Consider the following 57,671-nt stretch of genomic DNA (forward strand, 5'->3'; position numbering starts at 1 on the left):
TGGCCGGCGGTGTAGGCGAACGGACCGGTGCCATCGATGGTGTATTGATTGGCATCGATGAACTCCACCGACGACGGGGTCAGCAGCGCCGGGTTCTGCGCATTGGTGACCTTGACGTCGCTGATCTTGCCGGAGCCCAGGTTGGCGACGGTGGCGGTGGCCTTGACCGGCGTCGCTGCGGCGATGCGCGAGGGGTCGGTGATGGCCACCGACACGGTGCCGGCCAGTCCGGCGGTGGGCTGCAGCAGGAATTTGTCGCCGCTGGCGGGCGTGCCGCCGACCACCATGCTCACGCCATTGAGCACCAACGGGTTGGCGACGGTGCCGGTGCCGGTCATCGGCACGGCCGCGCCGGTGCTGGCGCTGGTGGCCTTCCACGCGGTGCCGTCGAAACTGAGCGTGACGTTCTGCCCGTCCACCGCCGACATATTGCTGAAGCTGGCGGTCAGCGCAGCGGTGCCGGTGTTGCTCGGATTGGCCGCGGTGGTGGGCGAGCCGATAGTGAAGAAATTGCCGCCCATCGCGCCGTACAGGTCCATACCCTGCGCGTGGCCGGCATTGAAGGTGCTGGCCATGCCCACGGCAAGGCGGCCCAGTTCGGCCTGGGTCGGCTCCAGCACGCTGCTGCGGAATTCCAGCAGGCCGCCGATCTGGCCGCCCAACGAATTGGCGCTGAGGCTGACGTTCTGCCCCTGGGTCTGCATCGCCACCTGCAGCTTGGTCGGCTGGTACGGGTCGGCGACGGTGGTGAGCTTGGACGAGGTGGTGCCCACCACCAGCGCCTGGCCCCCGGCGGTGAAGACATTCATGAAACCGCCGTCCTGCATCACCGCAGTGCCGCCGGTGTAGCCCACCAGCTTGCTCACCAGCGCGTCGCGCTGGTCGAGCATGTCCGGCGAAGCGTTGGCCGCGCTGTTGCCGATGGTGCCGTTGAGCTTGGCGATCTGCTGCGTCAAACGGTTGACTTCGTCTACCGAGGACGTCAATCCGCTGTTGACCTCATTGCTCAGGCTGTCCATTTGCCCGTTGAGCTGCTTGAAGCGCGTGGCCAGCGAGTTGCCGCTGTCGAGCATGCTCTGGCGCTCGGCGGTGGACGAGGCGTTGGACGACACCGCGCTGGTGGAGTCGAAGAAGTTCGACCACAGCCCGGCCACGTTGGTGGCGGTGTTGGAATACAGCGCGTCCACGCGGTTGGACAGCGACGACAGCTGCTGCAGCCGCGACAGTTCGCCGCCGCTGTCGAGCAGGCGCGAAATGGCCAGCTGGTCCGCCACCCGGCCCACATCGGTGATCTTGGCGCCATTGCCCACGAACGCGTAGCCCATGTCGGTGGGCGTGCGCGTTGCAAATTCCACGCGTTGGCGGCTGTAGCCTTCGGTATTGATGTTGGCGACGTTATGGCTAACGGTCGACAACGCCCGTTGGAAGGCGATCAGCGCGCTGGTCCCGGTGGACATGATGGACATGGGCGTTTACCTCAACGACGGATGGTGCCAAGCCCGGCAGGCTCGGCGGTGCTGGCGTAACGGTTGGACAGATCTGCCGCTGCGTTGCCGATGGCGGCGACCGCACGGTCGATGGTCGGGCCGTTGGCGATCGCCGCGATCTTGGCTGCGTAGCCCGGATCGGTGGCGTAACCAGCCTGTTGCAAGCCGCGTGCAAAACCGCGGATATCGGTGCCGGCCTGCAGCGCGGGCTGGTAACGACTGTTGTTTTTCAGCAGCCGCACATAGTCGGCAAAACTCTCCTCGGCCGAGCCGTAGGCGCGGAAATCGGCGGTTTCGGTGGTTTTGACGCCGTTGACGTATTCGTGGGTGCCGGTGGTGACCTTGTTGCCGCTCCAGCCGGTGGCCTTGATGCCGAACAGGTTGTTGGAATCGCCACCGTTGCCGATGCCACGCCGGCCCCAGCCGGTTTCCAGCGCGGCCTGCGCAACCAATGCACGCGGGTCCACGCCGAGTTCGCGCGCGGCTTTCTGCGCATGCGTCCAGATCTTGGCGACGAAGCCTTCCGGCGTGCGCTCGCCCAGGCTGGCGGCGGCGCTGCTGGCGGCGCTGGCATTGACTGCGGCATTGGCATCGGCGGCATCGCTGACGCTGACGTCGCTCCACTGATCGTTGGCCGATGGCCAGCTCAGCGCAGCAGCGTCGTCGCTGCCGGTGCTGCTGCTGCGCCCGGCGATCAGATCCAGTACCTGGCTCATGCCGATACCGGTCAAGCCGCCTGCGCCGATGCCTGCAGCGGTGCCCACAGCTGCGCCGAGGCTCGCACCGACGCTGCCTGCCGCGCCGTCGCGTGCCGGCAGCGGCAACGAGGCGTCGCGCTTGCCGGCGACCAGGGCATAGGCCTTGGCCGCATCGGCAGTGCTCAACGAGGTGTTCAACGCCGGGCCGCCGGTGTCGCCGCTCAGCTGCTTGGAGATCATCGCCGACAGGCCCAACCCCTTGCCCTGCGTCAGCGCCTTGGCCATCTGCTGGTCGTACATTTCGCGGAACATTTGGTTTTCGCCCGGAAACATCGGGTCGCCGGAGCTCGCATCGCGCATGCTCTTGACCAGCATCTGCGCGAACTGGCCTTCGAGCTGACGTGAGACCTTGTCGATCTTTGCGGGATCGGCCTTGGTGCTCGGGTTGAGATCAATGGGCGAGGCTGCGATACGCATGTCAGATCACCTCTAGCTCCGCCGTCAGCGCGCCAGCCTGCTTCAGAGCTTCGAGAATGGCGACCAGGTCGCCGGGAGCCGCGCCCACTTCGTTGACCGCGCGAACGATCTGATCGAGCGTGGTGCCGCCTTCGAACTTGAACATGCGGCTGCCTTCGGAGGTGGCCGTGATCGTGGACTGCGGCGTCACCGCCGTGCGGCCGCCACTGAAGGCGCCCGGCTGGCTGACATTGGTGTTTTCGCTGATGGTGACGGTGAGCGAGCCATGCGCAATCGCCGCCGGCATCACCCGCACCAGCTGGCCGATGACCACGGTGCCGGTGCGTGCGTTGACCACCACCTTGGCCGGCGCGTCGCCCGGCGACAATTCCACGTTCTCCAGCCGCGACAGCAGGCCGATCCGGGCGCTGGGGTCGGTTGGCGAGCGTACCGACACGGTCACCCCATCGACCGCACGTGCGGTGCCGGCGCCGAAGCTGTTGTCGATCGCTGCGACCATGCGCGAGACGGTGGTGAAGTCGTTCTGATGCAGGTTGAGGGTGATCTCGCCGCTGCCGGCGAACACGTCCGGCAGGGCGCGTTCGACGGTGGCACCGTTGGGAATGCGGCCGACGCTGGGAATATTGACCGACACCCGCGAGCCATCCTTGCCCTGCGCGCCGAAACCACCGACCACCAGGTTGCCCTGAGCCATCGCGTAGACCTGGCCGTCGGCGCCTTTCAGCGGTGCCATCAGCAGCGAGCCGCCACGCAGCGACACCGCGTTGGCGATCGAAGAGACGGTGATGTCGATCGGCTGGCCGGGCTTGGCGAACGGCGGCAGCTCGGCGTGGATCGCCACGGCCGCGACGTTTTTCAGCTGCGGGTTGACGTTCGCCGGAACATTGACGCCCAGCTCGCCGAGCAGGTTTTTCAGGCTCTGCACGGTGAAGGGCGCCTGGCTGGTGCGGTCGCCGCTGCCATCCAGGCCAACCACCAGGCCGTAGCCGACCAGCGCGTTGCCGCGCACGCCGCCGACCTGGGCGAGATCCTTGATGCGTTCGGCCGATGCCGGTGCGGCGATCGCGCACAGCGCGACAGCGGCAGCGAGCAGACGGAAGGGCAGGGAAGACAGATTCATGGTCGCAGGCTCAGTAGGGCGACAGACGGGAATTGAAGAAGCGGCTCAACCAGCCCATCGCGTTGGACTGCGCGATCGCGCCGCGGCCGCCATAGGCGATGCGGGCATCGGCCACCTTGCTCGAGGGCACGGTGTTGTCCGGGCCGATGTCGGCGGCGCGCACGATGCCTTGCACCTGCACCAGTTCGTCGCCCTGGGTCAGGCGCAGATTCTTCTGCCCCTGGATCACCAGATTGCCGTTGGGCAGGCGCTGCATCACGGTGACGGTCACGCTGCCCTGCATGCGATTGCTTTGCGCGGTGTTGCCCTTGCCGCCGAAGCTGCGGTCGCCGCTGGTGGAGTTGCGCAGCACATCGGTGCCGTTGACGGTGAGCGGCACACCCAACAGCGTGGGCGTGCTCATGTCCACGGTGTCGGCCTTGCTGATGCTGGTATTGGCAGTGGACGAGGCGGTGGTGCTTTCCACCAGGTTCACCGTCAGCAGGTCGCCGACATCGCGTGCGCGACGGTCGCCGTAGAGATTCAGGCTCGGGCCGGCAGCGTAGATCGCACCGGCGGTGGGCTGCGCCACCGGCGCGACCACCGGCACGATCGGCGCCAGTTCGGCGAACGGCCGCACGTCGCCGGCTGCCACGCAGCCACCCAGCAGCGCGCTGCAGGCGATGGCGAAGCACAGGGAGGAGAGAGAGGGCAGGCGGGACATGGCGTGAGTTCCTGAGAGGGCGATGAGCGGCGAGCCGATCAGACGTTGTTGTTCAAGTAACCGAGCATCGAGTCGGTGGTGGAGATCGCCTTGGCATTCATTTCGTAGGCGCGCTGCGTCTCGATCATGCTCACCAGCTCTTCCACCGTATTGACGTTGCTGCCTTCCAGCGCACCCTGCACGGTGGTGCCCAGGCCATTGAGGCCGGGGGTGCCGTTCTGTGCGGGACCGGAGGCGGTGGTTTCGACGAACAGGTTCTCGCCCTTGGATTGCAGACCCGAGGGGTTGATGAAGTCGGTCAGCGTCAACGCGCCGATTTCCTGCGCGGCGGCCTGGCCGGCCAGGGTCACGCTGATGGTGCCGTCGTTGCCGATGGTCAGCGACTGCGCGCCTTCCGGCACCTGGATGCCCGGCTGCAGCGGGTAGCCGCTGTTGGTGACCACTTCACCCTGCGCATTGATCTGAAAGGTGCCGTCGCGGGTGTAGGCGGAGGTACCGTCGGGCATCTGCACTTCGAAGAAGCCGCGGCCGTTGACCATCACGTCGAGCGCGCGGCCGGTCTGCTGCTGGCTGCCCTGGTCGAAGCCCTTGAAGGTGGAGACCACGCGCACACCGGTGCCCAACTGCAGGCCGGTGGGCAGCTGCGTCTGCGCGGAGGTGGAACCACCCGGCGCACGCACCTGTTGATACAGCAGGTCTTCGAACGCGGCACGGTCGCGCTTGAAGCCGGTGGTATTGGTATTGGCCAGGTTGTTGGAAATGACCGACATGCGCGTCTGCTGCGCATCCAGTCCGGTTTTGGCGACCCACAAAGCCTGATTCATGACCCGATTCCTCGTTAGACCCGGGGATGTGTTCCGGGTACGGCTGGGTATATGCACGTGCCGTGCCAAACCCGCGCCGGATTTTTGCCGGCTGTGCGGTGGATCACGCGGGGTTGGGGCGCGGCGGCCTGCGCAGGGCAGGGCTGGCGGCGGGTAGGCAGCTTCTAGGCGGAAGCGGTGGAAACCTGCGCGGCAGATCAGCCGCGGTAGATCGGTTGCCGGTCAGCGATGTGTTCGACGACGTGTGAACCTTTGGCGCTGCGTGCGGAAGGGTTCTTGGGATTTGCCGGCTGGTATTGCGACACAATCAATAGCCTGGTTGGTTGAGCGCGCGGTGCCCTCAACAGCCTGGTCAGTCAAAAGCCTGGTCTGTCGAGGGCGCGGTGCCCTCACCGCTCGCGGGACACGCCGTGAACCCGTCCCTGGGGGCTCGGTGTCGGCATCCATGCCGCCACACGGTCCCGCAAGCGGCGAGGACACCGCACCAGGGAGTTGGTCGGTTGTTTTCTTAGAATCGTGTCCGTTGCTCGGCTTGCATTGAGACGATGATCGGACACGCCGTTATCTAAGCAACCCACGTCAAGCATTGCTTGCACCATGCATGCCGACCATCTCGACTGGTCCTTGCCCGTCCACCGTCGCGGGACCTTACGCGGCATGGATGCCGCGTAAGAGCTTACAAGGACGTACTTGCAGCGTGTCCCGCGACGGTGGGCGGGCCAGGGCCCTGCAGCCAAGGTGGGCGGGCCAGCACGCTGCAGATCAGCCGCAGCGAGAGCCCAGATCATTCGCTCAGCAGTAGAGCTGCGTGTGCATGACGATAGTGGCCAAACGACATGCCGATTGCGTAAGCCTGCCATGCCGCCTCGCGCCTGCTTTCGAATTGGCTGGCAACACCCGGCGGGCCGACTGGCGATTGCGCAGTCGCCTTGGCGATGACGTTTAGCCACTCACACGCAGCAACGAATTGGCCGACTGCGCGTTGTCGTCGCCGTTCTTGATGATCTTCACCTGCATTTCGAACTGGCGCTGGAGCTGGATCATCTCCACCAGCGCGCCGGCGGCATCCACGTTGCTGCCTTCCAGCATGCCGCTGTTGACGGTCTTGCCGGTGGCCACCGCAAATGCCTGCGCGGGGTCGGTGCTGGTGTTGCGCATCAACCCGTCCGGGCGCCGTGTCAAACGGTCGGCGGGCGCATCGACGACTTTCATCTTGCCGACGATGGCCATGGTCTGCGGGCCTTCGCCCTGTGGAATGATGGAAATGCTGCCATCGCTGCCGATTTCCATCGCCTGGTGCGGCGGAATCGTCATCGGCGCGCCGCCCTCATCCAGCACCGCGTGCCCGTTGGCGGTGACCAGCTGGCCATTGGCGGTGAGCGCCAATTCGCCGTTGCGGGTGTAGGCCTCGCTGCCGTCGGGCGACTGCACGGCCAGCCAGCGGTCCTGCTGCAGCGACACATCCAGCGGATTGCCGGTCACCTTCTGATGGCCCTGGCTGCGATCGAAGCCTTGATCCACGTGCAGCGCATCGATCCGCGACGGATACCCCTTGCCCTGGATCTTGAAGGCCTCGGTATTGGCCAACGCGGCCTTGAACCCCACCGTATCGACGTTGGCAAGGTTGTGCGACACGGTGCTTTGCGCCTGCAGGGAGGCGCGGGCACCGGTCATTGCTACGTAGAGGGCTTTGTCCATTTGGCACCGGGATTGGGGAGTCGGGATTGGGGATTCGTAAACGCGGGTTGTTGCTGACGGTGAGGATGAGGGCGGGACTGGCATCCGATGGACGTGATGCCAGCCTTTGCGAATCCCTAGTCCCCAATCACCACTCCCGGCTTATCGAATATTGATGATCGTCTGGGTGACCTGGTCCTGGGTCGAGATCATCTGCGAGTTGGCCTGGAAGTTGCGCTGGGCCACGATCATGTTCACCAGCTGCTCGGTCAGGTCCACCGTGGAGGCTTCCAGCGAGCCGGATTCGATCTGGCCCAGGTCCGAGGTGTCCGGCGCGCCGGTGCGGGCGGCGCCGGAGGTGTAGCTTTCGGCCCACATGTTGTTGCCCTGCGACTGCAGGCCCTGCGGGTTGACGAAGCTGCTCAGCGCGACCTGGCCCAGCGGCTTGTCGGCGCCGTTGGAGTAGCGGGCGAACACCACGCCGCTGGTGTCGATGCTGATCTCGTTGAGCTTGCCGCTGGCGTAGCCGTCCTGGCGGGTGTCGCGCAATGCGAAGGCTTCGCCGTACTGGGTCGAGCCGCTGACGTTGAGCTGCATGTTCAGCACGCCGGCACCGGTGCTCGGGGTGAACGGGTCCATCGCGACGATGCCGTTGGCCGGGGTGGTCAGCGAACCGGTATCGGAGAACTGCAGCGTGGTCGGCGCACCGACCGCGGTACCGTCCACGTAGTTATGCACCTGCCACTCGTTCGGGTTGGCGGTCTTGACGAAGTAGGAGGTCTGCACGTGGCTGACGCCCAGCGAGTCATAGACATTGATGCCGCCGGTGGAATGGCTGTAGGTCTTGTCGTCGGCCGGGCTGAACGGGGTCACCGTCGGCGCGGTGGCGTTGCCGGGCAGGGTGAAAGCCAGGTTGACCGTGGAGGTCGACTTGGGCGGGCTGTCGGTGGTCAGCAGCTGCAGGTCCGACAGGCGGCCCACGTCGAAGCCATTGCCGCTGGGGTTCGGCGCAAACACCTGCAAACGCGCGCCCTGCGGGTTGATCACATAGCCGTTGGAATCGGTCTGGAAGTTGCCGGCGCGGGTGTACATCTTGGCGCCGTTGGACGACACGGTGAAGAAGCCTTCGCCGGAGACGGCCAGGTCCAGGCTGCGCCCGGTCGGGTCGATATTGCCCTGCGAGAACTGCTGCGCCACGTTGCTGACCCGCACGCCGGAGCCCACCGCATTACGCGACAGGCCGTAGCTGGTGCTCTGGAACATGTCGGCAAACTCGGCGCGCGATTCCTTGAACCCGGTCGTGTTGACGTTGGCGATGTTGTTGGAAGTGACGTTCAGATCGGCATTGGCTGCGTTGATGCCGGACAACGAGGTATTGAAAGCCATGGATGAGTTCCTTTAAGTGTCGGTTGCCGGCTCAGCTGACGCGGAGCACGTTGGCGAGCGGGGAGGTGCCGAGCCCCGTCAGGTTGAGATACAGGCCGTCCGAGCCGATGGTGACGCTGTCCACTGGTGCATCGACGTAGGTGGGCAACTTGCTCTTGGCACCGGCGGTGTCGGTTTGGGTTGCGGTGATGCCGTATTTGCCGGCCGCCATGCGGTTGCCGTTGGCGTCGGTGCCATCCCAGGCAAACGGCACCTCACCGGCGGCGCTGGCCGGCACGCTGAGTTGTTTGACGAAGGTGCCGTTGGCATCGGTGATTTCGAAATTGACGAAACCGGCCGAGGTCGCGGCGACCACGCCCTTGGCCGAGCCGGTGGCGTCGATCGCCACCTGCGCCGAGGGCACCAATACGTTGTGCCCGACCAGCGCTGCGCCCTTGAGCACCTGATCGCTGCTCTGTGCTGCGGAGAAGCTGCTGACCTTGGTGTTGAGATCGCCAATGCCCTGCACGGTGGAGAACTGCGCCAACTGGCCCAGAAACGCGCTGTTTTCCATCGGTTTGAGCGGGTCCTGGTGCTGCAGCTGCTCGGTCATCAACTTGAGGAAGTCGGCCTGGCCGAGTGATTCCTCCTTCTTTTTCGTGGAGGCGGCGCTGCTGGTGCTCAGCCCGAGGCTGGCGTAGAGGTCACTGCCGATCGTGCTCATCTGGAATGGTCCGTTAGTAAAGGTCAGCTAGGAAGGGTCAGCGACCCATCGTGAGGGTCGCGAGCGCCAGTTCCTTGGCGGTATTGAGCATTTCCACGCCAGCCTGGTAGTTACGCGAGGCGGAAATCATGTTGACCATCTGCGAAACCGGGTCCACGTCGGGCGAGAACACGTAGCCGTCGGCGTCGGCCAGCGGGTGGCCAGGCTCGTAGCGACGGATCGGCGGTGCGTTGGTGGTGGTGATCTCCTTGACGTTCACCGAGGTCAGGCTGGGGTCCTGGCGGTTCTGCTGGGCCTGGAAGATCGGCTCGATCGGCTTGTAGGTCGCCTCGGCCGAGCCTGCGACCGAATCCGCATTGGCCAGGTTGGAGGCGATGGTGCTCAGGCGGACCGACTGCGCATGCAGCGCCGAGCCGGCCACATCGAAAATGGGAAGATTGCTCATGGCTTATTGGCCCGTGATTGCGGTGAGCATCGAGCGCACCTTGGATTCGATGAAGCTCATCGACGCGCGGTATTCCAGCGCGGCGCGGCCGTAGGCGGCGCGTTCGGCGTCGGGATCGACCGTATTGCCGTCCAGGCTGGGCTGGTCGGCTTCGCGGGTGATCTGGAACGGATTGAGCCCGGCGTTGCCGCCGATCTCGTAATGCTTGGCGTCGGTGGTCTGCAGCAGGGTGCCGTCGCGCACGCCTTCGGCCGATTTGAGCGCCGCCTCGAAATTCAGATCCTTGGCCTTGTAGCCAGGGGTGTCCACATTGCTCAGATTGCTGGCAATGAGCTTCATGCGCTGCTCGCGCAGCGGCAGGGCATCGCCGTGGATGCCTAGAAAGGACGAGATTGAATTGGACACGGTGCTCTCCCGCGAAGTGTTACCAGGGAGGAAGCAAAGTCTGTGCCAGATCGGATGTATTGCGGGCCGCAGGAGGGCTGGGTGCCTAAATCGGCCGACGAACGGCGGTCGGGCGATGCAGAGCGCCCGATCGGGATCGACGCCTTACGCCGTGACACATCCCGAGACAGGGCAGCGTGCCGGTGTCGGCCATCAGCCGCCGTGCGGCGCAGCGCGTGGACCGGTGTGGCCAGTGAGAATGCATCGCGCGTGCCAGGCACGGCAGCGCAGTTGGGCAGGGTGCAACGGTCGTCGGCCGCATCGGCGGCCGATCGGCGGGCTCAGGCCGCTTCGGCGACCACTTTCAGGCGGGCCAGCACGTAGTCGGCCAGCTCGTGGGCGCTGTACTTGGCCACGAAGGCGTTGGCACCGACCTGTTCGACCATGGCGTTGTTGAACACGCCCGACAAGGAAGTGTGCAACAACACGTACAGGCCTTGCAGCCCCGGCGTGCGCCGGATTTCTGTCGTCAGCGTGTAGCCGTCCATCGCCGGCATTTCGATATCGGAGATCACCATCGCATAGCGATCGGCCGGATTCTCGCCCGACGCCGCCACCTGCAACAGATGGTCCAGCGCCTGGCGGCCGTCCGACAACAGGGTTGCCGAGACGCCCAACTGGTCGAGCACGCTGCGGATCTGCTGGCGCGCCACCCGCGAATCGTCCACCACCAGCACCTGGAACTGCCGGTCGTAATGCACCAGCTGCAGCGACGGGTCCAGCTGCACGTCCTTGCTGACCTTGGCGATATCGGCCAGCACGCTTTCTACGTCGATCACCTGGATCAACTCGCCCTGGAACCGCGTCACCGCCGTCAAATAAGTGGCTTCGGCGCCGAGTTCCGGCGGCGGATGGATGTCTTCCACCGCAATATTGACGATGCGCTCCACACCGCTGACCAGGAACCCCTGGACCGAGCGGTTGAATTCGGCCACCACCAGGTAGCCGGGGCCGTCTTCCGAGTGCGCATCGCGTTCCGGGTGGCCGATCGCCAGCCCCAGGTCCAGCACCGGCACCGAGCGCCCGCGCACGTCGGCGACGCCGGCGAACTCGGTCGGCAGGCCGGGCACCTGGAACAGCTCCGGGCGGCGCAGCACTTCCTGGACCTTGAAGACGTTGACGCCAAAAAGCTGGCGCCCACCCAGCCGAAACAGCAGCAGGGCCAGTCGGTTGTGGCCAGCCAGGCGCGTGCGCTGGTCGATTCGGTTGAGCAGATCGTGGGTCATGGGGCAGATATCGACAGCGCCGCCTGGAAACTTGAGGGCTTTGTGGTTGGTCTGGGCGCTGTGGGGATTCGGGATTCGGGAGTGGGGATTCGCTCAAGCGCCGGGATTAGGTGATTTGGGATGAGGGATTGGCTCAAAGGCGCGCATTAGCGAGTTGCTCAGGCCGCTGCTGCTTCTGCATCCTCTTTAGCTCCAGGAGTTGTCGGATCGATCCGGTAGGTGAAAGGGCCTTGGCAGCAGGTAAATGAATTGCCCGCGAAGCCGCTCTTACGAATCCCCAATCCCGAATCCCCAATCCCTGCAAAAAAACAGGCACACCTCTTGCACTGTGTTCCGGGTCTTCTTCCGGATCTGGTCCCATGCGCCTGCTCCTGCTTGTCATCTTGTTGGCTGCCGCTCCGGCCTGGGCCCAGAGCTACCAGTCTGTCGATTCCATCCGTGCTGCGGCGCTGGCCACCGTTGGGCCCGATGCCGAGGCCGAGGCCACGCTCGATCCGGGTCTGCGCATGCCGGCCTGTCCGATCGCGCTGCAGGCCCAACCCACCGGCACCAATACAGTCGAGGTGGCCTGCCCGCAGCCGGCCGGTTGGCGCCTGTTCGTGCCGCTGAAGGTGCGTCGCAACCAGGATGTCCTGGTGCTGCGTCGGGGCATCAGCGCTGGAGAAACCATCTCGCTGGCCGATATCAGCATCGAGAAGCGCGATGCCGCCCGCATCGTCGGTGCGGTACTGGCCGACCCGGTGGCCGCAGTGGGCAAGTCCGCCCGCCGCGTCCTGCCGGCCGGCTCGCTGCTCTCGGCCAATGATCTGGTGTCGCAGCGGCTGGTCCGGCGCGGCGACACCGTCCCACTGGTATCGCGCAATGGCGGTCTGGAGGTGCGCATGAGCGGTCGCGCACTCTCCGATGCCGGCGAAAACGAACGGGTTTCGGTTGAAAATTCCTCGTCCCGCCGTGTGGTGCAGGGGATTGTTGAAGCGAGCGGAACCGTTGTGGTCTCCAGGTAAAAATTTTCTATAAAGTTTTTTTTCTGGGTGCCGTTATCCCCTACGACCTGTAGAGGAGTTCCTGACATGACCCAGAAAATCGAAGGCAATCTACCGACCGCTGCGACCGTTCGCACCGCGGCCCCGAGCAGCAAGATCGCTTCGGCCGGCGAAGACCGTACGTCCCCGATCGCCGCATTGCCGCCGACCGACAGCGTCAAGCTGACCGGCGAGGCGACCAACCTGCAGAACCTGCAGCGCGAGCTTTCACAGTCCTCGGCGATCGACACCGGTCGCGTCCAGGCAGTGAAGGATGCGTTGCAGAACGGCAGCTACTCCATCAACCCGGATGCCATCGCCAGCCGCATGATGGATCTGAATCAACAACTGGCCGGCTAATCCCCGACGGTAAAGGATGAACGTGAACGAGTTCCTGCAACGTCTCAGCGATGCGCTGGCCGGCGAACGCCAGGCATTACTCGAGAACGACATCGATGGGTTGATGCGGCACACGCAAGACAAGCTGTCGGCGCTGCGCGCGCTTGAAGCGCGAATGCCCGAAGGTGAAGAAGACCGCCTGCGTGAGCTGGCCGAAGCCAACCGCGCCAACGGCGCACTGCTGGCACGTCGGCGCCGTGAAGTGAATTGGGCACTGCGTCACCTGGGCCGCACCGAAAGTGCGCCTTCGTACGATGCCAATGGCCAGTCAAGCGTACTGCGCGGCGGACGTTCTCTGGCCGTTGCCTGAGCAGGCGCAACTGCGCCACACGCGGGTGCCGGCGGTGCAGCACACACGTGCGAGACAGCGCTGTTTTGCGCGGCATGCAGGCTTGCTGTGGTCGCTGGGGCGATCCGGCACTGCGGCGCGTCGGCGGTTCGGCGTATATTGAAGCGCCATTTACGCCTTATCGCCCCGTGACCGCCAAGTTCTTTTTGAATCAAACGCTATTGCCGTCCTCGGCCATGCTGCGCGCCTTCGGCGACCAGATGCTTGAGGGCTTGTTGCTGTTCCGCGCAGACGGGCAGCTGATCCTGGCCAACGCCATGGCGCGCCAGAGCCTGTGCAAGGAAGATCCCACCGACAATCGCAACTTCGGTGAGCGGATTTCGCAGGTACTGCCATCGGATGCACTCAATCAAGCGCGCACCAAGGGCAGCTGGACCGGCAGCCTGCCGGTGGCCGATCGTGTCGTCATCGCGCATCTGTACTACAACGAAGACCAGGGCGTCGGTCACTTTCTGGCGTTGTTCCACAACATCGAAGGTCAGCAGGACTACGAGCGCGAGCTGCAGCAACGCCACGCCGAACTGCGCCAGGCCTACCTACGGTTGAACGGTGCGCAGGACAAACTGCTGCAGTCGGAAAAGATGGCCTCCATCGGCCAGCTCGCCGCCGGCGTGGCGCACGAAATCAACAACCCGATCGGTTATGTGCACTCCAACCTCGGCAGCCTGCAGGAATACCTGCGCAGCCTGTTCACGCTGATCGAAGCCTATGAGCGCGCGCTGCAGGCGCCGGACCCGAAGGCGCTGATTCCCGAGATCGACGAGATCCGCAACCGCGCCGACATCGACTTCATCAGCCGCGATCTGCCGCAGCTGATGGCCGAGTCGCGCGAAGGCATCGAGCGGGTGACCCGCATCGTGCGCGACCTCAAGGACTTCTCGTATTCGGACCGGTCCGAGTCGTGGAAGATGGTGGACCTGCACGCCGGTCTCGAATCCACCATCAACATCATCTGGAACGAGCTCAAGTACAAGGTCACGCTGGAGCGTAATTACGCAGAGTTGCCGCTGGTGGAATGCCTGCCGTCCGAGCTCAACCAGGTCTATATGAACATGCTGCTCAACGCCGGGCAGGCGATTGTCGAGCGCGGCACCATCACCGTCACCACCGGGCGCGACGAAGCGGAAAACGTCTGGATCCAGTTCCAGGACAGCGGCGCCGGCATCGCCCCGGACCTGTTGCAGCGCATTTTCGACCCGTTTTTCACCACCAAACCGGTCGGTAGCGGCACCGGCCTGGGCCTGTCGATTTCCTACGGCATCATCAACAAGCACCACGGCCGCATCGATGTGGAGAGCACCCCGGGGCAGGGCGCCAGTTTCCGGATCGTGTTGCCGGTGCGGCAGCCGCGGTAGCGCTTCGCGCTGGGATTGGGGAATCGGGATTGGGGATTGGCAAGAGCGGTTTTGCGGCGCTCTTGCCGTCTGCCTTGCTTGGCGAATCTCCGATCGCGGCTCAGGAATATCGCTGTCCGCTTTTACCAATCCCCAATCCCGAATCTCTATTCCCTGCCGTTACGCAGCTCATCGTGAGTGCGGAAGGCCTGACGGATGTGTTCGCGCAGTTCGTCGTCGTTCCAGGGTTTGGTCAGGAAGCGGTAGATCGCGCCGCGGTTGATCGCCTCGGTGACGGTGGCCAGGTCGGTGTAGCCGGACAGCACCAGGCGCACGGTGTCCGGGTAAAGCATCTTGACCCGGCCCAGGAACTCGGTGCCGCTCATGTCGCTCATGCGCTGGTCCGACAGGATCACCTGTACGTCGTTGGTCGCCAACAGGTCGAAAGCGTCGCGCACGTTGCCGGCGGCCAGGATGCGATAGCCATCGCGGCGGAACAGGCGCACCAGCGAGCGCAGCACGTTCTCCTCGTCGTCCAGCAGCAGCAAGGTGCGGTCGGGGCGGCTCTCGGCGAACGATTCCGGGCGCAGATAGCGGCGTCGTAGCGCCATGCCGGCCGATTCGGCCGACATCGGTTCGCCGAACAGGTAGCCCTGGAAGATGTCGCAGTCGTTGCGGCGCAGAAAGCCCAGTTGCGCCTGCGATTCCACGCCATTGGCAATGACCGTCATGCCCAGCTGATGGCCCATCGCAATGATCGCGCGCGCGATCGCCGCTTCGCGGCTGCCGGCCGGCGCGCTCTTGATGAAGCTGCGGTCGATCTTCAGCCGATCCACCGGGTAACGCACCAGCGCGCTGAGGCTGGAATCGCCGGTGCCGAAGTTGTCTAGGCTCAGGCTGATGCCTTCGTTGCGCAGGTTGGCCATCGTCTCGTGGACGAAATTGACGTTGTTGGTCAACGCGCTTTCGTTGATTTCCAGGGTGACGAACTGCGCCGGCACGCCAGCGGTCTGCAACATCGCCATCACTTCGTTGAAGAAGCCCGGGCGCAGCAACTGCAATGTGGAGACATTGACCGCGATGCTGAAATCGTCGAAGCCCTGGTCGCGCCACAGCCGCGCCTGGCGCACCGCGTTCTGCAGCACCCATTCGCCGATCTGCACGATCACGCCCAGGCGCTCGGCGGTGCGCATGAAGCGCTCCGGCACCAGCATGCCCAGCGTGGGCGATTGCCAGCGCAGCAGCGCTTCCATGCCGACGATGCGGCCGTCACGCGCGCTCACCAGCGGCTGGTAGCGCAGGCGCAGTTCGCCGTGCGGGATCGCATCGACGATCTGGCGCGCAATGATGCTTTCGCTGTGTGCGTTGGTGGTCGAGTTGCGCGAGTACAGCCGCACCGTATTGCCGCCCTCCCGCGCAGCCTGATAGCTGGCTTCCTCGGCGTAATCGAGCAGGATGGACAGCGAGGTCGAGTGCTCCGGACACAGGCTGATGCCGACCTTGCCGGTCATAAACAACGTGTACGGCAGTACCGATAACGGCAATTCCAGCTGCTGCCGGATCTCTTCGGCGAAGTCTTCCGGCAGCGGGGTGTCTTCGCGACGCACCGCCACCACCACCATTTCATCGCTGCCGTGACGCCAGAGCTTGCCGCGCGTGCCGAGGAACTCCTGCAGCCGGCGCGCCGCCAAGGTGAGCGCCTGATCGCCGACCTCGCCACTCATGTTCTCGTTGATCGAGGCGAAATGGTCGATATCGATGTGGAAGATCATCAGCGGCGGGCCGCCGGACGTGGCTGCGTCCACCAGGTGCAGCAGTTCGGGATTGCCCGCGCCCAGGCGGGTGGGTTTGACGATTTCCAGTCCGGGCGGGATTACGGGGCTCCACATGACTCAACGTCCACCATCGTCGTGGACGGACTCGCCGACCGGGTGATAGGGCAGGCGCAACGTCACGCGCGTGCCTGCTCCGGGTGATGATTCTATCGCGAGTGCGCCGCCGACGGTTTGCGCACGCTCACGCATCACGATCAGCCCAAGCCCACGCGGGCCTTCGGGCTCGAAACCGTCGCCGTCATCACTGACTTCCAGCCGAAAACTTTCGCTGTCGATCGACTGCAGGCGCATGCGCACTTCGCCCGCACAGGCGTGCCGCAAGGCATTGGTCAGGCTTTCCTGCGCAATACGGAAGCAGGCTTGTTCGATCTCGTTGCCCGGCCGCACCTCCAGCGGCTGGATATCCAGCTCCAGGCGCACCTGCGATGCGCGAAACAACATTGACGCCTGCCAGCGCAACGCTGCTTCCAGCCCCAGCGCATCCAGTTGCGGCGGACGCAGCAGCATCGACAGATTGCGCAGCTTGGTGACGGTGCTGTCGGCCAGCGAGACCACTTCCAGCAGATCCTCGCGGCGTGCGTCAGGATCCGGCTCGTCCAAGGCCGCATGCGCCGACAGCTTCATCGCGGTGATCGCCTGACCGATATCGTCATGCAGATCGCGCGAGATCGCGCGGCGTTCGTCCTCCTGCAGCGAGAACAGCCGCTTGGCCATCGCCTGCAACTCGGCATTGCTTTCGGCCAGCGCATCGCGCATGCGCTCGGGTTCGCTCAGGTCGCGCACCACCAGCAGCTTGCAGCTGCGCCCGCCGTAACGGATATCGCCGGCCGACAAGCCGGCGTAGAAGGTGCTGCGGTCGCGGCGCCGCATCGCCCGGGCGCTGGACACCGGCTCGTTGCGGTCGCTGCCGGCGCGCAGGTACTCGCGTACCACCGGCAGGTCGCTCTCGGTGACCAGGGTCTGCAGCGGCTCGCCCAGGATGGTCTCGCCCTGAAAGCCGAACTGCGCCGCCCCGGCCGAATTGGCGTACATCACGTGCTCGTCGGCCAGGATCAACACCCCGTCAGGCAGCACCCGCACCAGTTCCCGGAATTGTTCCTCGCGTTCGCGCAGCAGGCGACGTGATTGCTCCCGCTCGCTCACGTCCTGCAGCGTGCCGTGGATATGGCGTGCGCCGCTGGGCGTGGTCACGCTTTCGGCGCGCAGGTGAATGGTGCGCGGCTGTGAATCGCCACCGGTGAGCGGCAGCAGCACATCGATCTGCATCTCCCCGCCGCTGCAGATGTCTTCGATCATGCGTTCGATACGCGCCTGGGTGGCGGTGTCGGAGGCGGTCAGCAATTCTTCCAGCCGATGTTCGCGACGATGCATCGGCACGCTGCGGCCCAGCAGCCGATACACCGCCGCCGAATAGCGCCCCATGCCGGTGGCGCGGTCCAGTTGCCACGAACCCAGCCGCGCGATGCTTTGCGCTTCTTCCAGTCGCTGCAGCGCTTCGTCGCGCACATGCTGCGCGTGATGTTCTTCGCTGCGATCGACAGTGACCACCAGGCGGGCAGGGCCGCTGGCCAGGTACAACTGATTGCTGCGGATCTCGACGTGGCGTGGACCGTTGCGGGTCAGCAGTTCCTCGTTCATGGCGCAGGTATCGTCGCCCTTGGCGCGGATCTGCGTGATGATCTCTTCCAGCCGCATGCCATCGGCATTGGGCCAGATCGCCTGCAGCGTCTGCTGGAAGAACGCGTCGCGTTCCCAGCCGAAAAATTCCAGCGCCGCCGGGTTGGCGTCGAGAATGCGCAACGTGGCCAGGTCGTAGATCAGGGCAGGGCTGGGCAGCGCCAGGAACTTGGCCTGCAGCAGCGCCTCGGACTGCGCCAGTTGGGCATATTCGTCCACGATCAGCTTCACGAAGCGCCGCAGCACCAGATGGATCACGATACTGGAGATCACCAGGAAGCTGGCATCGGACCAGCGCTCCGGCAGTGCCGCACCGGTCATGTTGAGCAGCCGGTTGCCCAGCAGCAACCAGACCACGCCCAGCAACAGGTACAGCCCGGTCAGCGTCCACAGGCCTTGCTGCAGGCGTTGGGCCAGGCGAAGTCGGGAAACCGGGGGGGACGAAAACGCGGGCGCTGCGACAGGTTGGTGCATGAGTCCGCGGACGACCTTTGAAGCGGGCGATGGGTCCATCTTAGCCGCAATGCGACCTGCTTCGGTTGCAGCCGAACCGGGCGGCTCAACTAATCCGGAAAGCGGCCGTTATCCATTGCGACTCCGAGTCCGGGGTCGATCTTCGGAGTGTTCCAGAGTGGACTCAGGCGTCATTGCAAGCATGCTGCAGCACCCGCTGACCTCGGCGGTGGTGTTGTTGGATGCGCATGGCCAGCCCCTGGCCGCCAACCGCGTTGCGCAATCGCTCGGATTGCCGGCAACCCTTGGGGCGTATGCCGAAGTGCTGGACAGCAGTCGTGCCCAGCTGGCGCACAACGGCGGCATGGCCGCCTGCGTATTGCCGGCAACGGGCGGTGGACGGCTGGAAGGCTGGTTGCGCGCGGTCTGCGATGAACAGGGCCAGGTGATGGCGTTCACCCTGAGCATTCCCGAGCCGGTGGGCGCCGATGGCACCAGCCGCTGGGAAATGGGGCTGGACAGCGCCGACCACGGGTTGTGGGACTGGGATATTCCGGCCGACGTGGTGTACCGCTCCGAACGTTGGACACGCATGCTCGGCTATTCCGAGCAGCCACTGCCGAACAATCTCACCGCGTTGTCCGGGTTGATTCATCCCGACGACCACGCTCAGGTCAGTGCCGCCGTACAGGCGCATCTGGATGGGCGTACCGATACCTACGTGGCCGAGTTCCGGCTGCGTCAGCATGACGGCCAGTGGCGCTGGATCCTCGATCGCGGTCGTGTAGTGTCGCGCACCGCCGATGGCCGCCCGCTGCGCATGGTCGGCACCCATACCGACGTGCATCACCAGAAATTGCTCGAACAGCAGCTGCGCGAGCAGCAGGCTCAGCTGGAAGAGGCCCAGCGCATTGCCAGCATGGGCAGCTGGAGCTGGGACACGCTCGACGACGCGTTGTGGGTATCGCCGGATTTCCTGCAGCAGCTCGGCATGACCGAGCTGCGCCTGCAGGGCCTTCGCGACATCTTGCGGTTGCTGGGTCGGCCGTCGCTTGCGCAGTTGCGCAGCGCCTGGCGCAAGATCAGGCATGAAGGCATGCCGGTGCAGTTCGAGCTCGAGATCGATGGCCTTCCCGGCGTCAATCCGCATCATCTACGGGTCTGGGCACAGCCGGTATTCGACGGCAACGGCGGCATGGTACGCCTGCTCGGCCAGCTGCAGAACGTCACCGAACAGCGCCAGACCGATGCATTGATCCGCTGGCGCACCGAATTGCTCAACCGTGTCTCGGCGCTGGGAAAGATCGGTGGCTGCGAGATCGAAGTCGATACGCGCCGCATGCAGTGGACCGAGGAGTGCTACCGCATCCACGGCCTGCGCAAGGAAAACATCACCCTGGAGCAGGCGCTGGCGCTGTACACCCAGGATTCGCGCGACGCCTTCGAAGCGGCGCTGCTACGCATTTCCGATGGCGGCCTGCCCGAGCAGCTGGAGTTGTGCTTCTACCGCAACTCCGGTCAACGCATCTGGGTGCAGGTGCTGATCGAGCTGGACCGGCGCGAAGGCCTGCCGCCGCGGTTTGTCGCCTTGTTCCGCGACGTTACCCGCGAACGCGAAGCCAACGAACGCATCGAGCTGCTGGCCCATTACGACCGTCTGACCGGCCTGCCGAACCGTTTCCTGCTGCGCGAACAGGCAGAGACCGCCATTCGTGAGGCGCACGAGCGCGGCCAGGTGCTGGCGATGTTGCTGATCGATCTGGATGGCTTCAAGAGCATCAACGATTCGTTCGGTCACGCCACCGGCGACAATCTGCTCAAACTCGCTTCTGCGCGGCTGCATCAGCATCTGCGCAACAGCGATCTGTTCGGCCGTTTCAGCGACGACGAATTCATCGTGCTGTTGCGCGATCTGTCCGATCCGGAAGATGCCGGCCACGTCGCGCGCAAGCTGATCAACGCGCTCGGCGAGCCGCTGCGCAAGGAGCATGTCACCCTCAAGCTCGGCGCCAGTATCGGCATCGCGTTGCAGGGCGAAGGCCTGTCGGATTTCGACAGCCTGCTACGCGCCGCCGATGCGGCGATGTATGCAGCCAAGGAGTCCGGCCGCAATACCTTCCATTACTACAGCCAGGACGTTTTGCTGCGTGCGCAGCGTCGCCTGGAGTTGGAGCATGCGCTGCAAGGCGCGCTGGAACGCGAAGAATTCACGCTGGTCTATCAGCCGCTGGTCAATACGGTGGGTGAGTCATCGCCTGCGATCGAAGCGCTGATGCGCTGGAATCGCCCAGGACATAGCCAATGCAGCCCGGTCGAGTTCATTCCGATTGCCGAGGAATGCGGCGAGATCGTGCGTCTTGGCGAATGGGTGATCGGCGAAGCCTGCCGCCAGGCGGTGGTGTGGGATCGTGCCGGACTCAATTTCAGTCGCATCGCGGTCAACGTCTCTGCCGTGCAGCTGCGCGAACGCGGCTTTGCCGAGCGCGTGCTGGAGATCTGCCGCGACAATGGTTGGTCACCACAGCGCCTGGAACTGGAATTGACCGAATCGGCGCTGATCCGCGATTCCGATTCGCTCCGCCGCTGTTTCGAGCTGTTCGAACAGAACGGCGTGCTGCTGGCGGTGGACGACTTCGGTACCGGTTTTTCCAACCTGCATTACCTCAACCGCTTCCCCGTGCAGCGTTTGAAGATCGACCGCAGCTTCGTGCAAGGCATGCTCGACGATGCCAACACCGCTGAAGTGACCCAGGCCATCGTGCATCTGGGTCACGCGCTTGGCATGCAAGTGGTCGCAGAAGGTGTGGAAACGGTGCAGGAAGACGCCTTGCTGCGCCAGCAAGGCTGCGACGAAATCCAGGGCTACTTCTACTCGCGCCCGCTGTCGCCGCGCGATATGGCCCAGTGGCTGCGCGAAGCCGAGGCCGGCATGCGGCTGGGTGCGCGGTTGGTGATTGCCGGCTGAGCCGCGAGCGAAGCTGGCAGCGTCAGGCCCGATGCTGCGCCATGTCGCGCACCAGGGTCACCAGGACGCGCATACCGCCCGGTCGGCTTACCTGTGATGCACGACAAGTCCGCAGGCCAGCACGCTCAACCGATCCGGCGCAGTCTTCATTCCGGCGCAAACGAAAGCTCGCGCCGCCAGACCAGCGGCGCGGTCTCTCGCTGTTGGTCCGGAAAGAACAGCGATAGATAGCCGGCTGCGATGGCGCGGTCGCGCAGTTTCAGACCGACGCCTTCGGCGGTCACGACGGAGACGTCGGTCACCGTGCCTTGTGCATCGACCGTCATGTCCCACACGAGGCGGCCGCGCCACTGGTCCGCTGGAATGGTTGCGTCATAGTTCGGTCGACCAACGACGTAAGGTGTTCCAGGGTCGCTGGACAGCGGCGAATCTTCGAGTTTGGCATGGACGTGTATTGTGCTTTGTCCGGTGCGCCCATCCCCTGTGTTTGCCTGAAACGTCCATAGGCCAGGGCTGCCCCCGTGGCCCAGATCGGCGCCGTAGCAGTGCTTGACGCCACGGTAGTCGGGGTACTGGTGGCTCGACACTTCCCGCCCGGACGCATCAAAGGCCTTCAACACCAATCCGCCCACATCGGCAGCGGCAAGATCGGTTGCGACACAGACCTGGTGATGGTGCTGACCATTGGTCAGGAACTGGATGGTTTGCTGGCGGGCAATCGCATCAGGCGGCCGGGTATCCCAGAGAAATTCAAGATACACACTGCGATCTGCCGCATCAGCGGCGGGGGAGAGTGCTGCGGCAAGCAACGCCAGGCAAATGCTCTTCATGGTATCCGGGGCGCTCAACCCGAGGACGACGGCATGCACACCCTGATCGGTAATGGGGCCAGGGGTCGGGATGCATGGGAACGACGTTGGCCAAGTCTGCCACAACCACAGCCGGCGTGAGCGCGTCTCGGCGGGGCAGGGTGGTCAGAAGGAGCGCGCGCAAGGCACGGGCGATGCCGTAGGCTCGGTAGCCACGCACGGCACGCAGACCTGAGATCGGGCAGTTGAACAACACGGCGGGGCGCCTGCCGAGGCACCCCGCCATCACGGCATCAGCGGCCTGCGATGCTGAAGGTGTCGCCATCCAACCCCAGATCCCACGCGACGGTGGCGAACAGCAGCGCTTCTTCGCTGCAACTGCGGCGCGGATGGATCATCGCCTGTACTTCTGCGCGCGCAGCGCGCTCCAGGCGTTCCAGTGCCGCCGGCATGCGCACGCTCCGCAGCGCAGGCCGGGCAGCCTCGCTTTGCGCGATGCGCTCTGCGCGTGCGGCCGCCAATGCCGCAGCTTCCAACGCAGCGGCTTCCCGGGCGGCCGCTTGCAGGGCTGCGCCGGATGCATCGGGTGTAGGGGCGAGTAACGTCATGGACAAACACCAGGCTGGTTGCGGAACGACGAATCCCCGGGAAGACCGGGGACTGTCGAGATCAGAGCGTGTGCGGCATCGGTCTTGCGAGTGGCCAACACGACATCGCTGTCGTGCCGGTGCCCACGCTTAGAACAATTCGACCGTGCCAGCACCCATGCCTTGCTGCGCCACCGGCTTATGCGGCGGGCGTTCCCATTCCACGCGCAGATCGCGCAGACGGGTGGACACCTTTTGCAGCGAGGCGACCAGTTCGCCGTCGTACACGCCACCATTGCGATGCAGCAGTTCCTGCAGCGCTGTCGCTTCGCGGTTGATCGCGGTGAGGCGATCGAGGTGGGTGTGGATGCCGCTCAGCGTCTGCGTGGCGATGTCCTCGAACTGCAGGGCACGCACCGCTTCGGCCACGCTGCCATCGATGGAGCGAGCGCATTCGGAGATTTCGCGCATACCATCGCCCAACGAGGCGTTGATCTGGGCGACGTTCTCCAGCATCGCGGCCGATTCATGGCGCGCCTCGCGGGAGCGGTCCATGTGACGCGAGGCCAGCTGCGAGACCGTTTCACGCACCTTGGCGATCGATTCCTTCGAGCTGTGTGCCAGCTTGCGGATCTGTTCGTTGAAGGTGGTGGAACGTTCGGACAGGTTGCGCACCTCGTCGGCGACCACCGCGAAGCCACGACCGGCTTCACCGGCACGTGCTGCTTCGATGGCGGCGTTCAAGGCCAGCAGGTTGGTCTGGTCGGCGATCGACTTGACGTCTTCCAGCAGCGCGAAGATGCCATCCAGGTGCTGCGCCATCTCGTCGATGTGGTGGACGGTGTTGGTGCTTTGGCCGCTCACCTGTTCCAGCGCTTCCACCAGCTGCTCCATGCGGGAGCTGGCGTGCTGGGCGAAGCGGGCGACGTCGACGCCGGCATTGCCATCGTCGCCAGCGCGGTCGACGATGCGGGCCAGTGCCTGGCTTTGCTGACGCGACTTGCGGTTCATCGCTTCGAAGCTGCCACCAAGACCGGACACGGCCTGGCGGATCAGTTCGCGGGCACGCTCGACTTCCGAGCGCGAACCGTCGACTTCGTTGCTGACGAACGTACGCAGTTCGTTGAGCAGTTGGTCCTGCTCGCGCAGGATGCGGGTCTGGTCCGGGTTGCGCCGGAACTGGGAATACGTCACCCAGGCAGCGAAAACCAACCAACTAAGGGTCATGGTCGCCAGGATCGCCCAGCGCACCGAGGCGGGCCAGTCGAATCCGACAGCGAAGGGGAACAGCAAGGTCAGAGCCAAAGGAGCGGCTAGACGGATGAGTGGACGTGAATACATGGGCGTTCTCGGCAGAGTCACGGTTGCTGTATCGGCCGTACCCCCTTTGTCTTTAGCGCCGATCGCTAGATCGTCCCGCTCGTACCAGCGTAATCGACGCACGCTAGCGAGCGCTGGCGGTGCCTGAAAGCATGCGCATTGCGTTGATTCAGCGCAGCGCGCGATCCACCGCCTCGATCATTGCACGCTTTGCGAACAGGAAATCCCACAAGCTGCCGCCCATCTGTCGCCACAGTACCGCCGAGCGCACCGCAGCGAGCAGGAGCGCGCGGATTTCCGCGACCACGCCGGCCTGGCCCAGGTAGTGCGGGTTGCCTTGCACCATGACCTTCGGGCGCAGGTGGCTGATGGTCTGCGCATACAGCCCGCCCAGCGCGCTCAGCACGTCGGGATGGCCGCTGTCGCCCAGGGTCTGCGCCTGATGCGCGGCAGCCTCGATACCGTTGGACACGGTGGTGACGGTTGCGGTGTCGCGCACGAACCGGCGCTCCAGCTGCAGCACCGCCAGCGCCAGGCGCGGCAATACATCGTCCTGACCCTGATTGCGGAAATAGTTGTGCAGCAGCCGAAGGCCCGAGGCCAGGTCGGCTGGAGAGCCATACACGGCCTCTGGCGAGGAGGCATCCACCCGGAACACGCTGTCCATGGCGGTGCGCACCGTCGCCGCCTCCGAATGCCCGGTTTCGGCGATGCGTCGCACCTGTTGCAAGGCCTGGGCGACGCCGGCCAGCGCCAGCACGCGGTGATCCATGGAAGAACTCATCAAGCCACTACCTCAGGTGAAAAAGAAGATCCCGCCAATTGGCGTTCCAGCGGAGCATCGGTGGCGGCAATGACCGCGCCGCCCAGGCATTGCTCGCCGTCGTACAACACCAGCGACTGCCCCGGCGTCACCGCCCGTTGCGGCCGCTCGAAACGCACCTGCACACTGCCATCGTCCTGCACATCCACCGTGCACGGCTCGTCGGGCTGGCGGTAGCGCGTCTGCGCGGTGCAGCTGAAGTTGCGTGCCGGTGGCGCGTCGGCGACCCAGTGGGCCCGCTCGGACTGCAGCCAGCGCGATTGCAGCAGCGGGCTGTCGCGGTTCTGGTCCACGTACAGCACATTGCTCGCCACATCCTTGCCGACCACGTACCACGGCGCCGCAGCGCGTCCACGCACGCCGCCGATGTTCAGGCCTTCGCGCTGACCCAGGGTGAAATAGAACACCCCGGGATGCTCGGCGATACGCTGCCCTTGCGGGTCGCGGATTTCGCCGGTGCGCGCCGGCAGATAGCGGCCCAGAAACTCGCGGAAGTCGCGCTCGCCGATGAAGCAGATGCCGGTGGAATCCTTCTTGGCATGCGTCGGCAGGCCGGCGTCCTGGGCGATCCGGCGCAGCGCGCTTTTTTCCAGCTCGCCAATGGGGAACAAGGTCGCCGCCAGTTGGGTCTGCCCCAGCTGGTGCAGGAAATAACTCTGGTCCTTGCCGCGGTCGGCGCCGCGCAACAGTCGCCAGCGTCCGCCGCTGTGCGCCACCCGCGCGTAGTGGCCGGTGGCAATGCGTTCGGCGCCCAATGCCCGCGCCGCGTCCAGGAAATGCTTGAACTTCACCTCGCGGTTGCACAGCACGTCCGGGTTGGGCGTGCGTCCGGCCGCGTACTCGGCCAGGAAGTGCTCGAACACGCCGCTCCAGTATTCGCCGGAAAAATCGCGGAAGTGGAACGGGATGCCGAGCACGCCGCAGACAGCCACCGCATCACGACGGTCGTCTTCGGCGCGGCAATCGCCACTGCCGTCGTCGGCCCAGTTCTGCATGAACAACCCGGCGATGGACTCGCCTTGCTGTGCCAGGCGCCAGGCCGCCACCGAGGAGTCCACGCCGCCGGAGACACCCACTACAACGCGCGGCGTGCTCATGCGAAGTGACGCACCAAGGCCAGCGGATAGCGTTGGCCGGCCAGGTAGTCGGCTACCACCTCCCACACCAGCGGGCTGCGCAGGCGTTCGGCTGCGGCGTGCAGTTGGTCCGGGGTCATCCACAGCGCGCGCACCACGCCGGTATCCAGGCTGCGTTCGGGGTGATGCGTCAACGCCTCGGCAACGAAAGCGAAGCGCAAGAAGCTCTGCCCGTTCGGTGCCACCCATTGGTAGGTACCGATGAAATGGGTCAGGCGCACGTCCCAGCCGGTCTCTTCCAGGGTTTCACGCACTGCGGCGTCCAGCAGGCTTTCGTCCGGTTCCAGATGGCCGGCAGGCTGGTTCAGCAGCAACTGGCCATTGATGGTTTCTTCGACCTGCAGCAGGCAGCCGTCGCGCACCACCACGGTGGCGACGGTGACATCCGGGTGCCAGCGCGATTCGGCAGTGCTCATCGGCCTCGGTCCTGTCCGGTTGTGGCACGCGCCACGCCGCCACTGACCGAGTGGGCTTGGCGATTGTGCGCAGGCGCGTGCGCACCCGATGTCGCGGCGGATGCGCACGCGGCAGCGGTGAGCGATGGCGACAACTGCAGCACGGTCGAAGGAACGGTCATCAAGGGCCAGCCAGGGAATCGGACACAAATTGTGCGTGCCGCAGCGTAAATCGTCCAATGCACGCGACGATGAACCGTATAATGGACGAATGCCTCGTAAGACCTCCCACGAACACGATCACGGCCTGACGGTCGAAGCCAGCAAGCCCGAAGTCGCGCCACCGCCGCGCTATCAGGTGCTTTTGCTGAACGATGACTACACCCCGATGGACTTCGTGGTGACGGTGCTGCAGCAGTTTTTCAACCTCGATCTGGAGCGCGCCACCCAGGTCATGCTGCATGTCCACACCCGCGGGCGCGGGGTCTGCGGGGTCTATTCCCGGGAGGTTGCCGAGTCCAAAGTGGCGCAGGTCAACGAATTTTCGCGGATGAACCAGCACCCGCTGCTGTGCACGATGGAGCAGAGCTGAGTCCGCTAGAAGGACTATTCCAGCAGCGCAACAGTGTGGACGCGGTCACGTGCTAACGCTGTCTGAACATCCCTGTTCGATAGGGTTGTGGAAAATCCCGATAAAAGCCGCATATTGTTGGCAACAGCCGTTCGGAGTTCCCAATGTTCAGTAAAGACCTAGAGCAAACCATCGGCCAGTGCTACAAGCGAGCACGCGAGGCGCGCCATGAGTTCATGACCGTCGAGCACTTGTTGCTCTCGCTGCTGGACAATCCGTCCGCCCAGGCCGTGCTCAAGGCATGCGGCGCCGATCAGGTACGCCTGCACAACGATCTGGAGCAGGCGATCGAGGCATCGGTCTCGCGTCTGGCCGAAGATGACGGCCGCGACACCCAGCCCACGCTTGGCTTCCAGCGGGTGCTGCAGCGTGCGGTCTATCACGTGCAGTCGTCCGGCAAGAAGGAAGTCACCGGCGCCAATGTGCTGGTGGCGATCTTCGGCGAAAAAGACTCCCATGCGGTGTATTTCCTGAATCAGCAGGACATCACGCGGCTGGATATCGTCAATTACCTCTCGCATGGCATCGCCAAGCTGGGCGAGGACGGCGAGCAGCCGTCTGCGTCTGACGGCGAGCCCAAGGCCGAGGGCGGGGAGGGCGAGGCCAAGGGCGATGCGCTGGCCGAGTTCGCCACCAATCTCAACGAGCAGGCCCGTAACGGCAAGATCGACCCGCTGGTCGGCCGCGCCGACGAGATCGAGCGCACCATCCAGGTGCTGTGCCGCCGGCGCAAGAACAATCCGCTGTACGTGGGCGAGGCCGGCGTGGGCAAGACCGCGATCGCCGAAGGCCTGGCCAAGCGCATCGTCGACAACGACGTCCCCGAGGTGCTGGCCGACGCGGTGATCTTCTCGCTGGATCTGGGCGCGCTGGTGGCAGGCACCAAATACCGTGGCGACTTCGAGAAGCGCCTCAAGGGCGTGCTGACCGCGCTGAAGAAAGTGCCCAACGCGGTGCTGTTCATCGATGAGATCCACACCATCATCGGTGCGGGCTCGGCGTCGGGCGGCACCATGGACGCCTCCAACCTGATCAAGCCGGCACTGGGCTCGGGCGAGCTGCGGTGCATCGGTTCGACCACGTTCCAGGAATATCGCGGCATCTTCGAAAAGGACCGTGCGCTGGCACGTCGCTTCCAGAAGATCGACATCGTCGAGCCGACCATCGGCGAGACCTTCGAGATTCTGCAAGGCCTCAAGCCGAAGTACGAAGCCCATCACGGCGTCACCTACGCCGACGATGCGCTGCAGGCGGCGGTGGACCTGTCGGTCAAGCATATCGGCGACCGACTGCTGCCGGACAAGGCGATCGACGTGATCGACGAGGCCGGTGCGCGTCAGCGTCTGCTGCCGGAAGGCGAGCGCAAGGAGCTGATCGATATCGAAGAAATCGAAACCATCGTCGCCAAGATGGCGCGGATTCCGGCCAAGCAGGTCAGCGCGACCGACAAGGACGTGCTGCAGCATCTGGAGCGCAATCTGAAGATGGTGATCTTCGGCCAGAACCCGGCGATCGAGACGCTGGCCGGCTCGATCAAGCTGGCGCGTTCAGGCCTGGCCAATCCGGAAAAGCCGATCGGCAACTTCCTGTTTGCCGGCCCGACCGGTGTCGGCAAGACCGAGGTCACCAAGCAGCTTGCGTTGCAGCTGGGCATCGAGCTGGTGCGCTTTGACATGTCCGAATACATGGAAGCGCATTCGATCAGCCGCTTGATCGGTGCCCCTCCGGGGTATGTGGGCTTCGATCAGGGCGGTTTGCTGACCGAGAAGGTGGTCAAGACGCCGCATTGCGTATTGCTGTTGGACGAAGTGGAGAAGGCGCATCCGGACATCTTCAACATCCTGTTGCAGGTCATGGATCGCGGCATCCTGACCGACACCAATGGCCGCGAGGCGAATTTCAAGAACGTGATCCTGGTGATGACGACCAATGCCGGTGCCACCCAGGCCTCGCGTCGGTCGATCGGTTTCACCAAGCAGGATCATTCCACCGACGCGATGGAGTCGATCCGTCGCGGCTTCACGCCGGAGTTCCGCAACCGCCTGGATGCGATCGTGCAGTTCCAGCCGCTGGCTTTCGACCACATCCTGCGCGTGGTGGACAAGTTCATCATCGAACTGGAAATGCTGTTGCAGGAAAAGCACGTCTCGCTGTCGGCCACCCCGACTGCGCGTGACTGGCTGGCCCAGCACGGCTTCGATCCGCTGATGGGCGCGCGCCCGATGTCGCGGGTGATCCAGGAGAAGATCAAGCGTCCGCTGGCCGATGAGCTGTTGTTCGGCAAGCTGGTGGAAGGCGGCCGGGTCAATATCGACGTCAAGGACGGCGAGCTGGTGGTGGAAGCGCACCCGGAACCGGAGCGTCTGCTGCCGGCGACCGTCGACTGATCGGCTGGCGCTCTCGAAACGAAAAACCGCTCGAAAGAGCGGTTTTTTTTTATGTCCGTGACGTGTTGCAAGGGGCATCGCAGGCAGGCGTGGGGCAGGTCGCAGCGAACGACGCGTCATCGCGATGCATTTTCGTCACCTGGGACGATGTGTCGCCTGGATGCCATGGCGATACCAATGCTGCGGGCGAAAGCAGGCCCAAACGCTGACGACCTCACCCCATGCTGCCTATGCGCAGGTAAATGCCGGGCACGACAAAAAGCGGCCATTGGCCGCCTCGCGTCTCACCACCAGTACCGCTTACTTCATGCGGTAGGTAATACGACCCTTGGTCAGGTCGTAGGGCGTCATCTCAACTTTGACCCGGTCGCCGGTCAGAATGCGGATGTAGTTCTTGCGCATGCGGCCGGAGATATGGGCGATGATCTCATGCCCGTTTTCCAGCTTGACCCGGAACGTGGTATTGGGGAGCGTCTCGCTGACGCTGCCTTCGAATTCAATGGAGTCGTCTTTCGACATGTAATCCTGTGCAATCACGGCTGGCCCGGGAGGGCCGTAAGGGACGGCATTTTACGCCCCATCTCCCCGTGGTGCAAATTTTATGTTAAGCGGGCTTCACCAAGTGCGCTGGCCGGGCGCTCGCCGTAGTGCGCCGACCACTTGCCGGGTGCTGCTGGTCGGGCGACCTGCGACTGCACGTGTTGCAGGAACTGGGCGCGGGGCAGGCGCTGCGCGCCCAGGCGCAGCAGGTGCGGGTTTTCCACCTGCGCATCGAGCAGAGGCCATCCGCTGGCATGCAGATAGGCGGCGAGCGCCGCCAGCGCCACCTTCGAGCCGCCGCTGGCGGCACTGAACATGCTTTCGCCGAAAAACATCTGGCCGATCGCCACGCCGTAGATGCCGCCCACCAGGCGAGCGCCATCGAATACCTCCAACGAATGCGCATGGCCCAGGTGGTGGAGTTCGATATAGGCCTGTTGCATCCGGGGGGTGATCCAGGTGCCGTCCTGGCCAACGCGCGGAATCGACGCGCAGGCGGCAATCACCTGCGCAAAGGCGGTGTCGGCGCGGACGGTCCAGGTGCTGCTGCGCAAGTGACGCTTGAAGCGTGACGACAGGCGGACGCCATCGGTACGAAACACCATGCGTGGATCCGGGCTCCACCACAGGATCGGCTGACCCTCGGAAAACCACGGGAACACGCCGTGCGCATACGCGGTGAGCAGGCGCTGCGGCGACAGGTCGCCGCCGATCGCGAGCAGTCCATCCGGCTCGCGCAAGGCGTCCTCGGCCGGCGGAAACGCGGCGGCAGGATCGGCGGCAAGCAGATAGGGAAGGCGGCGTGGCATGCCGTGAGTGTAGAGCGTGTTGTGCATCTCGCCCCTGGAGCGTGGCATGCCCGGGGAGGATGGCCGTGGGACGGGTGTGGCTGGCCCTGAGTGTGGAACACGTCCGCGCGCACTGCGGTGACGGTGCGCCATCCGCACACGCCGACAACGGGTAGCCAAGTGTGCGTGCCGTTGTTGCCGCTAATGCTTCGGGAAGGCGCCTGCGATCAGGCGTGCATGCCGCTGCTGTCGGTCGCGCTGGATCAATCGCGAAACGGGCTGTGCTCGGACAACTCATGCGCATGCCGGGCGACCGCATCGCGCTCGTCCGCACACCACTGCGCCAGTGGCTCGCGAAAGCCGGGATCTGCGATCCAGTGGCGGCTGCGCACCAGCGTCGGCAGGAAGCCGCGTGCGATCTTGTGCGTGCCTTGTGCGCCCGGCTCGAAGCGGGTGAGACCTTCGCGCAGGCAGTATTCGATGCCCTGGTAGTAGCAGGTTTCGAAATGCAGCCCCGGCAGCGCCTCGCCGCCCCAGTAACGCCCGTACAGCGTGTCGTGTCCGCGCAGGCACAGCGCGCCGGCAATCGCCTGCCCGTCCAGCTCGGCCAGAAACATCACCAGCTGGCGCGGCAGATGCTGGGCGAGATGGCGCAGGAACTGTGGCGTCAGCGCAGGCGAGTTGCCGTATTCGTTGAAGGTCTTGAGATAGAAGCCATACATCGCCTCCAGGTCCGCCTCGCTGGCCTGGTCGCCGTGCACCACGCGCAGTTGCACCCCGGCCCGCTGCACCTTGGCGCGCTCCTGGCGGATGTTCTTGCGGCGTTTGTGATCCATCGCCGCGAGAAAGCTCTCGAAATCGCTCCAGCCGCTGGCGTTGTGCCAGTGGTATTGCAGATCGTTGCGTTCCAGCCAGTCGGTATCGAAGGCGGCATCTTCATCAGCCAGATGAAAATTCACATGCGCCGAAGACAAGCTACTGCGCTCCACCAGCTCGCGCATCGCGGCCAATAGATGACCGCGCCACTTGGGCGCGCCGAGCAGGCGCGGGCCGGTCACCGGGGAGTAGGGCACGCCGCACAGCCACTTGGGGAAATACTCCTGCCCATAGCGCGCGTAGGCATGCGCCCAGGCGTGGTCGAACACGAACTCGCCATGCGAATTGTTCTTCAGATACCCGGGCGCGGCAGCGACCAGCGTGTCGCCGTCCCACAGCGTCAGGTGCAGCGGATTCCAGCCCCAGTCCGGACGCAGGCAACCCTCGCGTTCCAGGCCTTGCAGAAACCCATAGCTGATGAAGGGATGGGTGCCGTCGTGCAAGGCATCCCAGGCCCCGGCGGGAAGTTCGTCCAGCTGGCGACACCAACGGGCGGTAACGCTCACGCGTTCAGCCCGCTGGCGATGCCGCTGCCCGCGCGGCGCGGCCGGCGGTCAGCGGCCACCTCAGGCACTCTTGTCCAGATAACGCTCGGCATCCAACGCAGCCATGCAGCCGAAGCCGGCCGAGGTGATGGCCTGGCGGTAGTGCTGGTCGGCGACGTCACCGGCTGCGAACACGCCGGCCACCGAGGTCTCGGTCGCTGCGCCGTTGAGGCCGGAGCGGATTTCCAGGTAGCCGTTGTTCATGGCCAGCTGGCCGTCGAACAGCTGCGTATTGGGATGGTGGCCGATGGCGACGAAGAAGCCGTGCGCGTCGATGTCGCGGGTGCTGCCGTCGATAGTGGACTTGACCCGCACACCGGTGACGCCGGCATCGTTGCCCAGCACTTCGTCGATGGCGTGGTGCCAGACGGTCTCGATCTTGCCGGCGGAGACCTTGGCGAACAGCTTGTCCTGCATGATCTTTTCGGCGCGCAGCGTGTCGCGGCGATGGACCAGGTAGACCTTGCGGGCGATATTGGACAGGTACAGCGCTTCTTCGACCGCGGTGTTGCCGCCGCCGACCACGACCACGTCCTGGTCCTTGTAGAAGAACCCGTCGCAGGTGGCGCAGGCGGAGACGCCACGGCCCTTGAAGGCCTCTTCGCTGGGGATGCCCAGGTACTTGGCGGTGGCGCCGGTCGCGATGATCAGTGCGTCGCAGGTGTATTCGGCGCCGTCGCCGCTCAGCCGGAACGGGCGCTGCGACAGGTCGGCGGTGTGGATGTGGTCGAAGATCACCTCGGTCTCGAAGCGCTCGGCGTGCTCCTGCATGCGGGTCATCAGGTCCGGGCCCATCAAGCCGTGGGGGTCGCCCGGCCAGTTATCGACTTCGGTGGTGGTCATCAGCTGGCCGCCTTGCTGCAGGCCGGTGATCACCACCGGCTTGAGGTTGGCGCGGGCGGCGTAGACCGCGGCGGTCCAGCCGGCCGGGCCGGAGCCCAGGATCAGCAGGCGGGAATGCTTGGCGGAACTGGCAGAAGAGGCGCTCATGTATACTCGCGATCTAGGAATTGGCAGGGTTGGCGAACGCATTCGCGCCCCTCAGGCGGCATAGAGTGGCGGTCCCCACCCGGTGAATCAAGGCGGCGCGATGGAACTGCTTGAACCGCAGATGGCATGGTCCGCCCCGTCCGCGTAATCGACGCCGCCTTGTGCGGCGTTTTTTGTTGACCGCTGAATACCGTGGCGACCGGTCGTCATGCAACAGCTGAAACCGTGGCCTCAGTCGTTTATTATCAACCACTAACAGCATTTTTCTAAGGTCTGGCTACAGGTGGCAAAGCAGGTTCCCGAACGCAGCAAGCCCGCAGAAGGCAAGACGTCCTCGCGCAAGACGGCGGCGGCGGACACTCCGCGTCGGCAAAAGCTCTGGCGCGATCTGGCATTGATCGCAGTGGCGCCGCTGCTGCTGTATCTGCTGGCCAGTCTGTTCACCTATTCGAGCGCCGATCCGGGCTGGTCGCAGACCGGCAGCGTGGTCGCGCCGATACACAACATGGGCGGCCGCGTCGGCGCCTGGACCGCCGACGTACTGCTGCAGCTGTTCGGCTACGTGGCCTTCCTGCTGCCGGTGGTGCTGGGTGCGGTGGCCTGGATCGCCTTGTTCGGCATGGACAAGGAAGGGCAGGCCGAAGCCGATCTGGGGCCGGCATTGCGGTTGGTCGGCATGGTCGGGTTCCTGATCGCCTCGACTGGCTTCCTGCATCTGCGCCTGTTCACCGGCGACGTGGCCGGGGCCGGCGGCATCCTGGGTCGGCTGGTCAGCAATTCGTTGAGCGCCGGCTTCGGTGCCTTGGGCGCCAATCTCTTCGTGCTGGTGCTGCTGCTGGTCTCGATCACCCTGGCCACCGGGCTGTCGTGGTTTGCGGTGATGGAGCGCATCGGCACCTGGGTGCTGGCGCTGGGGCCGCTGCTGCAGCGCAAGAGCCATCAGGCAACGGAGTGGCAGCAGACCCGGGTGATGCGCGAGGAGCGCGAGGAAGTGCGCAAGGTCGATGCGGTCAAGCAGGCCAAGCGCGAGCCGGTCAAGATCGAGGCGCCGCCGGCGGTGGTGGTGGAGAAGAGCGAGCGCGCCAAGCGCGACACCCAGATCCCGATGTTCCAGGGCGTCAGCACCGACGGCTCGGACCTGCCGCCGCTGGCGCTGCTGGACGACCCCAAGCCGCAGGCGAAGGGCTATTCGGAAGAGACGCTGGAAACGCTGTCGCGGCAGATCGAGTTCAAGCTCAAGGACTTCCGCATCGAGGCGCAGGTGGTCGGGGCCTATCCGGGGCCGGTGATTACCCGCTTCGAGATCGAGCCGGCGCCGGGCATCAAGGTCAGCCAGATCAGTTCGCTGGACAAGGACATCGCGCGCGGGCTGTCGGTGAAGTCTGTGCGCGTGGTCGACGTGATCCCGGGCAAGTCGGTGGTGGGTCTGGAGATCCCCAACGTGACCCGCGAGATGATCTTCCTGTCCGAGCTGCTGCGCTCCAAGGAATACGACAAGTCGACCAGCCCGCTGACGCTTGCCCTGGGCAAGGACATCGCCGGCCGCCCGACCGTGGCCGATCTGGCGCGCATGCCGCATTTGCTGGTTGCCGGTACCACCGGCTCGGGCAAGTCGGTGGCGGTCAATGCGATGGTGCTGAGCCTGCTGTTCAAGGCCTCGCACAAGGAACTGCGGATGTTGATGATCGACCCGAAGATGCTCGAACTGAGCGTCTACCAGGGCATCCCGCATCTGCTGGCGCCGGTGGTCACCGACATGAAGGAGGCCGCCAACGGCCTGCGCTGGTGCGTGGCCGAGATGGAGCGCCGCTACAAGCTGATGAGCGCGGTGGGCGTGCGCAACCTGGCCGGCTTCAACAAGAAGATCAAGGACGCCATCGACGCCGGCCAGCCGATGATGGACCCGCTGTTCAAGCCGAACCCGGAACTGGGCGAAGCGCCGCGACCGCTGGAGACGCTGCCGTTCATCGTCATCTTCATCGACGAATTCGCCGACATGATGATGATCGTCGGCAAGAAGGTCGAAGAACTCATTGCGCGTCTGGCGCAGAAGGCGCGTGCGGCCGGCATCCACTTGATCCTGGCCACGCAGCGGCCGTCGGTGGACGTGATTACCGGCCTCATCAAGGCCAACATCCCGACCCGCGTGGCGTTCCAGGTCAGTTCCAAGATCGACTCGCGCACCATCCTGGACCAGTCCGGCGCCGAGGCGCTGCTGGGCAATGGCGACATGCTGTACCTGCCGCCGGGCACCGCGCTGCCGGACCGTGTGCATGGCGCCTTCGTCAGCGACGAGGAAGTGCATCGGGTGGTCGAGCATCTCAAGGCCAGCGGGCCGGTGTCCTACGTCGAAGGCGTGCTGGACGAAGTGCAGACCATGGGCGATGGCACCGTGGTCGGCGCGACCGGCCTGCCCGAGAGTAGTGGCGGCGGTGGCGACGAGTCCGACCCGCTGTACGACGAGGCTCTGCGCATCGTCACCGAAACCCGGCGTGCGTCGATCTCCGGCGTGCAGCGGCGCTTGAAGATCGGCTACAACCGCGCCGCGCGTTTGATCGAAGCGATGGAAGCGGCTGGCGTGGTCAGCCAGCCAGAGCACAACGGCGACCGCACCGTGCTGGCACCGCCGCCGCCCAAGTAAGCCGCGAGGCGATGCGGCAGCGGCACGTGCTGGCTGCGGATTGAGGGCGGGGGTGGCGGGTGCCGACCTGGCGGCGACGTACCACGTTGCAGCCGATTCAGCGGTGCATGAAGTCGGTGTTGTTGGACCTATGCACCTGCCATTGCCGGCCACAACGGCTACCCTGTTGTGCAAGGGCCGCTCCGGCTCGCTGCGATCGAGACCCATGCTGCATCGTCTTCTGCTGTTGCTCGTGTTGCCGACCTTCCTTCCGCTGCTGGCCCAGGCCCAGCAGCAGACTGCGCCTGCGGCAACCGCTGCGCGTACCCAGGCCGACACCAACTACAGTTTCGTGCGCTATCGCGCCGACTACGAAGTGCGCGACGACGCCAGCAGCGTGGAAACCGATGCCTACGAAATCCTGCTCAAGACCAAGTCGGCGGTGGAACGATTCAGCCAGGTGCGGCTGAGCTATAGCGAGAAGATGGAAACCCTGGAGGTGCTGGAGGCCTACACCGTCACCGCCGAAGGGCTGCGCCAGGACGTGGCGGCCGACAAGATCTACACCCAGGAGAGCTATTCCAGCGCCTCGGCGGCGATGTACGCCGATCGCAAGGTCAAGGTGGTGGTGTTCCCCAACCTGGCGCCCGGTGCGCGCATCGTCTATCGCGTACGCCGTGCGCAGAACACCCCGTATTTCCCTGGCTATTTCAGCCTGTGGGAGACCTTCAGCGTGTTCGCGCAGTACGACGATGCGGTGGTCACGCTGGTGGCGCCGAAGTCGCTGCCGATGCATCTGTCGGTGCGCGGGTTGCAGGGCGGCACCAAGCCGGTGGTACGCGGTGATCAGGCCCGCTGGGAGTGGCGCTACCAACGCGCCATGCCGATGAAGAACCAGAACTGGAGCGCGGCGACCTGGGAGTTCAGCCCCACCTTGATGGCCAGCACCTTCGACAGCTGGTCGCAGATGGGACTGGCGTATCACGTCAAGGGCGGACGCGCGGCAGCGGTGACGCCGGCGATCCAATCGTTGGCCGATGCAGTCACCAAGGGGATCGACGACCCGCGCGCGCAGGCGGCGGCGCTATACGCCTGGGTCGCACGCAATATCCGCTACGTGGCGGTGTATCTGGGCAATGGCGGTCTGGAGCCCAACAGTGCAGACAGCATCCTGGCCAACCACTATGGCGACTGCAAGGATCACACGGTGATTCTGGAAGCCTTGCTCGCGGCCAAGGGCATCGACAGCACGCCGGTGCTGATCGGCGCCGAGGGCGGGCCGACGCTGCCGCCGATTCCGGTGCTCGGCCGCTTCAATCACGCCATTACCTATATCCCGGCGTTCGATCTGTATGTCGATTCGACCAACCCCTACGCACGTTTCGGCCAACTGCCGGCCGGCGACCTTGGCGCCCCGGTGGTGCATACGCGCGATGGCAAGGTCACGCAGACGCCGCCGAACGACCGCAAGGTCAATCGCTACGTCGCACGCACCGAGTATCGCTTCACTCCGCAGGGCGGGCTTGAGGGGCTGACCACGCTCGATAGCGGACAGACCGGCGAGGTGGGCTTGCGCGCGATGTTCGTACAGCTCAATGCGCAGAACCGCAATCGTATCGAGGAGTCGATCATTGCCCAGTCCGGTTTCGACGGCACCGGCGATCTGTTGATCCAGGGCGACCCGCTGGATCTGGATGCGCCGTTCAATTACCGGTACGCGTTCCAGGCCAAGGATGCGGTGGATTTTTCGGTGGTCGGCGGCATGACCTTGCCCGATATGCCGGGTGCCGAATCGACGCGTGCGATCTACACGACCACCTCGGCCGAAGACAACCTGACTCCGTTCTACTGCAACGACAGCGTGCGTGAAGAGACCTATGTGGTTCGCTTCCCGGACACCGTGCCGATCATCGCGATCCCGCGCAGCACAACATTTCGTAACGCCGCCGGTGAATATGCCGTCGAGTGGACGCGTCAAGGCCAGACCGTGACCGCGGTGCATCGGCTGCAACGCGCCGCCGTGCGCGGGCCGCAGGCGCTGTGCCAGCCGCAGGACTACCGCGCGTTCCGGCAGTTGTACCAGCAGGTGCGGCGCGGCTTTCGCGGGCAGATCGTCTACGGCGATCTGTCCAAGGTGCAGACCGCACCGTGAGAGGCGGCGGCACGCCGTTCTCATCATGAACGCGTCGCGCGATAGCGCTCGCCCATTCATCCATGAAGTATCAAAATCCACCGATGTCCTTTTGGAAGACCGCGATGCATCGCCAGCTCCGTTATGCCGTTCTCGCCGCCGCTCTGTTCGCCGGCACCGCAGTTGCCGGTGCGCGTCAGGAGCTGGACACGTTCACGCGCGGCCTCAAGGGGCTGGACGGGCAGTTCAGCCAGCAGGTCGCCGATGCCAATGGCCGGGTCAAGGAACGTTCGAGCGGGCGGGTGGCGTTGTCGGCACCGCGCCAGTTCCGTTGGGAATATGCCAAGCCCTATAAACAATTGATCGTGGCCGACGGCAAGAAAGTGTGGGTGTTCGACCCCGACCTGGAGCAGGTGACCGTGCGCGCGCAGGGGAGCGAGGAACAGAACAGTCCGCTGGTGGCGTTGATCGATCCGGCGCGTCTGGACAAGCAATACGACGTCAGCGAGGAAGCCGCACCGCGCGACGGGTTGCAGTGGTTGTCGCTGACGCCCAAGGTCGATACCGAAGCCAGCTTCCAGATGGCCTCGCTGGGGTTCGGCAAGGACGGACTGGCGAAGATGGAAGTGGTGGATGCGGTCGGCCAGCGCACCGCGATCAGCTTCAGCGGCTGGAAGCGCAATCCCGCATTCGCCGCCGACACCTTTCGCTACATTCCGGCCAAAGGCGTGGACGTGGTCGGCGACGCGCAATAAGAGCAGCTAACAAAAGCTAGCGAGCGCCTGTCAGTGAGTGCAGTGGTTTTGTCGGCCGTATCTTGGTGGATGCCGTCAGAAGTCCAGATCAAACACTGAGTGGGTCGAATGCGCGGTGCCCTCACCGCTCGCGGGACACGCCGTGAATCCATCCCTGGAGGCTCGGTGGCGGCATCCATGCCGCCACACGGTCCCGCAAGCGGCGAGGACACCGCACCAGAGACTCCGCTGGTTGCTGTGTTTAAACCCATGCATGCCGACCATCTCGACTGGTCCTTGCCCGCCCAGCGTCGCGGGACCTTACGCGGCATGGATGCCGCGTAGGCGCTTACAAGGACGTACTTGCAGCGTGTCCCGCGACGCTGGGCGGGCAAGGACCTGCAGCCAGGCCGCAGATAGCCGGCCTGCAGTAGGCTGACGCGAAGTGGTTTTGTTAGCCGCTCTAAGGCTGCGGCTGTGCCGGATCAGCTGCAGTGCGATCAGCTGCAGTTGCCGCGTCGGTAGCGGGCTGCGCTTGCGCTGCGCCATTGCCGCGCACTGCATCTCCCGAGGTGCTGTCGATCAACATCACCGGTACCTGCGAGCGTCGACGTTGTTCGATGCGATACGGCAACGGACCCAGCGCCTCACGCAATGCACTCAGCGCCGGGTCCACCCCGCGCAGCGGATACCACAGCCCGATCAGGCTGAAATGGCGGCCATAGCGCAGCGTCTGGGTGCTGCCTACCCACAACGGCTGTGCCCCCGGCTGCAGGCGTGCGGGCGCCGGCCACAGCCGCAGGACATGCACATGGCCGGGCGTGGCGTGGCGCACCATCAGCAAGGCTTCGACCTGGGTGTCCAGGGTGGCCGGCAAAATCGGCACCTCGTCCGGGCGACCGCTGACATCCAGCAGATGCAACGCCTGCTCCCAGCCGGCCTGCGGTTGCACCCGCCAGCCGCGTGCTTCCAGCTGGCGCTGCAAGGGGGCGAGCGGCCCGGCCAGTTGGACGTCCAGCGGCCAGCGCTGGTCGTCGTCGAATTCGTTGCGGCGTGCCGGCAGCAATCGCCATTGGCCCTGCCACCAATCGCTGGCCGGCAATTCCATCAGCAACGGCGGTGGCGGCTCGAATTTGGCCAGTTTGGTTTCCAGATTGCGCGGCGCGAACACGATCGCGCAGATCAGGAACACGCCATAGAAGATCCACGACACCGGTTTGACCCAGAACGCCCGCGTGGCGCGACGGCGATAGGCGATACCCAGCACCAACAGCCAGAAGATGCCGAACAACATGCCGCCGACCACGTCGCTGAGCCAATGCGCGCCCAGGTACAGGCGTGCGAAACCGATGAGCGACACGATCGCGCCACTGACCAGATACGGCCATACACGGCGACGGCCGGGCAGTTCGCGCGCGATCAGCAGCGCAAAGAAACCGAACCCGATCGTGGCCATGGTGACCGCCACCGACGGGAATCCGAAACCGCTGCTGGCTGCGGGCGGGCGCACCACCTGGACGGTAGCGCCAAGCAACTGGGTCAAGGCAAGTCCGAACGCCAGCGCGATCACCCAATGCGTCACCGCCATCCAGCGGCGGCGCCAGGCCAGATAGCCCATTGCCGCTGCAATCGCCGGCAACAGCACTTGCCAATCGCCCAGCGAGGCGAGCGCCACCATTGGGTAATCGGCCAACGGGTTGCGCAGCGCCAGCATCAGATCGTGCACGGCCAGGTCCACGCGTAGCGGCTCGCCGTGCGCCAACACCACCATCAACAACACGAACCAACCCCAGCCCAGCAACAGCAGCATCAAGGCCATCATCGCCAACGGCACCGACTCGCGTCGGCGCGGGTCGAACACGCTCACCGACCAGTTGCCCAGCACCGGATGCCGATGCGACCACTCCAGCAGCCGGGCCAGCAAGGCATCCAGGTGGCCGGCCGACCAGCGATACGAATACAGCACCATCGCCCAGGCCAGGCCGATCACGGCGGCCAGCAAGGCGACCACCACAAACAGGCGGCCGGCCACCGCAGCCACCGCGTCGTAGGCGGTGCCCAGCACCCAGCCGGGCACCAGGAACAGCAGCGCCCATGAGATGCAGGCCAGGCCGCTGGCGACCAGATAGCGCTTGAACGGCATGTGCGACATGCCGGCGATGGCCGGCACGAACGGCCGCACCGCGCCCACATAACGCGCGATGAGGATGCTCTTGAAGGCATTGCGCCGAAACAGCAGCTCGCCACGCTCCAGCAATTGCGGGTAGCGGCGGAACGGCCAATAGGTGTGCAACTGATGGCCCCAGCGATGGCCGATCCAGAAGCTCAGCGTATCGCCGATGAAGGCGCCCAGGGCGGCGCAGGTCACCGCATACGGCCCATTGATCTGACCGAGCCCGATCAGCACGCCGATGGCGAACAGCAATGGCAGTGCCGGCACGATGGCACCGAGCACGATCACCGCATCGCAAAATGCGATGGCGAAAATCACCACGCCTGCCAGGGTGGGGTGGTGTCCGATCCACTCCAGCGTGGCGTCGATCCATGAATTCATCGGCCAATTATAAGTGGGCATGGTGGCAACTGACTGGCACCGTCCTCACATCGGCCTGCCCGCTTCACCTGGGGTTGCGAGCGGACGCCCGCCTGACGCGCGCGTGCGCGATGTCCGGTGGCGCTTGCGATCGGCGATGCGGCAGGCCGCCTACAATGGGGGATGAGTGACGATCCCGCCGACAATCTGCCGCTGAAGTCCGATACCTTCGGGCGCATCCTGTTGATCCGCGAAGCCGATCGCGTGTTCGTGCGGCGCGACCTGAGCGTGGCGCCGTGGTTGCTGCGCGGTGTGGCCTGGTGGCTGGCGCGCCGCGAAGCGTTGGCCTTGCGTCAGCTGGATGGATTGCCGCGCACACCGCGCCTGTTGCATTGGGACGGACGCCATCTGGATCGCAGCTATCTGGCCGGCGATGCGATGTACCAGCGCCCGCCGCGCGGCGACCTGGCCTATTTCCGCACCGCACGCAAGTTGTTGCAGCAGCTGCATCGCTGCGGGGTGGCGCACAACGACCTGGCCAAGGAAGCCAACTGGCTGGTGCAGGACGACGGCAGCCCGGCGGTGATCGATTTCCAGCTGGCCGTGCGCGGCCATCCGCGCGCGCGCTGGATGCGTCTGCTTGCACGCGAAGACCTGCGTCACCTGCTCAAGCACAAGCGCATGTATTGCCCGACCGCGATCACCCCGGTGGAACGCCGCGTGCTCAAGCGCACCTCCTGGGTGCGCGAGCTGTGGTTCGCCACCGGCAAACCGGTCTACCGCTTCGTGACCCGCCGCGTGCTGCATTGGGAAGACAACGAAGGGCAGGGGCCGAAGCCGTGAGGTGCCGGGATTGGTTATTCGGGATTGGGGATTCGTAACGGCGCTTGGCGTGGGTTGTCGTGTTGGTCGAGCGGAGTGGTGAAGGCGATAAGCTTTTGCGAATCCCGAATCCCGAATCCCGAATCCCGAATCCCATGACCTTATCCGGCAAAACCCTGTTCATCACCGGTGCCTCGCGCGGGATTGGTTTGGCGATCGCATTGCGGGCGGCCCGCGATGGGGCCAATGTGGCCATTGCGGCCAAATCGGCGGTGGCCAATCCCAAGTTGCCGGGCACCATCCATAGCGCGGCCGAGGCGGTGACCGCGGCCGGTGGGCAGGCGCTGGCGCTCAAATGCGATATCCGCGACGAAGACCAGGTGCACGCGGCCGTGGCCGCTACGGTCGATGCCTTCGGCGGCATCGACATCCTGGTCAACAACGCCAGCGCGATCTGGTTGCGCGGTGCGTTGGAGACGCCGATGAAGCGTTTCGATCTGATGCAGCAGGTCAATGCACGTGGCAGTTTTCTGTGTGCGCAAGCGTGTCTGCCGCATCTGCTGCAGGCGCCCAACCCGCACATCCTCAGCCTTGCGCCGCCGCCATCGTTGAACCCGGCGTGGTGGGGTGCGCATACCGGCTACACGCTCGCCAAGATGGGCATGAGCCTGGTGACGCTGGGGCTGGCAGCCGAATTCGGCCCGCAAGGCGTGGCGATCAATGCGCTGTGGCCACGCACCGTGATTGCCACCGATGCGATCAACATGCTTCCCGGCGTGGACGCAGCTGCCTGTCGCCGGCCGGATATCGTGGCCGACGCGGCGCATGCGGTGCTGACCCGCGAGGCAGCCGGGTTTCATGGCCAGTTCCTGATCGATGACGAGGTGCTGGCGCAGGCTGGCGTCACCGACCTGAGCGGTTACGCGGTGGACCCATCGCGCGCGCTGTTGCCGGATCTGTTCATCGACTGAGCGCAGCGGTTGCGGTGTCGCTGCTTGGCTGGATACGAGGGAACGCGTCGGCAGATCGCTTGCAGGTACCGGCGGCAGTGTCTGCGGGGGAGCACCTTGCGTGCTGGCGCTACGAGCACGTCATACGCAGCACGCGCGGGAATCGGGTCGTGCAGGTGAGTCGACTGCAGATATAGACAGTGTCGATGGGGCTGCGTATCACGCAAGCCGGCGCGGGGAGCACGTCTTCGATTGAGCACAAAGGATTCACGGCAAGGTTTGCTATGGTGCGCGGCTGAAAACGTTTCCAACAAGGATGTGCGTCCGTGTCTTCGATGTTCCGTGTGCCTGCTCTGGCTGTTGCCGTCTGCGTCGTGGCCGCTGCCTGTGGTGGTAAATCGCAGCAGCCTGCAAGCGATGCCATTGCCACAACCGCTGAAACACAGCGGGATGCCTCGCAAGGCGTGACCACCAAGCTGGGCGCGTATATCGACTGCTTCAACCACGTCAACGCGCGGGTGCATGCGGGCGCCAAGCACTACACCGGCTGGATGCAGGACCCGTTCGCGGGCCCGACCGGCCGCGAGTCCGGCATGACCGGCCCGTACGACATCGACGACGACGACATGAAGCACTGCGATGCGCCGGTCAGTGCGGCCGCTGCCGCGAAACCCTCGCTGCCGGCACTGGATAAGGCAGCGTTGCAGTATCACGCCGCGCTCAAGGCGCTGCGGCCGGTCAGCCACGAGGTGGCCGATTACTACACGCGTCAGGATTACGAAGACGACCAGTTCGCCAAGGGCAAGCGACTGCACCCGCAGTTGATGGAGGCGTTGTCGACCTACGCCGATGCCAGTGATGCCTTCAGCGCCGAGCTGGACGTACAGAACGACGCGGTGCAACGGCAACAACTCAAAACGCTGGAACAGGGCAAGGGCCGCACCCGCGAGTATTACCGGTTGGCGATGATGCTCGACGCCAGGCAACTCGCCGATCTGTTGGAAGCGGAGCAGTTCGACGTGACGCGCGCCAATGCGTTGCTGGACGGCTTCAACCGCCTGTCCGATGAGGCGCATGCCAAGGTGGCCGATCAGGAACCGGGCAAGTTGACCTGGAACAGTTTCGAAACCGCAGCAGAAACCTTCCGCAGGCAAGCCAAGGCGCGGGTCAAGCGCGTGGTGGAAAAAACCCCGTACAGCAAGATCGAACAGGGCTGGCTGGATAGCCCCTCGCTGGCGCCTGAAGGCTCGTCACGCAAGCTGCTCAACACCTACAACGCGCTGGTTTCCGCAAGCAATCGGCAGTAATCACCACGTCTTCCGCCGCCGCGCTGTGTGCCGATCGTCGGCAAAGCCAGGCGGTCGCACGCTGCGGCGACCACCTTCTTCAACCTCATCAATGGAACGCGACATGACCCGTCCCCTTCGTTATGCGCCGCTGACTGCGGCGATCGCTTTTGCCGCGCTGCTTGCCGGCTGCCAGAAAGATGCGCCCGCCGGAGCGGTCGAAGGCGCCGACAAGATCAATGCGTATATCGCCTGTTTCAACGGCGTCGAGCAGCCGATCCATGAAAGCTACCAGCAATACATCGAGTGGATGCAGGATCCCAAGGCCGGCCCGACCGGCAAGGAAACCAACATCCATGCGCCGGGCACGGTGCTGTCCCATCACGTGGAGGCATGCGGTGCGCCGATGACTGCAGCATTGGCACAGACCCCGGCCAACGCCGAGCTCGATCCGGTGGCAAAGACCTACCAGCAACGCTTCACAGCGCTCAACGAGCGTATTGGGGAGGCGGTGCGCTACTACGACCGCGAGGATTATCTGCGCGACGACGGCAAGGGCATGAAGGCGCTGCATGCGCCGCTGATGCAGGCGTACGACGCGTTCTTCGAAGCCAGCGAAGCGATGAATACTGCGCTGGAACACAACGAAGATACCCGGCGCCAGGCGCAGATCGATGCGATCGAAAAGGAAGAAGGGCGTAACGCATCCTGGTACCAATTGAAGATCATCGGCGAGGGCAAGCAGTTGGTGCAGGTGCTCGATCACGATGCGCCGGATCTAGCCGCAGCGCAGACCCAGCTGACGCGCTACCAGGGCATTCTGGAGGAAGCGCAGAAAGCCAAGGTCGGCCAGGGCGATGCGATGTGGGGTCACATGGAACGTTCCGCCGACAAGCTCGCACGCGAGTCGGGGCGCCTGCTCGAGCGTATCCGCACCAAGACACCGGTGAACAAGAGCGAGCAGATGCTGTTGGACAGCGGCTCGATCCCGCCGAGTGGCACGCGCCAGGCGGTGCTGGCCAGCTACAACGACCTGATCGAAATGAGCAACCGCATGTCGCATTGATGCTGTGCACGCATCTCTGTCGCGTTGTGTAAGCGCATCGAGCAGATAACCGTGCAAGTTCCAACGCGCGGCTATTTCGAGTAGTCGCTGCATTTAGATGCCGTCAAAAGCCGAGTCGGTTGAGGGCGCGATGCCCTCACCGCTCGCGCGACACGCCGTGAATCCGTCCGTGGACGCTCCATGGCGGTATCCATGCCGCCAAGGGCCCCGCAAGCGGCGAGGGCACCGCGCCTACCAGCTTGGCCGTGTGCCGATGGGAACTGCAACTCCAGCTGCCGCCACCTAATCGCTGGGGAAGTAGTTTTTTACCTTGCCCCGAAGTACGTAGCACCGCGTCAGCCGTTGGAGATATCCGTCAGCGGCTCGGCGCACTGCCGGCAGTAGCGTGCATCGGGTGTGTGGCCTTCCAGTCCGCAACGTGGACAATTGCGCGCATCGCGCTTGCCGGTGTGGCCGCCTTCGCGCAGCGTGCTGGCCAGTTCGGCGGTGTAGATCCCGGTGGGCACGGCGATGATGCTGTAGCCGGTCAGGATCAAGGCAGAGGTGACGAAGCGGCCAAGCGTGGTCTGCGGTACCAGGTCGCCGAAACCAACGGTGGCCATGGTGACGATGGCCCAGTACATGCTGGTCGGGATGCTGGTGAAGCCGTGTTGCGGACCTTCGATGACGTACATCGTCGCGCCGGCGATCACGGTGATGGTGAGCACGGTGAACAGGAATACCAGCACCTTGCGCCGGCTACGCCATAGCGCGTCCCCCAGTTGCCCGCTTTCTTCGATATAGCGGGTGAGCTTGAGGATGCGGAACAGGCGCAGGATGCGTAGCACGCGCACCACCAGCAGCGTTTGCGCACCGGGCACGAAGAACGACAGGTAACTCGGCAGGATCGACAGCAGGTCGATCACACCCCATGCGCTGAGCGCGTAGTGCAGCGGGCGTCGCACCACCGCCAGGCGCAATGCGTATTCGATGGTGAACAGCACCGTGAACGCCCATTCCAGCGGCACCAGCCAATGCGCCGAATGCGCATGGATGCGCGGCACGCTGTCGATCATGATCACCACCACGCTGGTGAGGATCGCCACCACCAGCATCAGGTCGAAATTACGCGACGGGCGGGTGTCGTGCCGGTAGATGATGTCGAACCACTGCCGGCGCCAGCCGTCGGCGGTGGCGGGCGTGAGCTGGGGATCGGAGAAAGGGCGCATGCGTGCATTGTGCCGCAGGCCGGCGAATGCGCGAGAATGCCGGTTCTCCCTCCGCTTCTGCGACCCACCACCATGAGCACCGCTGCCGATTCGCCCCTGTCCCTCGCGCATTACTACCTGCCGGTGTACCGCCCGCGCCAGGTGGTGCTGGAGCGTGGACAGGGCAGTCGCGTGTGGGACGATCAGGGCCGCGAGTATCTGGATCTGTCTGCCGGTATCGCGGTCAGCGGGCTGGGCCATAACGATGCGGATCTGATGGCTGCCCTCACCGAGCAGGCCGGCAAGCTGTGGCACACCAGCAACGTGTTCTACAGCGCGCCGCCGCTGCGACTGGCCGAAGAATTGGTGACCGCCTCGCGTTTTGCGCACAAGGTGTTTCTGTGCAACTCCGGCACCGAGGCCAACGAAGCGGCAATCAAGCTGGTCCGTAAATGGGCCAGCAATCAGGGCCGCCCGGCGGACAAACGCGTCATCGTGACCTTCCGTGGCAGCTTCCACGGGCGCACCCTGGCATCGATCACCGCGACCGCGCAGCCCAAGTACCAGGAAGGTTACGAGCCGCTGCCGGGTGGGTTCCGCTACGTGGATTTCAACGATGTGCCCGCGCTGGAAGCGGCGATGGCGTCGGGCGATGTGGCGGCGGTGATGCTCGAGCCGATCCAGGGCGAGGGCGGCGTGATGCCGGCCGCGCCGGGCTTTGTCGCCCGCGTGCGCGCGCTGTGCGACCAGCACGATGCCTTGCTGGTACTGGACGAGATCCAGTGCGGTATGGGCCGCACCGGCACACTGTTCGCGCATTGGCAGGAGCAGGTGACGCCGGACATCGTGACCTTGGCCAAGGCGCTGGGTGGCGGGTTCCCGATCGGCGCGATGCTGGCTGGACCCAAGGTCGCAGAGACCATGCAGTTCGGTGCGCATGGCACCACCTTCGGCGGCAATCCGCTGGCTGCAGCAGTGGCGCGCGTGGCGCTGCGCAAGCTGGCGTCGCCGCAGATCGCCGAGAACGTGGCGCGGCAGTCGGCGGCGTTAAGCGCCGGTCTGGAGGCGCTCAACGCCGAGTTCGGCCTGTTCGCGCAGATTCGTGGGCGCGGGCTGATGCTGGGCGCGGTGCTGGCACCGGCGCATGCCGGTCAGGCGGGCGCGATCCTCGATCTGGCCGCCAAGCACGGCTTGCTGCTGTTGCAGGCCGGGCCGGATGTGCTGCGCTTTGTGCCGGCGCTCAATCTCACCGATGCCGAACTGGCCGACGGCCTGGCGCGCCTGCATCTGGCGATCGCCGAGTACGTCGCGCAGAAATGATCGATACCTGCGTGTTCTACGCCATCGTGGCCGGCACCGCGCCGGCCAGCGTGGTGTGGGAAGACGTGCAGGTCGTCGCGTTTGTCGATCTGCGCCAGCCCGTGCCGGGGCATGTGCTGGTGGTGCCGCGTGTGCATGCGCCGCAACTGCACGATCTTGACGAGGACAGCGCTGCGCAGTTGATGCGTGTTGCGCATCGCGTGGTGTGCGCAATGCAGCAGTGCTGGGCGCCGGCCGGCAGCAACCTGTGGCAGTCCAACGGCGTGGCGGGTGGGCAGGAAGTGCCGCATGTGCATCTGCATGTGCAGCCACGGCGGGATGGGGATGGGTTGTTGAGGTTTTATCCGGAGGGTGTGCCGTTGCCTGCATCGCGCGATCTGCTGGACGCTCTGGCGACGCAGTTGCGTGGAGTGTTGGAGCCTGGACGCGAGTGACTGGCGGCGCTTTGTAGAGAGTGGATGTCCGCATCGTTCTTCCCCAGGCGCGTTCTGTCGAGTTGAGGGACGTCGGTCGTGCCCTCACCCCAACCCCTCTCCCGCAAGCGGGAGAGGGGCTTGACTGCGGCGATCGATGCTTGTCTTCCCCGCGTCTTGCCTTCTTCGTGTCTTGCCTTCCCCTGCATGCGGGGGAAGGTGCCCGAAGGGCGGATGGGGGCATCGGTCACCGCCGGGTGATCAGGGCAGTGGCGGGAGAGGGGCATGCCGATGCGCTGAATGCTGCAGGTCGTGTCAGGTGTGCCGTCGCTGGTGATCGCGCTCCTGCGATGCTTTTCGATTCCCGATTCCCGATTCCCGATTCCCGATTCCCGCCGCTCACGCCACCCCATACCGCTTCAACACACGTCGCAAGCCACCTGCATCGCGCACCGTCTCTGCATGCAGTCCGGCCGTGCGTGCGCCGCGCACGTTGACGAACAGGTCGTCGATAAACAACGTCCGCGACGCAATCGCATCGAGTTGCGCAAGCGCGCGCAGATAGACCTGCACATCGGGTTTGCGTCCGCCCAGCGCGCCGCTGCACAATACCCGGCCGTTCAATCGCGGGAACAGTGTCGGCACGATCCGCTCGATCGCCTCGGTCATCAGTGGCCCATTGTTGGTGAGCACCGCCACCGCGGTCGTTGCCGACACCGCCAGCACCTGCGCCACGATCGCCGGGTCGACGCGGCAGGCGGCCACGCGCGTATCGATCCAGGTAGCGCGATCGATCGGGTGCCCCAGCCCCGCGCTCAACTGCGCCAGATAGGCCTGCGTGTCGATCGTGCCGGTGTCGTAGGCGCGCTCCAGACCCTGTTCGAACAGCACCTGGTGCACGCGCTGGGAGCTGCATGCCGCTGCAGTGGCGAGTGCGGCCAGACGCCGCGGCCGCGCGTAGCTGGCGAGCACGCCATCGAAGTCGAGCAACAGCAGGGACGGCGAGGGAAGCGGCATAGGTGTGCTCGCGATGCGGCCCGGCAGCGTTGTCGATCCGCTGCGGCATGGCAAGTGGGCGGGAGCTCGTAGGAGCGGGTGCGTCCGGATGGGTGGGGCTATTACCTATTCATAGTTTTGAATTCGGCAGAAACCTACCCACCCAGGCAGACCCCACCCTCCGCATGAGGCATGCGGCGGAACCGCGCTGGTTATGGTCGCTTCACGCCGCATCAGCGGTGTCAGCCGGTCCTGGGAGGGGGCCGATCACTCAGTACGTACACTCCAGGGGTCGATTGCATGCCTAAGCGCTTCAAAACCGATCAACTGGCGGTCTCGGTCGCCGCCATTCTCACCGCCGCCACGCGTCGCCGCACGCTCACCTCGATGGCCGTGTTGCTAGCTGGCGCGCACAGCCTGCCAGGCCTGGCCCAGGAAGCGCGTACCCTGGATGCGGTCAGTGTGGTCGGTACCGGCTCCACGCGCACCACGGCATCCATTTCCGCCGACGAGATCCAGGCACAGGTGCCCGGCGTGGCGCCGCAGCAGTTACTGGCGAGCCTGCCGGGCGTGAACGTGCAGACCACCGACCCATTCGGGTTGTACGAATTCGGCGACTCGATGACCATTCGCGGCTTTTCCGCCAATCAGATCGGCGTGACGCTGGATGGCATTCCGATCGAAACCTTCGACACCCGCGAAGGCGGGCCGATCACGCGTTATGTGTCCAGCGAAAATCTGCTCGACGTCACCGTGTCGGCCGGCTCGGGCGACGTCACCCAGCCCTCCTATCACGCACTGGGCGGTGCGATCCGCTACACCAGTCTGCCGCCCAGAGGCGGCGATACCTGGAGCGGCAACGCGACCCAGACCATCGGCTCCAACGATCTGGTGCGGAGCTTCGTGCGTCTGGATACGCCGGATTGGTGGGAGGGCGGCCCCAGTGCCTACCTTTCCGCATCGCGCACGCAGGGCGGGGTGTGGGACATGGAGCCGGCCACGCAGAAGAGCGACCACTTCGAAGCCAGGATCCGCCAGGCCTGGGACGTCGGCAGCCTGACCCTGGGCTGGATCTACAACAACCGCAAGGACTACGACGTGCAGTCGTACAACTCCGACGGTTCGGTGTCGTGGGATATCAAGGAACGCATCACCGGCAATCCGGAAGTGGACGCCGAGCATTACAGCGAATGGCAGAACGGCCGGCGCGATTCGCTGCTCAGCCTGCACGGCGACTTCCTGTTCAACGATGCGATCGGCTTCACCTTCACCGGCTACTATGAAAACAAGCATGGCTATGGCGTCGGCGGTACCCCGCCGAGCACGGCCACTGGCCTGTACAACGACGCCATTGCCGGTACGCCCGGGCGCACCGATATCGCCATCAACGATCCGCAGATCCTCGATGCCAACGGCAATGTCACCCGCGTCGGTGCGATGACCCGGCGCGAAGAGCTCCTGGGCGGCGATCGCTATGGTGCGACCACGGCGGTGTCGTGGGAGACCGAACACAACAAGCTCGAAGTCGGCGCGTGGTACGAGAGCTACGATTTCGACCAGGTGCGCCCGCTGTACAACCTGGACCCGGCCACCGGCGGGTTGCTCAAGAACGCCTTGCCGGTCGTCATTTACTACGACAACCATTTCTCCACCGAAGTGAAGCAGCTCTACATCAAGGACACGCTGCGCCTGCTCGATGACCGGCTCACCATGGAGTTCGGCGCCAAGGGACTGGACGTCAAACGCGATTACAACGGCATCGCCAATCTCGATGACTTCAACGTCGGTGCGCGGCGCGATGTCACCATCAAGAACAGCGACTGGTTCCAGCCGCAGGTGGGTGCCAGCTTCCAGCTCGCCGACGGTGTGCAGGTGTTCGCCAACTACGCGGAAAACTTCAGCTCCGCGCCGCGCCTGGCACTGACCTCGGGCGCGTTCAATCCGGATATCGCGCCGGAAGAATCGACCAATATCGACATCGGTATCCGTGCCGAATCGACGCAGTGGAGCGGTTATCTCGCGGCCTACAAGATCGATTACGCGAACCGCATCATCGCCCTCACCGACCCGGACCCGCTGGTGGTCGCGCCCACCGTCTACGCCAACGTCGGCGACGTACAGACCTATGGCGCGGAACTATCCGGCATGTGGAAGCCGGCGCCGGGCTGGCGATTGGGGGCATCGCTGACCTGGAACACATCCGAATTCCAGGACAACTACTTCGGCCCGGTCAGCGGCAACCTGGTGCAGGTGAAAGGCAACGACGTGCCGGATTCACCCAAGGTGATGTTCAGCGTCAACGGCGGGTGGGAAGGCGAGCATTTCTTCGCCAACCTCGATACCAAGTACACCGGCAAACGCTACGGCGACACGCTCAACACCGATCAGGTCGATGCCACCTTCATCGTCAATGGCAGTGTCGGCTATCAGGGCGATGACACCGGCTTTCTCGCCGGTGGACGGCTGCAGGTGTCGGTCTACAACCTGTTCGACAAGGACGATGCGATCGGTGCGGTATTCCCCAACGAAAGCTCCGGCTCCTATCAGCTGGTCGCACCGCGCCAACTGTTCGCCAGCCTGTCCTACAAGTTCTGAGGCGGTGATGCGGCCGGCATCGTTGCCGGCCGCATACGAGTTTGTCAGTCGCTCTTGATCCATGACATGCAAGGACAACGCGTTGATGCAAGGCAATCACTCTGGGGCGATGACACGGCGACAATTGCTGGCGCGCATCGGCATGACCGCTGGCGGCGCAATGATGTATCAGGTGATGAGCAGCCTGGGCATGGCGGCCGAATCCAACTTCAAGGGGCCGTTGCAACTGGACGGCGACCCGAAAGGCGCCTCGGTGCTGATTCTGGGCGCCGGGTTGGCCGGCATGGCTGCCGCCTTCGAGCTGCGCAAGGCCGGGTATCGCGTGCAATTGCTCGAATACAACGATCGCCCCGGTGGCCGTAACTGGACACTGCGCGGCGGCGATCGCTATACCGAGCTTGGCGGGGCGACCCAGCACTGTCAGTTCGACGATGGGCTGTATCTCAATCCCGGCCCGTGGCGCATTCCGCATCACCACAAGGCGGTGCTGAGTTACTGCAAGCAGTTCGGCGTGGCGCTGGAAGCGTTCAACCAGGTCAACTTCAACGCGCTGCTGCATAGCCAGAAAGGCTTCGGCGGCAAGCCGCAACGGTTTCGCGCGATCGATGCCGACTACAAGGGGCACGTGTCCGAGCTGTTGGCCAAGTGCACGCAGCAACACGCACTCGACAAGAGCGTCAGTCGCCAAGACCAGGAAATCTTGCTCGAATCGCTTCGCAACTGGGGCGCACTCGACCACAACTTCGGCTACGTCAAAGGCAAGGAAAGCAGCGAACGGCGCGGATTTGCGCGCTATCCCGGCGGTGGTCTATCGGGCAAGCCGGAATTTTCCGATCCTTTCAACGTGCAGGATGTGCTGCGTTCGCGGCTGTGGACCACCCTGGCCGCAGGCAACAACTACGAAATGCAGACCAGCATGTTTCAGCCGGTGGGCGGCATGGATCAGATCGGCAAGGCGTTCGCGCGCCAGCTCGGCGATAGCATCACCTACAACGCCAAGGTCACCAAGATCGACCAGGACAGCAGCGGCGTGCGTGTGTCCTGGCAGGACGCCGCACGCGGCGGCGAGGAACGCACCGCCAGTGCCGATTGGTGCATCTGCACGATTCCCTTGTCGGTGCTCAGCCGCATTCCGGTGACCGCCAGCGACGCGATGACCACCGCGATCGGCCAGGTGCCATACGCGGCATCGGTCAAGGTGGGCCTGCAATTCAAGCGCCGCTTCTGGGAAGAGGACGAAGCCATCTATGGCGGCATCAGCTACACCGATCTGCCGATCACCTTGATCAGCTATCCCAGCACCAACTATCACAGCCCAGGCAAAGGCGTGCTGCTTGGCGCCTATGTGTGGGGGCTGGATGCCTACCAGTTCACCTCGATGACGCCGGAGCAGCGCGTGCGCAAGGCGGTCGAATACGGCACGCAATTGCATCCGCAATATCCACGCGAATTCGAGAACGGCGTTTCGGTCGGCTGGCACCGCGTGCCGTTCACGCATGGCTGCTTCGGCATGTGGAGCGAGCAGGCACGTGCCGAGCACTACACGCCGCTGTGCCAGATCGACGGCCGCCTGGCGTTGGCAGGCGAGCATGTGTCCTACATCCCGGCCTGGCAGGAAGGCGCGATTCTGTCCGCGCACGATGTCGTGGACCGACTGCATCGCAAGGTACTTGCCGGAGGAGCCCGCGCATGAGCCTGTTGTCACGATGGGCCATCGCCGCTTTCGTGGTGGCGCTTGCAGGGTTGCTGCTGCCACCGGGGATGTACGAGGCGCAGGCGCAGAGTTCCGATGCCACGCAGCTGTTTCCGCAGCAGGGTTTTGCCAAGGCGTCCGGCAAGGATGTCTATCAGGCGATCTGCCAGGGCTGTCACATGTCGGCCGGCAACGGTGCGCACGGTGCGGGCGAATATCCCGCGCTTGCCGGCAATCCCAAACTGGCCGCCGCGCCCTATGTGACCATGATGGTGCTCGACGGGCATGCCGGCATGCCCGGCTTTGGCGACATGCTCGACGACCGCCAGGTGGCCGAGGTGGTGAGCTACGTGCGCACCCACTTCGGCAACGATCACGCCGATGCCGTCACCGTTGACGACGTCAAATTGCTGCGCCACTGATTTCCACTCATGCAAGGAGTTGCCATGTTTCGTCCACTGACGTCTGTTCTCACTGCCGCGATGTTGTGGTCCGCCTGCCTGACCGCCGCGCATGCTGCCGAGGTGATCCGTCACAAGATTCCCAATAGCGATTTCCCCATCGCTGCCGCCGTGGAGATTCCCGCCGGCAAGGCCACCGTCTACGTCAGCGGCAAGGTGCCGGCCGTGGTGGATACCAGCGCGCCGAAAGACTCGGCTGCCGCCTATGGCGACACCAAGGCGCAGACGGTGAGCGTGTTGAATCAAGTCAGGCAGCAACTCGCTGCAATCGGTTTGGGGATGGGAGACGTGGTGAAGATGCAGGTGTTTCTGGTCGGCGATCCGGCACTGGGCGGCAAGATGGATTTCAACGGGTTCATGGAGGGCTATCGCCAGTTCTTCGGCACCAAGGAGCAGCCCAATCTGCCGGCGCGTTCCGCGTTCCAGATCGCTGCATTGGGCAATCCGCTGTATCGGGTGGAAATTGAAGTGGTCGCTGTTCGTCCTTGAATCGGCGTTGCCGTCCTGTTGGAGGTTGTGATGAAAACTGCTCTTTCGCGCCGCATGTTTCTGCGTGATTCCGCCCTGTTTGCCGGTGCTGCCGGCGCCAGTGCCCTGCCGCTGCTGGCCAATGCGGCCGAGCGTGCCGCCGCTGCCGTGCCGACAGCGGCAAGCGCGTTGTCGCCGGTGATGATCGGTTCCAACGAATTTCCCGATGGTCCGTCGCCCGCTGCGTTGCAGGCCATTGCGCAGATTGCGCCACGAGGCGGGCGTTACCTGCGCGATGTGCAGATGGAACTGATGAATACCCTGGCTGCCGAACTCAAGTTGCCGGTGAATCATCTGATGGCCTATGCCGGTTCCACCGAACCGCTGGACTACACGATGCTGGCGTTCACCTCGCCCAGTGCCGCGCTCGTCACCGCCGATCCCACCTACGAATCCGGCTGGCGTGCCGCCACCCGCAATGGCGCCAAGCTCATCAAGGTGCCGCTGCGCAAGGACTTCTCGCACGACGTGCAGGCGATGTGCGCGGCCGATGCCAGCCCCGGCGTGATCTACATCTGCAATCCCAACAATCCCACCGGTTCGGTGACCGCCCGCAAGGATCTGGATTACGCCCTGGCGCACAAGCCCAAGGGAAGCGTGCTGGTGGTGGACGAGGCCTATATCCACTTTGCGCAAAGCACCCGCAGCGTGGTGGACATGGTTGCCGCAGGCGAGGACGTCGTGGTGTTGCGCACGTTCTCCAAACTCTACGGCATGGCCGGCATGCGTCTGGGCTATGCGGCCGCACGCCCGGACCTGTTGGCCAAGCTCATGTTCTACAGCGTCAACAGCTTGCCGGTGACTGCAGTCGCTGCCGGGCTGGCGAGCTTGCGCGACCCGGCACTGGTGCCGCAGCGCCGCGCCCGCACTGCCGCCACGCGCAAGGACGTCATGGATTTTCTCGCCAAGCAGGGCTATGCCTGCACCGCGTCGGAGAGCAACTGCTTCATGGTCGATGTAAAGCGCCCTGCCGCAGGATTCAAGGACGACATGGCCACCCATGGCGTGTTCATCGGTCGTAGCTGGCCGGTGTGGCCGACCTGGTCGCGGATCACGGTGGGCACCGAGGCGGAGATGGCGCGCTTCAAGCAGGCGTTCGTGCAGGTGATGGCCGGCAAGCGCGGCCCGTTGCCGTTGTCGGAAGCCACGGCCGATGCGCATGATCCGATGGATGCTTTTTTCCGTTACGCGTGAGGCGTTACCCTGATCGCACCGGCACGTGCACACGCGTCGGTGCGGGCAGGCGCGCCGCGCGTTGCGCATTCTTTATCGCAGGAGTGTTCCTTTGAAATTGTTTTCGATGTTTGCCGTGGTTGGCCTGGTGCTGATGGCGCCTTCGGCATGGGCGCGGACGTGTGCGGTGACCATCACCGGCAACGATCAGATGAAGTTCGACCAGAGCGCGATCAAACTGGCACCCGACTGCACGCAGGTGGACCTCACACTCAAGCACTCCGGCAAGATGGCGGCCACAGTGATGGGCCACAACTGGGTGCTAACCAAGTCTGCCGATTTCCAGGCGGTCGCCAATGCCGGCGTGCGCTCGACCATCGCCGACAGTTATCTGCCCAAGGCCGATGCCCGGGTGATCGCGCATACCAAGGTCATCGGCGGCGGCGACAGCACCACCGTGAGCTTTCCGACCAGCAAGCTGAGCAAGGGCGGCGACTACACGTTCTTCTGCTCGTTCCCCGGCCACTGGGCGATGATGAAAGGCACGCTGAGCTTTGGTTGATGGCGTGCGATGCGCCCATCGCTGGCACCGCAACTGAGAGGGGCGCATCTCCTGTCTCGAGGACGGGATGCGCGCGTTCAGTTCGGTGACGGCGGTTCCGGTCCGTCCTGCGCATCCGCGGCACGCAATAGCCCACGCTGCAGCGCCTGCGCCAGCGCGCTTTCGCGGCTGCGCGCGTCGAGCTTGCGGTACAGATTCTTCAGATGGAATTTGACCGTGTTTTCCGATAGGTGCAGGCAGCGTGCGATCTGTTTGTTGGAGTAGCCGCGTGCCAGTTGCGCGAGGACTTCCAGTTCGCGTTCGCTGAAGATGTCGTTGGCTGGCTCATCTTCGCCGCTGAGGCGTTCGAGCAGCGACTGGATGGTGAGTGCACGCGTGGTACCGCCAACGGTGTGCGGGTCGTGCTGGCGGAGCGAGCGCAGCATGGCCTTTGCGGGTAGGCCGAGTTCGACAATTGCCTGCCAGCTCTGCGTCAGCGCCACATGTTCCAGCGCGCTATAGAGATGCGGCAGCGCAGCGAGCAGTTCGCCACGTTGCTGCAGCACCAGGGCGATGCGCGCGCGGGTGCGGGCGAGGTGGCACAGATTGTCGTTGGCGAGGCAGGCTTGTTCGATCTGGCCCAGGATGGTCAGCGCGGCGCTGCTGCGTCCGGCCAGGCGATGCCAGCGGGCCAGCGCAAATCCCATCGCCGCACGATCGCGCCAGCGATGCGGCGAACGTAGCGTATGCGCCAAACCGGATTCGCCACCGGTCCGTGCGATCAGGACATCGATGGCGGCATTGCCGGGATGTTCCAGCAGCAGCATCAGGCGCCATGCCGCCGCCAGCTCCGACAGCCGTGTCAGCTTGCGCCCATGGGCGATCTGCTCGACGTGTTCGAGCACCGCCAATGCGCTGCGCCCGCTGTGATCGCGTAGGCGTTCCAGGCCCAGCGCCGTGTCGTAGCCGGCTGCCAGCACATCGATGCCGCCGTCGTGTTGCTCCAGCAATTCCAGCGCCGGATGCAGCAGGTCGGCGGCATCGTCGTGGTGGCCGCGTTCGTAGTGCAGCTGTGCCAGCAGGCAGTTGCCGGCGGCCTCCAGCACGCGGTCCAGCTGCGGCGTGCGCCTGCACCAGTTCAATGCCTGTTGGTAACAGGTTTCGGCATCGCCGAGCCGGCCGCGATAGAAGAAGCTCTGGCCCAACGACAGCAGTGCCTGGCTGGCGCCCAGATCGCTGCCGCCACGATGCATCGCGTCGCGTGCATTGACTGCATAGCGTTCTGCAGTCGCAAAGGCGCCCTGTGCCATGGCCGTGTTGGCGCAGATGCACAGCAGCATGCCGCGGCCCAGATGGTCGTCCTCGTCCAGTGCGCTTGCCTGCGCGGCGATCTGGGTCAGGCCGTGCGGATTGGCGCAGATTTCGTCCAGACGATCGCGCAGCAGCGCCACCACCACGGTGTAGTCGCGCTGCAACGGCTCGCGCAGCGCAGCGGGAAAGTCGCGAAAGCGTTCCAGCAACACGCGTGCGTGACTGAATTCGCCGAGCCTGATGTGCAGGTGCGCCTGGGT

Annotated in this window: 48 protein-coding genes and 1 pseudogene (2 of these 49 running past the window's edge); 22 read left to right on the forward strand and 27 right to left on the reverse strand. The window is 64.7% G+C overall.

Going from position 1 to position 57,671, the window contains the following annotated elements:
* From flgK to GGR61_RS03385, 11 genes are all read right to left on the reverse strand, one after another.
* Positions 1-1,466, reverse strand: the 5' portion of a protein-coding gene (gene flgK, locus GGR61_RS03335) for a flagellar hook-associated protein FlgK (protein WP_184408549.1). The gene continues 409 nt to the left of window position 1, outside the view; the window shows 1,466 of its 1,875 coding nt (coding positions 1-1,466); it begins with the start codon at positions 1,464-1,466; its stop codon lies beyond the left edge, outside the window.
* Positions 1,467-1,477: 11 nt separating this feature from the next.
* The gene (locus GGR61_RS03340; RefSeq protein ID WP_184408548.1) at positions 1,478-2,662 is read right to left on the reverse strand and encodes a flagellar assembly peptidoglycan hydrolase FlgJ; all 1,185 of its coding nucleotides are present in this window, start codon (positions 2,660-2,662) and stop codon (positions 1,478-1,480) included.
* Between the two features lies 1 nt (position 2,663).
* Positions 2,664-3,782 carry a flagellar basal body P-ring protein FlgI gene (locus tag GGR61_RS03345; RefSeq protein ID WP_184408547.1) on the reverse strand — a complete coding sequence of 373 codons (1,119 nt, stop codon included), beginning with the start codon at positions 3,780-3,782 and terminating at the stop codon, positions 2,664-2,666.
* 10 nt (positions 3,783-3,792) lie between these two features.
* Entirely contained in the window at positions 3,793-4,485 is a 693-nt protein-coding gene (gene flgH, locus GGR61_RS03350) for a flagellar basal body L-ring protein FlgH (protein WP_184620431.1), read from the reverse strand.
* A 38-nt stretch (positions 4,486-4,523) separates the two neighbouring features.
* Positions 4,524-5,309, reverse strand: a complete 786-nt coding sequence (gene flgG / locus GGR61_RS03355) for a flagellar basal-body rod protein FlgG (protein ID WP_006452262.1) — start codon at positions 5,307-5,309, stop codon at positions 4,524-4,526.
* Between the two features lie 942 nt (positions 5,310-6,251).
* A complete protein-coding gene (flgF, locus tag GGR61_RS03360) occupies positions 6,252-7,007 on the reverse strand; it encodes a flagellar basal-body rod protein FlgF (RefSeq protein ID WP_184408545.1) in 756 nt (251 codons plus the stop codon).
* 141 nt (positions 7,008-7,148) lie between these two features.
* The gene (flgE, locus tag GGR61_RS03365) at positions 7,149-8,372 is read right to left on the reverse strand and encodes a flagellar hook protein FlgE (RefSeq protein WP_184408544.1); all 1,224 of its coding nucleotides are present in this window, start codon (positions 8,370-8,372) and stop codon (positions 7,149-7,151) included.
* 31 nt (positions 8,373-8,403) lie between these two features.
* Positions 8,404-9,075 carry a flagellar hook capping FlgD N-terminal domain-containing protein gene (locus GGR61_RS03370; protein ID WP_184620432.1) on the reverse strand — a complete coding sequence of 224 codons (672 nt, stop codon included), beginning with the start codon at positions 9,073-9,075 and terminating at the stop codon, positions 8,404-8,406.
* A gap of 37 nt (positions 9,076-9,112) precedes the next feature.
* Positions 9,113-9,520, reverse strand: a complete 408-nt coding sequence (gene flgC / locus GGR61_RS03375; RefSeq protein WP_002813454.1) for a flagellar basal body rod protein FlgC — start codon at positions 9,518-9,520, stop codon at positions 9,113-9,115.
* Between the two features lie 3 nt (positions 9,521-9,523).
* A complete protein-coding gene (gene flgB / locus GGR61_RS03380) occupies positions 9,524-9,925 on the reverse strand; it encodes a flagellar basal body rod protein FlgB (protein WP_184408542.1) in 402 nt (133 codons plus the stop codon).
* 320 nt (positions 9,926-10,245) lie between these two features.
* Positions 10,246-11,190, reverse strand: coding sequence for a chemotaxis protein (locus GGR61_RS03385; RefSeq protein ID WP_184408541.1), 945 nt, complete (start codon positions 11,188-11,190; stop codon positions 10,246-10,248).
* A 359-nt stretch (positions 11,191-11,549) separates the two neighbouring features.
* Between GGR61_RS03385 and flgA the strand changes: the two genes are divergently transcribed.
* The 4 genes from flgA to GGR61_RS03405 all read left to right on the forward strand — a co-directional run bounded on the left by flgA (position 11,550) and on the right by GGR61_RS03405 (position 14,315).
* On the forward strand, positions 11,550-12,194 hold the full coding sequence (gene flgA / locus GGR61_RS03390; RefSeq protein WP_184408540.1) for a flagellar basal body P-ring formation chaperone FlgA: 645 nt from the start codon (positions 11,550-11,552) through the stop codon (positions 12,192-12,194).
* Between the two features lie 66 nt (positions 12,195-12,260).
* Entirely contained in the window at positions 12,261-12,572 is a 312-nt protein-coding gene (flgM, locus tag GGR61_RS03395) for a flagellar biosynthesis anti-sigma factor FlgM (RefSeq protein ID WP_184408539.1), read from the forward strand.
* Positions 12,573-12,588: 16 nt separating this feature from the next.
* Positions 12,589-12,921, forward strand: coding sequence for a flagellar protein FlgN (locus GGR61_RS03400; RefSeq protein ID WP_184408538.1), 333 nt, complete (start codon positions 12,589-12,591; stop codon positions 12,919-12,921).
* A 167-nt stretch (positions 12,922-13,088) separates the two neighbouring features.
* Positions 13,089-14,315, forward strand: coding sequence for an ATP-binding protein (locus GGR61_RS03405; RefSeq protein WP_184408537.1), 1,227 nt, complete (start codon positions 13,089-13,091; stop codon positions 14,313-14,315).
* Positions 14,316-14,461: 146 nt separating this feature from the next.
* Here the strand turns inward: GGR61_RS03405 and GGR61_RS03410 are convergent, their stop codons facing one another.
* Together GGR61_RS03410 and GGR61_RS03415 are read right to left on the reverse strand one after the other, a co-directional pair.
* Complete coding sequence (locus GGR61_RS03410) at positions 14,462-16,183, reverse strand: EAL domain-containing protein (protein ID WP_184408536.1); 1,722 nt, start codon at positions 16,181-16,183, stop codon at positions 14,462-14,464.
* 3 nt (positions 16,184-16,186) lie between these two features.
* Positions 16,187-18,319: a PAS domain S-box protein gene (locus GGR61_RS03415; protein WP_184408535.1), complete on the reverse strand. Its 2,133-nt coding sequence runs from the start codon at positions 18,317-18,319 to the stop codon at positions 16,187-16,189.
* A gap of 118 nt (positions 18,320-18,437) precedes the next feature.
* Here GGR61_RS03415 and GGR61_RS03420 point away from each other — a divergent pair, with 118 nt between their 5' ends.
* Positions 18,438-21,224: an EAL domain-containing protein gene (locus GGR61_RS03420; protein ID WP_184620433.1), complete on the forward strand. Its 2,787-nt coding sequence runs from the start codon at positions 18,438-18,440 to the stop codon at positions 21,222-21,224.
* A gap of 146 nt (positions 21,225-21,370) precedes the next feature.
* Here GGR61_RS03420 and GGR61_RS21025 read toward each other — a convergent pair whose 3' ends face one another.
* From GGR61_RS21025 to GGR61_RS03450, 6 genes are all read right to left on the reverse strand, one after another.
* A complete protein-coding gene (locus GGR61_RS21025; RefSeq protein ID WP_260286868.1) occupies positions 21,371-22,054 on the reverse strand; it encodes a hypothetical protein in 684 nt (227 codons plus the stop codon).
* A 272-nt stretch (positions 22,055-22,326) separates the two neighbouring features.
* Complete coding sequence (locus GGR61_RS03430) at positions 22,327-22,641, reverse strand: hypothetical protein (protein WP_184620434.1); 315 nt, start codon at positions 22,639-22,641, stop codon at positions 22,327-22,329.
* Between the two features lie 129 nt (positions 22,642-22,770).
* A complete protein-coding gene (locus GGR61_RS03435) occupies positions 22,771-23,961 on the reverse strand; it encodes a methyl-accepting chemotaxis protein (RefSeq protein ID WP_184408532.1) in 1,191 nt (396 codons plus the stop codon).
* Between the two features lie 148 nt (positions 23,962-24,109).
* Positions 24,110-24,724 carry a high frequency lysogenization protein HflD gene (gene hflD, locus GGR61_RS03440; RefSeq protein WP_184408531.1) on the reverse strand — a complete coding sequence of 205 codons (615 nt, stop codon included), beginning with the start codon at positions 24,722-24,724 and terminating at the stop codon, positions 24,110-24,112.
* Positions 24,724-25,860 (reverse strand): tRNA 2-thiouridine(34) synthase MnmA, encoded by a 1,137-nt coding sequence (gene mnmA, locus GGR61_RS03445; protein ID WP_184620435.1) that lies wholly within the window; start codon positions 25,858-25,860, stop codon positions 24,724-24,726. Before mnmA ends, hflD begins: the two co-directional genes overlap by 1 nt.
* Positions 25,857-26,315 carry an NUDIX hydrolase gene (locus GGR61_RS03450; protein WP_184620436.1) on the reverse strand — a complete coding sequence of 153 codons (459 nt, stop codon included), beginning with the start codon at positions 26,313-26,315 and terminating at the stop codon, positions 25,857-25,859. Before GGR61_RS03450 ends, mnmA begins: the two co-directional genes overlap by 4 nt.
* A gap of 250 nt (positions 26,316-26,565) precedes the next feature.
* Between GGR61_RS03450 and clpS the strand changes: the two genes are divergently transcribed.
* Positions 26,566-26,886, forward strand: coding sequence for an ATP-dependent Clp protease adapter ClpS (gene clpS / locus GGR61_RS03455; protein WP_029219836.1), 321 nt, complete (start codon positions 26,566-26,568; stop codon positions 26,884-26,886).
* A 143-nt stretch (positions 26,887-27,029) separates the two neighbouring features.
* Positions 27,030-29,312, forward strand: a complete 2,283-nt coding sequence (gene clpA, locus GGR61_RS03460; RefSeq protein ID WP_184408528.1) for an ATP-dependent Clp protease ATP-binding subunit ClpA — start codon at positions 27,030-27,032, stop codon at positions 29,310-29,312.
* Between the two features lie 300 nt (positions 29,313-29,612).
* Here the strand turns inward: clpA and infA are convergent, their stop codons facing one another.
* The 4 genes from infA to trxB all read right to left on the reverse strand — a co-directional run bounded on the left by infA (position 29,613) and on the right by trxB (position 33,051).
* Positions 29,613-29,831 carry a translation initiation factor IF-1 gene (infA, locus tag GGR61_RS03465; protein WP_002813418.1) on the reverse strand — a complete coding sequence of 73 codons (219 nt, stop codon included), beginning with the start codon at positions 29,829-29,831 and terminating at the stop codon, positions 29,613-29,615.
* A gap of 80 nt (positions 29,832-29,911) precedes the next feature.
* Positions 29,912-30,661, reverse strand: a complete 750-nt coding sequence (gene aat / locus GGR61_RS03470) for a leucyl/phenylalanyl-tRNA--protein transferase (protein WP_184620552.1) — start codon at positions 30,659-30,661, stop codon at positions 29,912-29,914.
* Between the two features lie 242 nt (positions 30,662-30,903).
* A complete protein-coding gene (locus tag GGR61_RS03475) occupies positions 30,904-32,022 on the reverse strand; it encodes a GNAT family N-acetyltransferase (protein ID WP_184620437.1) in 1,119 nt (372 codons plus the stop codon).
* A gap of 60 nt (positions 32,023-32,082) precedes the next feature.
* A complete protein-coding gene (gene trxB, locus GGR61_RS03480) occupies positions 32,083-33,051 on the reverse strand; it encodes a thioredoxin-disulfide reductase (RefSeq protein WP_184620438.1) in 969 nt (322 codons plus the stop codon).
* A 283-nt stretch (positions 33,052-33,334) separates the two neighbouring features.
* Between trxB and GGR61_RS03485 the strand changes: the two genes are divergently transcribed.
* The 3 genes from GGR61_RS03485 to lolA all read left to right on the forward strand — a co-directional run bounded on the left by GGR61_RS03485 (position 33,335) and on the right by lolA (position 38,557).
* Positions 33,335-35,692 (forward strand): DNA translocase FtsK, encoded by a 2,358-nt coding sequence (locus tag GGR61_RS03485; RefSeq protein WP_184620439.1) that lies wholly within the window; start codon positions 33,335-33,337, stop codon positions 35,690-35,692.
* Between the two features lie 205 nt (positions 35,693-35,897).
* The gene (locus GGR61_RS03490; RefSeq protein ID WP_184620440.1) at positions 35,898-37,823 is read left to right on the forward strand and encodes a DUF3857 and transglutaminase domain-containing protein; all 1,926 of its coding nucleotides are present in this window, start codon (positions 35,898-35,900) and stop codon (positions 37,821-37,823) included.
* Positions 37,824-37,885: 62 nt separating this feature from the next.
* A complete protein-coding gene (lolA, locus tag GGR61_RS03495; protein WP_184408523.1) occupies positions 37,886-38,557 on the forward strand; it encodes an outer membrane lipoprotein chaperone LolA in 672 nt (223 codons plus the stop codon).
* Positions 38,558-39,086: 529 nt separating this feature from the next.
* On the opposite strand, the pseudogene GGR61_RS03500 reads toward lolA, so the two are convergent.
* Positions 39,087-41,090, reverse strand: a pseudogene (locus tag GGR61_RS03500) (VTT domain-containing protein); the annotation flags it as partial.
* Between the two features lie 162 nt (positions 41,091-41,252).
* Between GGR61_RS03500 and GGR61_RS03505 the strand changes: the two are divergent.
* From GGR61_RS03505 to GGR61_RS03520, 4 genes are all read left to right on the forward strand, one after another.
* The gene (locus GGR61_RS03505; RefSeq protein ID WP_184407596.1) at positions 41,253-41,912 is read left to right on the forward strand and encodes a serine/threonine-protein kinase; all 660 of its coding nucleotides are present in this window, start codon (positions 41,253-41,255) and stop codon (positions 41,910-41,912) included.
* Positions 41,913-42,046: 134 nt separating this feature from the next.
* Entirely contained in the window at positions 42,047-42,862 is an 816-nt protein-coding gene (locus GGR61_RS03510) for an NAD(P)-dependent oxidoreductase (protein WP_184620442.1), read from the forward strand.
* 314 nt (positions 42,863-43,176) lie between these two features.
* On the forward strand, positions 43,177-44,148 hold the full coding sequence (locus GGR61_RS03515; RefSeq protein WP_184407618.1) for a YiiG family protein: 972 nt from the start codon (positions 43,177-43,179) through the stop codon (positions 44,146-44,148).
* A gap of 103 nt (positions 44,149-44,251) precedes the next feature.
* A complete protein-coding gene (locus GGR61_RS03520) occupies positions 44,252-45,193 on the forward strand; it encodes a YiiG family protein (protein WP_260286835.1) in 942 nt (313 codons plus the stop codon).
* 335 nt (positions 45,194-45,528) lie between these two features.
* On the opposite strand, the gene GGR61_RS03525 is transcribed toward GGR61_RS03520, so the two are convergent.
* The gene (locus tag GGR61_RS03525; protein WP_184620444.1) at positions 45,529-46,401 is read right to left on the reverse strand and encodes an ion transporter; all 873 of its coding nucleotides are present in this window, start codon (positions 46,399-46,401) and stop codon (positions 45,529-45,531) included.
* 72 nt (positions 46,402-46,473) lie between these two features.
* On the opposite strand from GGR61_RS03525, the gene GGR61_RS03530 reads away from it, so the two are divergent.
* On the forward strand, positions 46,474-47,700 hold the full coding sequence (locus tag GGR61_RS03530; protein ID WP_184407592.1) for an acetylornithine transaminase: 1,227 nt from the start codon (positions 46,474-46,476) through the stop codon (positions 47,698-47,700).
* Positions 47,697-48,134, forward strand: a complete 438-nt coding sequence (locus GGR61_RS03535) for an HIT domain-containing protein (RefSeq protein ID WP_221237247.1) — start codon at positions 47,697-47,699, stop codon at positions 48,132-48,134. Before GGR61_RS03530 ends, GGR61_RS03535 begins: the two co-directional genes overlap by 4 nt.
* A 378-nt stretch (positions 48,135-48,512) precedes the next feature.
* Here the strand turns inward: GGR61_RS03535 and GGR61_RS03540 are convergent, their stop codons facing one another.
* Positions 48,513-49,130, reverse strand: coding sequence for an HAD-IA family hydrolase (locus tag GGR61_RS03540; protein ID WP_184620445.1), 618 nt, complete (start codon positions 49,128-49,130; stop codon positions 48,513-48,515).
* Between the two features lie 279 nt (positions 49,131-49,409).
* Between GGR61_RS03540 and GGR61_RS03545 the strand changes: the two genes are divergently transcribed.
* From GGR61_RS03545 to azu, 6 genes are all read left to right on the forward strand, one after another.
* On the forward strand, positions 49,410-51,704 hold the full coding sequence (locus tag GGR61_RS03545; RefSeq protein WP_184620446.1) for a TonB-dependent receptor: 2,295 nt from the start codon (positions 49,410-49,412) through the stop codon (positions 51,702-51,704).
* A gap of 85 nt (positions 51,705-51,789) precedes the next feature.
* The gene (locus GGR61_RS03550; RefSeq protein WP_184620447.1) at positions 51,790-53,397 is read left to right on the forward strand and encodes a flavin monoamine oxidase family protein; all 1,608 of its coding nucleotides are present in this window, start codon (positions 51,790-51,792) and stop codon (positions 53,395-53,397) included.
* Positions 53,394-53,819 (forward strand): cytochrome c, encoded by a 426-nt coding sequence (locus GGR61_RS03555; protein ID WP_184620448.1) that lies wholly within the window; start codon positions 53,394-53,396, stop codon positions 53,817-53,819. Before GGR61_RS03550 ends, GGR61_RS03555 begins: the two co-directional genes overlap by 4 nt.
* A gap of 24 nt (positions 53,820-53,843) precedes the next feature.
* Positions 53,844-54,347 (forward strand): RidA family protein, encoded by a 504-nt coding sequence (locus GGR61_RS03560; RefSeq protein ID WP_184620449.1) that lies wholly within the window; start codon positions 53,844-53,846, stop codon positions 54,345-54,347.
* Positions 54,348-54,377: 30 nt separating this feature from the next.
* Positions 54,378-55,580: a pyridoxal phosphate-dependent aminotransferase gene (locus tag GGR61_RS03565; protein WP_184620450.1), complete on the forward strand. Its 1,203-nt coding sequence runs from the start codon at positions 54,378-54,380 to the stop codon at positions 55,578-55,580.
* Positions 55,581-55,671: 91 nt separating this feature from the next.
* Positions 55,672-56,121, forward strand: coding sequence for an azurin (gene azu / locus GGR61_RS03570; RefSeq protein WP_184620451.1), 450 nt, complete (start codon positions 55,672-55,674; stop codon positions 56,119-56,121).
* 77 nt (positions 56,122-56,198) lie between these two features.
* On the opposite strand, the gene GGR61_RS03575 is transcribed toward azu, so the two are convergent.
* A protein-coding gene (locus GGR61_RS03575) for a LuxR C-terminal-related transcriptional regulator (protein ID WP_184620452.1) crosses the window boundary here: on the reverse strand, positions 56,199-57,671 show its 3' portion. 1,302 nt of this gene lie beyond the right edge of the window; 1,473 of the gene's 2,775 nt are visible here — the last part of the coding sequence; the start codon falls outside the window, past its right edge; its stop codon occupies positions 56,199-56,201.

Origin of the sequence: Xanthomonas sp. 3058, assembly GCF_014199765.1 — a bacterium.
Classification (GTDB): Bacteria; Pseudomonadota; Gammaproteobacteria; order Xanthomonadales; family Xanthomonadaceae; genus Xanthomonas; species Xanthomonas campestris_B.

Coding starts and splice junctions, on each gene's coding strand:
- GGR61_RS03340 (WP_184408548.1), bottom strand. CDS start 2,662: ATGCGTATCGCAGCCTCGCCCATTGATCTCAACCCGAGCACCAAGGCC.
- GGR61_RS03345 (WP_184408547.1), bottom strand. CDS start 3,782: ATGAATCTGTCTTCCCTGCCCTTCCGTCTGCTCGCTGCCGCTGTCGCG.
- flgH (WP_184620431.1), bottom strand. CDS start 4,485: ATGTCCCGCCTGCCCTCTCTCTCCTCCCTGTGCTTCGCCATCGCCTGC.
- flgG (WP_006452262.1), bottom strand. CDS start 5,309: ATGAATCAGGCTTTGTGGGTCGCCAAAACCGGACTGGATGCGCAGCAG.
- flgF (WP_184408545.1), bottom strand. CDS start 7,007: ATGGACAAAGCCCTCTACGTAGCAATGACCGGTGCCCGCGCCTCCCTG.
- flgE (WP_184408544.1), bottom strand. CDS start 8,372: ATGGCTTTCAATACCTCGTTGTCCGGCATCAACGCAGCCAATGCCGAT.
- GGR61_RS03370 (WP_184620432.1), bottom strand. CDS start 9,075: ATGAGCACGATCGGCAGTGACCTCTACGCCAGCCTCGGGCTGAGCACC.
- flgC (WP_002813454.1), bottom strand. CDS start 9,520: ATGAGCAATCTTCCCATTTTCGATGTGGCCGGCTCGGCGCTGCATGCG.
- GGR61_RS03385 (WP_184408541.1), bottom strand. CDS start 11,190: ATGACCCACGATCTGCTCAACCGAATCGACCAGCGCACGCGCCTGGCT.
- flgA (WP_184408540.1), top strand. CDS start 11,550: ATGCGCCTGCTCCTGCTTGTCATCTTGTTGGCTGCCGCTCCGGCCTGG.
- flgM (WP_184408539.1), top strand. CDS start 12,261: ATGACCCAGAAAATCGAAGGCAATCTACCGACCGCTGCGACCGTTCGC.
- GGR61_RS03400 (WP_184408538.1), top strand. CDS start 12,589: ATGAACGTGAACGAGTTCCTGCAACGTCTCAGCGATGCGCTGGCCGGC.
- GGR61_RS03410 (WP_184408536.1), bottom strand. CDS start 16,183: ATGTGGAGCCCCGTAATCCCGCCCGGACTGGAAATCGTCAAACCCACC.
- GGR61_RS03415 (WP_184408535.1), bottom strand. CDS start 18,319: ATGGACCCATCGCCCGCTTCAAAGGTCGTCCGCGGACTCATGCACCAA.
- GGR61_RS21025 (WP_260286868.1), bottom strand. CDS start 22,054: ATGAAGAGCATTTGCCTGGCGTTGCTTGCCGCAGCACTCTCCCCCGCC.
- GGR61_RS03430 (WP_184620434.1), bottom strand. CDS start 22,641: ATGACGTTACTCGCCCCTACACCCGATGCATCCGGCGCAGCCCTGCAA.
- GGR61_RS03435 (WP_184408532.1), bottom strand. CDS start 23,961: ATGTATTCACGTCCACTCATCCGTCTAGCCGCTCCTTTGGCTCTGACC.
- hflD (WP_184408531.1), bottom strand. CDS start 24,724: ATGAGTTCTTCCATGGATCACCGCGTGCTGGCGCTGGCCGGCGTCGCC.
- mnmA (WP_184620435.1), bottom strand. CDS start 25,860: ATGAGCACGCCGCGCGTTGTAGTGGGTGTCTCCGGCGGCGTGGACTCC.
- GGR61_RS03450 (WP_184620436.1), bottom strand. CDS start 26,315: ATGAGCACTGCCGAATCGCGCTGGCACCCGGATGTCACCGTCGCCACC.
- clpS (WP_029219836.1), top strand. CDS start 26,566: ATGCCTCGTAAGACCTCCCACGAACACGATCACGGCCTGACGGTCGAA.
- clpA (WP_184408528.1), top strand. CDS start 27,030: ATGTTCAGTAAAGACCTAGAGCAAACCATCGGCCAGTGCTACAAGCGA.
- infA (WP_002813418.1), bottom strand. CDS start 29,831: ATGTCGAAAGACGACTCCATTGAATTCGAAGGCAGCGTCAGCGAGACG.
- aat (WP_184620552.1), bottom strand. CDS start 30,661: ATGCCACGCCGCCTTCCCTATCTGCTTGCCGCCGATCCTGCCGCCGCG.
- trxB (WP_184620438.1), bottom strand. CDS start 33,051: ATGAGCGCCTCTTCTGCCAGTTCCGCCAAGCATTCCCGCCTGCTGATC.
- GGR61_RS03490 (WP_184620440.1), top strand. CDS start 35,898: ATGCTGCATCGTCTTCTGCTGTTGCTCGTGTTGCCGACCTTCCTTCCG.
- lolA (WP_184408523.1), top strand. CDS start 37,886: ATGAAGTATCAAAATCCACCGATGTCCTTTTGGAAGACCGCGATGCAT.
- GGR61_RS03505 (WP_184407596.1), top strand. CDS start 41,253: ATGAGTGACGATCCCGCCGACAATCTGCCGCTGAAGTCCGATACCTTC.
- GGR61_RS03510 (WP_184620442.1), top strand. CDS start 42,047: ATGACCTTATCCGGCAAAACCCTGTTCATCACCGGTGCCTCGCGCGGG.
- GGR61_RS03515 (WP_184407618.1), top strand. CDS start 43,177: ATGTTCCGTGTGCCTGCTCTGGCTGTTGCCGTCTGCGTCGTGGCCGCT.
- GGR61_RS03520 (WP_260286835.1), top strand. CDS start 44,252: ATGACCCGTCCCCTTCGTTATGCGCCGCTGACTGCGGCGATCGCTTTT.
- GGR61_RS03525 (WP_184620444.1), bottom strand. CDS start 46,401: ATGCGCCCTTTCTCCGATCCCCAGCTCACGCCCGCCACCGCCGACGGC.
- GGR61_RS03530 (WP_184407592.1), top strand. CDS start 46,474: ATGAGCACCGCTGCCGATTCGCCCCTGTCCCTCGCGCATTACTACCTG.
- GGR61_RS03535 (WP_221237247.1), top strand. CDS start 47,697: ATGATCGATACCTGCGTGTTCTACGCCATCGTGGCCGGCACCGCGCCG.
- GGR61_RS03540 (WP_184620445.1), bottom strand. CDS start 49,130: ATGCCGCTTCCCTCGCCGTCCCTGCTGTTGCTCGACTTCGATGGCGTG.
- GGR61_RS03545 (WP_184620446.1), top strand. CDS start 49,410: ATGCCTAAGCGCTTCAAAACCGATCAACTGGCGGTCTCGGTCGCCGCC.
- GGR61_RS03550 (WP_184620447.1), top strand. CDS start 51,790: ATGCAAGGCAATCACTCTGGGGCGATGACACGGCGACAATTGCTGGCG.
- GGR61_RS03555 (WP_184620448.1), top strand. CDS start 53,394: ATGAGCCTGTTGTCACGATGGGCCATCGCCGCTTTCGTGGTGGCGCTT.
- GGR61_RS03560 (WP_184620449.1), top strand. CDS start 53,844: ATGTTTCGTCCACTGACGTCTGTTCTCACTGCCGCGATGTTGTGGTCC.
- GGR61_RS03565 (WP_184620450.1), top strand. CDS start 54,378: ATGAAAACTGCTCTTTCGCGCCGCATGTTTCTGCGTGATTCCGCCCTG.